54 protein-coding genes and 1 pseudogene (2 of these 55 running past the window's edge) are annotated in these 56,067 nt (G+C 70.1%); 29 read left to right on the plus strand and 26 right to left on the minus strand.

Annotated features, from left to right (window positions below; genetic code table 11):
* Positions 1-2,838 carry the 3' portion of an ATP-binding protein gene (locus G401_RS0120975; RefSeq protein WP_027344044.1) on the plus strand. 288 nt of this gene lie to the left of the window's left edge, so only the last 2,838 of its 3,126 coding nucleotides appear in the window; its start codon lies off the left edge, out of view; its stop codon occupies positions 2,836-2,838.
* Between the two features lie 3 nt (positions 2,839-2,841).
* Here the strand turns inward: G401_RS0120975 and G401_RS0120980 are convergent, their stop codons facing one another.
* Positions 2,842-3,909 carry a hypothetical protein gene (locus G401_RS0120980; RefSeq protein ID WP_157546001.1) on the minus strand — a complete coding sequence of 356 codons (1,068 nt, stop codon included), beginning with the start codon at positions 3,907-3,909 and terminating at the stop codon, positions 2,842-2,844.
* Positions 3,910-4,003: 94 nt separating this feature from the next.
* Here G401_RS0120980 and G401_RS0120985 point away from each other — a divergent pair, with 94 nt between their 5' ends.
* Entirely contained in the window at positions 4,004-5,605 is a 1,602-nt protein-coding gene (locus G401_RS0120985; RefSeq protein WP_157546004.1) for a hypothetical protein, read from the plus strand.
* A gap of 6 nt (positions 5,606-5,611) precedes the next feature.
* Here the strand turns inward: G401_RS0120985 and G401_RS53040 are convergent, their stop codons facing one another.
* The 4 genes from G401_RS53040 to G401_RS0121005 all read right to left on the minus strand — a co-directional run bounded on the left by G401_RS53040 (position 5,612) and on the right by G401_RS0121005 (position 9,713).
* Positions 5,612-6,532 carry a hypothetical protein gene (locus G401_RS53040; protein WP_157546007.1) on the minus strand — a complete coding sequence of 307 codons (921 nt, stop codon included), beginning with the start codon at positions 6,530-6,532 and terminating at the stop codon, positions 5,612-5,614.
* Between the two features lie 98 nt (positions 6,533-6,630).
* Complete coding sequence (locus G401_RS0120995; protein ID WP_027344048.1) at positions 6,631-7,743, minus strand: ARPP-2 domain-containing protein; 1,113 nt, start codon at positions 7,741-7,743, stop codon at positions 6,631-6,633.
* Positions 7,740-9,167, minus strand: coding sequence for a hypothetical protein (locus G401_RS0121000; RefSeq protein ID WP_027344049.1), 1,428 nt, complete (start codon positions 9,165-9,167; stop codon positions 7,740-7,742). The genes G401_RS0120995 and G401_RS0121000 overlap by 4 nt, the downstream gene beginning before the upstream one ends.
* Before the next feature lie 183 nt (positions 9,168-9,350).
* The gene (locus G401_RS0121005) at positions 9,351-9,713 is read right to left on the minus strand and encodes a hypothetical protein (protein WP_027344050.1); all 363 of its coding nucleotides are present in this window, start codon (positions 9,711-9,713) and stop codon (positions 9,351-9,353) included.
* A 535-nt stretch (positions 9,714-10,248) separates the two neighbouring features.
* Between G401_RS0121005 and G401_RS53045 the strand changes: the two genes are divergently transcribed.
* The 3 genes from G401_RS53045 to G401_RS0121020 all read left to right on the plus strand — a co-directional run bounded on the left by G401_RS53045 (position 10,249) and on the right by G401_RS0121020 (position 12,702).
* Positions 10,249-11,418, plus strand: coding sequence for a sensor histidine kinase (locus tag G401_RS53045; RefSeq protein WP_157546009.1), 1,170 nt, complete (start codon positions 10,249-10,251; stop codon positions 11,416-11,418).
* Entirely contained in the window at positions 11,415-12,074 is a 660-nt protein-coding gene (locus tag G401_RS0121015; protein WP_027344051.1) for a LuxR C-terminal-related transcriptional regulator, read from the plus strand. Before G401_RS53045 ends, G401_RS0121015 begins: the two co-directional genes overlap by 4 nt.
* A gap of 238 nt (positions 12,075-12,312) precedes the next feature.
* A complete protein-coding gene (locus G401_RS0121020; RefSeq protein WP_027344052.1) occupies positions 12,313-12,702 on the plus strand; it encodes a carbohydrate-binding protein in 390 nt (129 codons plus the stop codon).
* Between the two features lie 558 nt (positions 12,703-13,260).
* Here G401_RS0121020 and G401_RS0121025 read toward each other — a convergent pair.
* On the minus strand, positions 13,261-14,646 hold the full coding sequence (locus G401_RS0121025) for a DUF1996 domain-containing protein (RefSeq protein ID WP_027344053.1): 1,386 nt from the start codon (positions 14,644-14,646) through the stop codon (positions 13,261-13,263).
* Positions 14,647-14,765: 119 nt separating this feature from the next.
* The gene (locus tag G401_RS0121030; protein ID WP_027344054.1) at positions 14,766-15,164 is read right to left on the minus strand and encodes a carboxymuconolactone decarboxylase family protein; all 399 of its coding nucleotides are present in this window, start codon (positions 15,162-15,164) and stop codon (positions 14,766-14,768) included.
* Positions 15,165-15,354: 190 nt separating this feature from the next.
* Here G401_RS0121030 and G401_RS0121035 point away from each other — a divergent pair, with 190 nt between their 5' ends.
* The 4 genes from G401_RS0121035 to G401_RS0121050 all read left to right on the plus strand — a co-directional run bounded on the left by G401_RS0121035 (position 15,355) and on the right by G401_RS0121050 (position 19,112).
* Positions 15,355-17,010: an ABC-F family ATP-binding cassette domain-containing protein gene (locus tag G401_RS0121035; RefSeq protein ID WP_407636898.1), complete on the plus strand. Its 1,656-nt coding sequence runs from the start codon at positions 15,355-15,357 to the stop codon at positions 17,008-17,010.
* 74 nt (positions 17,011-17,084) lie between these two features.
* Positions 17,085-17,906: an MBL fold metallo-hydrolase gene (locus tag G401_RS0121040; RefSeq protein ID WP_027344056.1), complete on the plus strand. Its 822-nt coding sequence runs from the start codon at positions 17,085-17,087 to the stop codon at positions 17,904-17,906.
* Positions 17,907-17,971: 65 nt separating this feature from the next.
* Entirely contained in the window at positions 17,972-18,445 is a 474-nt protein-coding gene (locus tag G401_RS0121045; RefSeq protein WP_027344057.1) for a hypothetical protein, read from the plus strand.
* A gap of 304 nt (positions 18,446-18,749) precedes the next feature.
* Positions 18,750-19,112: a hypothetical protein gene (locus G401_RS0121050; protein WP_157546012.1), complete on the plus strand. Its 363-nt coding sequence runs from the start codon at positions 18,750-18,752 to the stop codon at positions 19,110-19,112.
* A 47-nt stretch (positions 19,113-19,159) separates the two neighbouring features.
* On the opposite strand, the pseudogene dcd reads toward G401_RS0121050, so the two are convergent.
* A pseudogene (gene dcd, locus G401_RS54890) lies at positions 19,160-19,510 on the minus strand (dCTP deaminase); the annotation flags it as partial.
* A gap of 232 nt (positions 19,511-19,742) precedes the next feature.
* Between dcd and G401_RS0121055 the strand changes: the two are divergent.
* Complete coding sequence (locus G401_RS0121055) at positions 19,743-20,297, plus strand: NUDIX hydrolase (protein WP_027344059.1); 555 nt, start codon at positions 19,743-19,745, stop codon at positions 20,295-20,297.
* A 3-nt stretch (positions 20,298-20,300) separates the two neighbouring features.
* On the opposite strand, the gene G401_RS53050 is transcribed toward G401_RS0121055, so the two are convergent.
* Positions 20,301-21,620, minus strand: a complete 1,320-nt coding sequence (locus G401_RS53050; protein ID WP_051366936.1) for a helix-turn-helix domain-containing protein — start codon at positions 21,618-21,620, stop codon at positions 20,301-20,303.
* A 173-nt stretch (positions 21,621-21,793) separates the two neighbouring features.
* Here G401_RS53050 and G401_RS0121065 point away from each other — a divergent pair, with 173 nt between their 5' ends.
* The 6 genes from G401_RS0121065 to tgmC are packed head-to-tail and all read left to right on the plus strand — an operon-like array spanning position 21,794 to position 25,949.
* A complete protein-coding gene (locus G401_RS0121065) occupies positions 21,794-22,087 on the plus strand; it encodes a hypothetical protein (RefSeq protein WP_027344060.1) in 294 nt (97 codons plus the stop codon).
* Entirely contained in the window at positions 22,084-22,458 is a 375-nt protein-coding gene (locus G401_RS0121070) for a hypothetical protein (RefSeq protein ID WP_027344061.1), read from the plus strand. Before G401_RS0121065 ends, G401_RS0121070 begins: the two co-directional genes overlap by 4 nt.
* A gap of 59 nt (positions 22,459-22,517) precedes the next feature.
* A complete protein-coding gene (locus tag G401_RS0121075) occupies positions 22,518-23,594 on the plus strand; it encodes a hypothetical protein (protein ID WP_157546015.1) in 1,077 nt (358 codons plus the stop codon).
* A 39-nt stretch (positions 23,595-23,633) separates the two neighbouring features.
* On the plus strand, positions 23,634-23,867 hold the full coding sequence (gene tgmA / locus G401_RS47260) for a putative ATP-grasp-modified RiPP (protein ID WP_034592505.1): 234 nt from the start codon (positions 23,634-23,636) through the stop codon (positions 23,865-23,867).
* A 4-nt stretch (positions 23,868-23,871) separates the two neighbouring features.
* Positions 23,872-24,807 (plus strand): ATP-grasp ribosomal peptide maturase, encoded by a 936-nt coding sequence (gene tgmB / locus G401_RS0121085; protein ID WP_027344063.1) that lies wholly within the window; start codon positions 23,872-23,874, stop codon positions 24,805-24,807.
* On the plus strand, positions 24,804-25,949 hold the full coding sequence (gene tgmC / locus G401_RS0121090; protein WP_027344064.1) for an ATP-grasp peptide maturase system methyltransferase: 1,146 nt from the start codon (positions 24,804-24,806) through the stop codon (positions 25,947-25,949). Before tgmB ends, tgmC begins: the two co-directional genes overlap by 4 nt.
* Before the next feature lie 71 nt (positions 25,950-26,020).
* Here tgmC and G401_RS58795 read toward each other — a convergent pair whose 3' ends face one another.
* The gene (locus G401_RS58795) at positions 26,021-26,191 is read right to left on the minus strand and encodes a phosphatase domain-containing protein (RefSeq protein WP_456064519.1); all 171 of its coding nucleotides are present in this window, start codon (positions 26,189-26,191) and stop codon (positions 26,021-26,023) included.
* Positions 26,192-26,259: 68 nt separating this feature from the next.
* On the opposite strand from G401_RS58795, the gene G401_RS0121100 reads away from it, so the two are divergent.
* From G401_RS0121100 to G401_RS0121115, 4 genes are read left to right on the plus strand one after another with little or no spacing between them, the layout of a single operon-like run.
* A complete protein-coding gene (locus G401_RS0121100) occupies positions 26,260-27,069 on the plus strand; it encodes a CPBP family intramembrane glutamic endopeptidase (RefSeq protein ID WP_027344065.1) in 810 nt (269 codons plus the stop codon).
* 57 nt (positions 27,070-27,126) lie between these two features.
* The gene (locus tag G401_RS0121105) at positions 27,127-27,468 is read left to right on the plus strand and encodes an ArsR/SmtB family transcription factor (protein WP_027344066.1); all 342 of its coding nucleotides are present in this window, start codon (positions 27,127-27,129) and stop codon (positions 27,466-27,468) included.
* A gap of 4 nt (positions 27,469-27,472) precedes the next feature.
* Positions 27,473-27,949, plus strand: a complete 477-nt coding sequence (locus G401_RS0121110; protein WP_027344067.1) for an SRPBCC family protein — start codon at positions 27,473-27,475, stop codon at positions 27,947-27,949.
* The gene (locus G401_RS0121115) at positions 27,949-28,569 is read left to right on the plus strand and encodes a dihydrofolate reductase family protein (RefSeq protein ID WP_027344068.1); all 621 of its coding nucleotides are present in this window, start codon (positions 27,949-27,951) and stop codon (positions 28,567-28,569) included. Before G401_RS0121110 ends, G401_RS0121115 begins: the two co-directional genes overlap by 1 nt.
* A gap of 34 nt (positions 28,570-28,603) precedes the next feature.
* Here the strand turns inward: G401_RS0121115 and G401_RS0121120 are convergent, their stop codons facing one another.
* Positions 28,604-29,131 (minus strand): YbhB/YbcL family Raf kinase inhibitor-like protein, encoded by a 528-nt coding sequence (locus G401_RS0121120; protein WP_027344069.1) that lies wholly within the window; start codon positions 29,129-29,131, stop codon positions 28,604-28,606.
* Positions 29,132-29,241: 110 nt separating this feature from the next.
* On the opposite strand from G401_RS0121120, the gene G401_RS0121125 reads away from it, so the two are divergent.
* Entirely contained in the window at positions 29,242-29,964 is a 723-nt protein-coding gene (locus tag G401_RS0121125; RefSeq protein ID WP_051366937.1) for a phosphotransferase, read from the plus strand.
* Positions 29,965-30,060: 96 nt separating this feature from the next.
* On the opposite strand, the gene G401_RS0121130 is transcribed toward G401_RS0121125, so the two are convergent.
* Positions 30,061-31,026: a hypothetical protein gene (locus G401_RS0121130; RefSeq protein WP_157546017.1), complete on the minus strand. Its 966-nt coding sequence runs from the start codon at positions 31,024-31,026 to the stop codon at positions 30,061-30,063.
* 189 nt (positions 31,027-31,215) lie between these two features.
* Positions 31,216-32,619: a ricin-type beta-trefoil lectin domain protein gene (locus tag G401_RS0121135; RefSeq protein ID WP_034592507.1), complete on the minus strand. Its 1,404-nt coding sequence runs from the start codon at positions 32,617-32,619 to the stop codon at positions 31,216-31,218.
* Between the two features lie 331 nt (positions 32,620-32,950).
* Between G401_RS0121135 and G401_RS0121140 the strand changes: the two genes are divergently transcribed.
* Complete coding sequence (locus G401_RS0121140) at positions 32,951-33,631, plus strand: adenylate kinase (protein WP_027344073.1); 681 nt, start codon at positions 32,951-32,953, stop codon at positions 33,629-33,631.
* 19 nt (positions 33,632-33,650) lie between these two features.
* Here the strand turns inward: G401_RS0121140 and G401_RS0121145 are convergent, their stop codons facing one another.
* Positions 33,651-34,397, minus strand: coding sequence for an aminoglycoside phosphotransferase family protein (locus G401_RS0121145; RefSeq protein WP_211240792.1), 747 nt, complete (start codon positions 34,395-34,397; stop codon positions 33,651-33,653).
* Positions 34,398-34,628: 231 nt separating this feature from the next.
* Between G401_RS0121145 and G401_RS0121150 the strand changes: the two genes are divergently transcribed.
* A complete protein-coding gene (locus G401_RS0121150; protein WP_027344075.1) occupies positions 34,629-36,203 on the plus strand; it encodes a DUF7507 domain-containing protein in 1,575 nt (524 codons plus the stop codon).
* A gap of 15 nt (positions 36,204-36,218) precedes the next feature.
* Positions 36,219-36,809, plus strand: coding sequence for a hypothetical protein (locus G401_RS0121155; RefSeq protein WP_157546021.1), 591 nt, complete (start codon positions 36,219-36,221; stop codon positions 36,807-36,809).
* Positions 36,810-36,871: 62 nt separating this feature from the next.
* Here the strand turns inward: G401_RS0121155 and G401_RS0121160 are convergent, their stop codons facing one another.
* Complete coding sequence (locus G401_RS0121160; RefSeq protein WP_051366938.1) at positions 36,872-39,583, minus strand: vWA domain-containing protein; 2,712 nt, start codon at positions 39,581-39,583, stop codon at positions 36,872-36,874.
* A 143-nt stretch (positions 39,584-39,726) separates the two neighbouring features.
* On the opposite strand from G401_RS0121160, the gene G401_RS0121165 reads away from it, so the two are divergent.
* Together G401_RS0121165 and G401_RS0121170 are read left to right on the plus strand one after the other, a co-directional pair.
* Positions 39,727-40,626 (plus strand): GNAT family N-acetyltransferase, encoded by a 900-nt coding sequence (locus G401_RS0121165; RefSeq protein WP_027344078.1) that lies wholly within the window; start codon positions 39,727-39,729, stop codon positions 40,624-40,626.
* A gap of 61 nt (positions 40,627-40,687) precedes the next feature.
* Complete coding sequence (locus tag G401_RS0121170; RefSeq protein ID WP_027344079.1) at positions 40,688-41,125, plus strand: hypothetical protein; 438 nt, start codon at positions 40,688-40,690, stop codon at positions 41,123-41,125.
* A gap of 35 nt (positions 41,126-41,160) precedes the next feature.
* On the opposite strand, the gene G401_RS47265 is transcribed toward G401_RS0121170, so the two are convergent.
* Positions 41,161-41,613: a hypothetical protein gene (locus G401_RS47265; protein WP_051366939.1), complete on the minus strand. Its 453-nt coding sequence runs from the start codon at positions 41,611-41,613 to the stop codon at positions 41,161-41,163.
* A 174-nt stretch (positions 41,614-41,787) separates the two neighbouring features.
* Between G401_RS47265 and G401_RS0121180 the strand changes: the two genes are divergently transcribed.
* Entirely contained in the window at positions 41,788-43,269 is a 1,482-nt protein-coding gene (locus G401_RS0121180; RefSeq protein ID WP_027344080.1) for an alpha/beta hydrolase, read from the plus strand.
* Between the two features lie 113 nt (positions 43,270-43,382).
* Here the strand turns inward: G401_RS0121180 and G401_RS0121185 are convergent, their stop codons facing one another.
* Together G401_RS0121185 and G401_RS0121190 are read right to left on the minus strand one after the other, a co-directional pair.
* A complete protein-coding gene (locus G401_RS0121185) occupies positions 43,383-44,951 on the minus strand; it encodes an FAD-dependent monooxygenase (protein WP_051366940.1) in 1,569 nt (522 codons plus the stop codon).
* Positions 44,952-45,035: 84 nt separating this feature from the next.
* Positions 45,036-45,635 carry a TetR/AcrR family transcriptional regulator gene (locus tag G401_RS0121190; RefSeq protein WP_027344082.1) on the minus strand — a complete coding sequence of 200 codons (600 nt, stop codon included), beginning with the start codon at positions 45,633-45,635 and terminating at the stop codon, positions 45,036-45,038.
* A gap of 114 nt (positions 45,636-45,749) precedes the next feature.
* On the opposite strand from G401_RS0121190, the gene G401_RS47270 reads away from it, so the two are divergent.
* Entirely contained in the window at positions 45,750-46,982 is a 1,233-nt protein-coding gene (locus G401_RS47270; RefSeq protein ID WP_245601801.1) for an MFS transporter, read from the plus strand.
* A gap of 18 nt (positions 46,983-47,000) precedes the next feature.
* Here the strand turns inward: G401_RS47270 and G401_RS0121200 are convergent, their stop codons facing one another.
* The 8 genes from G401_RS0121200 to G401_RS0121235 all read right to left on the minus strand — a co-directional run bounded on the left by G401_RS0121200 (position 47,001) and on the right by G401_RS0121235 (position 54,833).
* Positions 47,001-47,609 (minus strand): GNAT family N-acetyltransferase, encoded by a 609-nt coding sequence (locus G401_RS0121200; RefSeq protein WP_027344083.1) that lies wholly within the window; start codon positions 47,607-47,609, stop codon positions 47,001-47,003.
* A 53-nt stretch (positions 47,610-47,662) separates the two neighbouring features.
* Entirely contained in the window at positions 47,663-48,349 is a 687-nt protein-coding gene (locus G401_RS0121205) for an N-acetylmannosamine-6-phosphate 2-epimerase (RefSeq protein ID WP_027344084.1), read from the minus strand.
* Positions 48,346-49,284 carry an ROK family protein gene (locus G401_RS0121210; protein ID WP_027344085.1) on the minus strand — a complete coding sequence of 313 codons (939 nt, stop codon included), beginning with the start codon at positions 49,282-49,284 and terminating at the stop codon, positions 48,346-48,348. Before G401_RS0121210 ends, G401_RS0121205 begins: the two co-directional genes overlap by 4 nt.
* A complete protein-coding gene (locus G401_RS0121215; protein WP_211240793.1) occupies positions 49,281-50,054 on the minus strand; it encodes a GntR family transcriptional regulator in 774 nt (257 codons plus the stop codon). The genes G401_RS0121210 and G401_RS0121215 overlap by 4 nt, the downstream gene beginning before the upstream one ends.
* Positions 50,051-50,944, minus strand: a complete 894-nt coding sequence (locus tag G401_RS0121220) for a carbohydrate ABC transporter permease (protein WP_084557443.1) — start codon at positions 50,942-50,944, stop codon at positions 50,051-50,053. The genes G401_RS0121215 and G401_RS0121220 overlap by 4 nt, the downstream gene beginning before the upstream one ends.
* Positions 50,937-51,812, minus strand: coding sequence for a carbohydrate ABC transporter permease (locus G401_RS0121225; RefSeq protein ID WP_027344088.1), 876 nt, complete (start codon positions 51,810-51,812; stop codon positions 50,937-50,939). The genes G401_RS0121220 and G401_RS0121225 overlap by 8 nt, the downstream gene beginning before the upstream one ends.
* Positions 51,813-51,907: 95 nt before the next feature.
* A complete protein-coding gene (locus tag G401_RS0121230) occupies positions 51,908-53,197 on the minus strand; it encodes an ABC transporter substrate-binding protein (RefSeq protein ID WP_051366941.1) in 1,290 nt (429 codons plus the stop codon).
* A gap of 34 nt (positions 53,198-53,231) precedes the next feature.
* On the minus strand, positions 53,232-54,833 hold the full coding sequence (locus G401_RS0121235; RefSeq protein ID WP_027344090.1) for an FAD-dependent oxidoreductase: 1,602 nt from the start codon (positions 54,831-54,833) through the stop codon (positions 53,232-53,234).
* A gap of 230 nt (positions 54,834-55,063) precedes the next feature.
* Here G401_RS0121235 and G401_RS0121240 point away from each other — a divergent pair, with 230 nt between their 5' ends.
* Positions 55,064-56,067 carry the 5' portion of a DUF4127 family protein gene (locus G401_RS0121240; protein ID WP_034592510.1) on the plus strand. 694 nt of this gene lie beyond the right edge of the window, so 1,004 of the gene's 1,698 nt are visible here — the first part of the coding sequence; its start codon is at positions 55,064-55,066; its stop codon lies off the right edge, out of view.

The raw sequence follows: 56,067 nt of genomic DNA on the forward strand, positions 1-56,067 counted from the left end.
AGCTTCTGGACGAGCGTCCTGCATTCTCTGAACCAGGGACTGACCCGGGTCGCAGGCGGTTCCGAGAGTCAACTGCGGGTTCTCATGCGCCGGTTGGGTGACGTCGTCCAGGCACCCCGTCGCGTACGCCGTGCGATCGTCGGTGACGCGCCGATTTCCACAGCCATCCTCGACGAGTTCATCCAACTCCTCAAGAATCATGATCCGCTGGTGGGGCGGGAATGTTCGGACACCGCCCGGGCGCTAGCCCTGCTGCTGTCGGACAGTTCATTGTCACAGGAGGTGGGCGACACCTATCTGCAGTCCAGTGAGGATGAACAAGGTGATCGGGCCCAATGGGGGATGCGCCGCAAGCCGCGTGACCCTGAGCTCGTCGTCCAGGACCTGTCGTGGCTCATGGCATTGACCGGGCCAACGGTGATCGCGGTAGATCAGATCGACGCCATCGTGGCGCAGTCCGTCAAGGAACTGGACGAGCGAGGCACCTTGGAACCGGGTCAGGATCTGCTGGTCGAGCGGGTTGCCGGCGGCCTGATGATGCTCCGGGAGCGGACCCGCCGGACGCTGACCGTCGTCTCGTGCATCCCCGACTCCTGGGTCTTGATCAAGACCCGAGCCGTCAATCCTGCCGAGGATCGCTTCCGTCAATCCAAGCACCTCATGACGATCATCGACGGCGAGGTCGCGCGCCGGATCATCGCCGCCCGATTCAGGACGCGTTTCGAGGCGATCGGCTTCCAACCACCGTACGCGACATGGCCGGTGAAGGAGTCCGCCTTCTCGACGGCGAAGAGCTTCACTCCGCGCGGACTGCTCATGGTGATCTACGCGCACGTCGATCGGTGCGCCGAGACCGGCGTGGTTGAGGAGCTCCAGAGCTTCGGCGAAATCCCGCTCGTCGACGGGCCGGGGCCCGGGCCGACACCTCCCCCGCCCGCCGACGACCTCGGCCACTTCGATACTCGGTTCGAGGAGCTGAAGGGTCGGGCCGAGATCCACGACGCTCTTCGCGAAGATCGTGAAGACACCGAGATGCCGCGCCTTCTCGGCGGCGGCCTCAAGGCCTGGGTGTTGAGCAGGAGCCTGGCGACTCTCGCGTACCAGGTGGATCCGCCGCCGGGTGAGAAACCCGCGCTACACGCACGGTTGCGGCTGATGCTGGAGGAACGGATCGAGGACCAGGTGCGGTGGGGATTCCGCGCCATCGCCGCCAAGAGCCCCGTCGCAGCGCTCAACCGGCTCCGGAAGGCGGCCACCGAGGCCGGCCTGGTCGAGGGTCAACCCAAACGCAAGCTCGTTCTGCTGCGCAACACCGAATGGAACACGGGCGCCAAGACACAGGAGGCGCTTGAGGCATTCCGGAACGCCGGCGGTCTCGACCTTCCGGTCTCCACCGACGATCTGCGTACGCTCTGGGCGCTGCATAAGATGGTCGACGAGGACCGACCCGACCTCCAGGCATGGCTGTTCAAACGCCGGCCAGCGGACGATGTCGACATCTTCCGGCAGGCGTTCGCCGACGCTGAAGGCGTTCCGGTCACCGTTGATGACCCGTTGCCTCATCCATCAGAGGACCACCCTCGTACCAGTTCATCGCCGGGCCGTGCATCCATAGTCCTCGGCCGATCAGCCGACGGGCAGCGTACGCTCTCGATCGATCTTGAATCCCTGCGGAAGCACACGGCGATCTTCGCCGGTTCGGGATCAGGAAAGACGGTTCTGATCCGCCGGCTGATCGAGGAGTGCGCGCTTCAAGGCGTCTCGACGATCGTGCTGGATCCCAACAGCGACCTCGCGAGGCTGGGGGATCCATGGCCGCAGGCGCCGTCGGCGTGGGGAGCCGACGACGCCGCGAGGGCCGGTCAGTACCTCGCGGACACCGACGTCGTGGTGTGGACACCTCGTCGCGAGTCCGGTCGTCCGCTCACCTTCCAGCCGTTGCCGGACTTCCGGGCGGTCAAAGAGGATGCCGATGAGTTCAACGAGGCTGTGGAGGCGGCCGTCGCCTCCATCATTCCGCGGGCGAATCTCGAGGGCCGGGCGGCCAAAGTTCATCTCAAGCGGGCGGTGCTTCGCAACGCTGTTCAGTACTACGGGAGGTCGGGCGGAAACCGGCTGAATGGACTCATCGAGCTCCTCCGCGATCTTCCCGACGGCGTGAGCCAGCTGGAGGACGCGGGCAAGCTCGGTTCGGAGCTCGCCCAGACCCTCACGGCCGCGATGGTCAACGATCCCCTGTTCGGAGGAGATGGCGTACCGGTGGACCCAGGCCGTCTTCTCACGCCACCACCGGGAAAGCGCGCCCGTGTCTCCGTCATCAGCATGGTGGGTCTCCAGTCCGAGTCAGAGCGACAGAGCTTCGTCAACCAGTTACAGATGGCCCTGTTCGCTTGGCTCAGGAAGCATCCAGCGAACGACCGGCCGCTGGGCGGGCTGTTCGTGATGGATGAGGCGCAGACACTGGCCCCTTCCGGCGCGATGACCGCTTGTACGCAAAGCACGCTCGCATTGGTGTCACAGGCCAGGAAATACGGACTGGGCATGGTCTTCGCGACCCAAGCTCCCAAGGGCCTGCACAACAGGATCCCGGGTAACACGGCGACTCAGTTCTTCGGTCTGCTGAATGCTCCGGTGCAGATCGCTGCGGCACGGGAGATGGCACAGGCGAAGGGTGGCGACGTATCGGACATCTCCCTCCTCAAGTCCGGACAGTTCTATGCCGCCGTTGAAGGCGAGCCGTTTATGAAGGTCCACACACCGCTCTGCCTCTCGCACCACCCGAGTAGTCCACTTTCGACCGAGGAAGTGTTGGACCGAGCACGGCAAACCGTCCACTGACCGTCAGCCTGGGCACGACAGGTGGGGCAGTCCGGCGACCGGTACGCGTACCACCGAACCCGGTCGGGCGTTGACGATCCAGCGGGCCGAACCCGCGACCGTCCCCGGGGTGTCGAAGGCCGCTCCGGTCGTGAGGTCGAGCACCGAGGCCGTCGTCCCGCCGTCCCACAGCAGGTAGTCCCCGGCCACCTGGAGGAACTGGAACGGATGGCTGCGGTCGGCCGACGTGTAGCGGGTCAGCTTCGCCGCGGTGAAGTCCCACTGCTCCAGGGAGAGCGCGTCGCCGCTGCTCCACACGAGACGGTCCGCCGAACCGCCCAGGTACGCCACGGAGCTCGGCCGCTGGATCGCCTCGGGCAGCTCGACGGGTTCGAGAGTCGACTCGTCGACCGCGCGCAGGGAGTACCGGGTGGCGTCGTCGACCTTCGCCCAGACGAGGAGCCCGCCCGCGTACACCGGGGAGCTCAGGCGGCCGGAGTCGAGGACCCGGGTGCTGTGGCGGGCGAGGTCGAGCACTCTCAGCTCGGCGTGCAGGGCGGTTCCCGTGGTGCGGACCGGCTGCGCCCACGCGACCAGGCCGTGGCGCAGGACCGGCAGCGGCTGCTGGCCGGGCAGGAAGCCGCCGGGGCCGTGCGAGTCGGCGACGCGTACGCTCTCCCCGGTCTTGCGGTTGACGGCGTGCACGCTCCAGTCCGCGAGGTTCGTCTTCGAGTCGAGCTGCTCCCAGACCACCCATGGTTCCTCGACCGCCAGCGCCCCGAGCCCCGACACCTCGGGCTTGTACCTGGTGATGGTGCTCAGCCGTCCGGAGAGCAGATCCAGGGCCGCGACGCCCCGGCCGGTCGCGTCCTGCGACTGTCCGAACGCGACCTCGCCGCCGACCGCGTGTACGCCGACGCTCACGCCGTCCGGCAGTCGCGTGGCCGGCCCCGTCCACTGCGGCGGTGGTTGAGACGCGAAGCAGACGGTGCGAGTCGCCGCATCCGACGCCGGCGGGCGTACCGCCGGTGGCGCGGTGCACGCGCCGATCGTCATGAGCCCCAGGACCGCAGCGGCGATTCGCACCATCACGGCGCCGAGTCTGCCGCCCATCAGGTGATCACCGGGTATTTCTTGCGCCGCCGCACGGTTGGTGAAAGAAGATGGTCGTCGATATATTGCTGCCATGGAGAGGGTCCGCGGACGACGTCCGGGCACCACCCCGGCCGGGCATGGGCTGAGCAGCGAGACGGTGATCGCCTGGCTGCTGCGGGTCAACCGGCTCTACGGCGACGACGAGCGGCTGGCCGTCGCGGCCCGGTTCGCCCGCGCGTACGGCGATGGTGGTGTCACCGCCTCGGAGTCGCAGATCTGCCGGTGGGAGCTCGCGACGCTGCGCCTGTCCGCGCCGGTCATCGGCCGGTACGAGCGGGTGCTGGGCCTGCCGCGCGGCCGGCTGGCCGCGGTGGCGCACACGCTGTACCGCGAGTCGCGGGGGGCGCTCGGCCCGCCGGCGCTGCGACCGGCGGGGGACGCCGAGACAACTCGCGACCGTTTGTCTCCCCTGCTGGAACGGGCGCTCGGCGCGGAGGAGATGACCGGGTACGACTGGGACGAGCTGACCGCGGGCCTGTGGGAGGTGCCGGTTCTGCTGCACCCCCGGCGGCTGTGGCCGGAGCTGGTCCAGCGGCTGCTGGCCGAGCTGCTCGTGGCCGAGGGGACGGGCTGGCTGTGGCGGTGCGAGGCGCTCAACCGGCTGCTCGGGCTGCGCGACAGCGCGACGGCGGTCGTGGAGGCCTGCGCGAGCGTCATCGGGGACCGGCGCAGCCAGGTCCTCATCGAGCCGGCCGCGCTGCTGGAGATGACGCCGCATCCGGCCGCCGCCGCGCAGCTGCTGGGGCAGATCGAGGATCCGGTCAGCGATCAGGCGCTGCGAGCAGCCTGGTGGGCGGTGGCGGAGAAGGCCGGGCGGGGCCACTTCGACGCCGGGCAGATCCGGCGGCTGACGCAGGCGGCCCTGGAAACCTTGCGGGACAACGGCTCCCCGTTCGCTCCCCGGGTCGGTGCCGCCGAGACGGCCCGCCAGCTGCTGCCCGACGTGAGCGCCGGCGAGCACCGGGCGCTGAGCCAGGCACTGCAGGGCGATCCCGTCTCCGGCCACGTCCTGCGCTCCGGCGCCGTCGCTCCACAGGAGACGGTACGCGCGGTGGCGTACCGGCTGTCACAGGCGGTGCTCTCCCTGATGCGCCGGGAGATCCTCCTGGCGGACCCGGTACTCGAACGGCTCATCGGCGACATGCTCTTCCACCCGCAGGGCACCCGGCGCACGGTCGCGGCGCAGACGGTCGCCGCGACGCCCTACCGTCCGGCGCTGGCCGCCGCGATGGGGCGGGAACTCGGCCGGCCCGGTATGCCGGCCTCCGTCCCGCTCGCCGCCGCGCTGGTGCAGGCGATCGGCCACCTCGGCGGCGCCGACGAGGCGGCCCTCATCTGGCGGCTCGTCCTCGGCCACGGCATGCCGGCGCCCGTACAGGAGGCGGCCGCCTGGATCGTCGGCCACCTGCACGTGCCGTCGGATCGCTGGGACGTCGTGCGCACGCGGCTGCTGCGCCACCGCGACGGCCCGCTGCCGTCCTACGCCAAGGGCCTGATGTACAGCGTCGGCGCCTCCCGGCGCCACGACGACCTCGTCGAGCTCAGCGGTCCGCAGGCCCATCCGGAACTGCGGACCGCCGCGTCGTGGTGGCTGTCGACCCCCGATTTCGTCCGTCTCAGCGCCTCGGCCTGAGTACGCCTACCAGATGTACCCGTAGCCGCCGAGGATGATCTCCATCGTGTTCGTGTCGAACCACGAGTACGCCGGAACCGTGCTCCACACCGTGGTGGCCGGGTCGGCGTACCAGACCTGGCTGGTGCCGGTGTTGTAGCCGCCGATCTCGATCCAGTGCCCGATCTCCTGGCTCACCGGGTGCCCGGTCAGATGCGGTCCGTAAGGCACCTCCCAGGCGAGCCCGGCGACCGGCGAGCTGACGCCGACGTCGGTGGCGAGGTGGTTGGAGAAGTCGGTCTTCTGGGCGGCGCTCGGCGGGTCGGACATCCACACCATGCCGTAGAAGTTCGACCCGAAGTCGGGTACGCCGACGTAGTGGTTGAGGCCGTTGACCTCCGCGGCCGCGCCGGTGCCGCCGGCGGCGGGCGTGCCCATGTAGTTCGCGACCGTCCACTGGTCGAGGTTGTAGGGGCTGGAGCCGGGCACGGTGGCCGAGAACATGGACACCACGGCCGGACCGCAGAAGTAGTTGGTCACCTGCCCGTACTGGTACATCCAGGTGATCTGCCCGACGGTCTGGGTCGACGCGCGGGCGCAGGACACCTGCGCGGGCTTGATCTCGCCGTTGGCGAAGGCCTGCTCCTTGGCGGCGGTGTGCGCCTTCGACTCCGCGAGTTCGGCGTCCGTGGGCCGGGCGAACAGCTCATGCGTCGACTTGTACTTCGTCACGGCCGCCACGACGTCCGCGGACAGCGCGGTGGTCGTGACGTTCCTGCCCGCGTCGAGCTGCTGCTGGGACAGGACGTTGGCGCACACGTTCTTGCCGGCGGCCGCACCGCCGCCGATACCGGCCGCGGTGGCGGATCCGGCCCCGACGGCGACGGTGGCACCCGCGACGATGCAGGCGAGGACCGCGGAGAGGGTGGATCTCATGAGGCGTGTCATGTACGCGAGTGTGTGACCACGCCAGTGACCAACGTGGATTTCTTGCGGCCCGCCTGAAGTGTGCAAGAAGCCCGCGGCCGGTACGCCGGGCGGACCGCCTACCGGCCGGGACGCAGCAGGTGCCCGAAGCCCGCGCCGTCGAGCCGCAGCTTCAGGTTCTGCCGGTCGGTGCCGAGCGCGGCCGCGGTCGCGTCCAGGTTCCAGTCGTGGGCCGCCAGCTTCGCGAGCAGGTAGCCGCGCCGGGTCTGGGCCGCCGACAGCCGGAAGGTCTTGAGGTACGCCAACCGTCCACGCTGGTCGGTGATGGTCTCGCCGATGTGGTTCTCGCCGTCGGGGTCGAACGCGGGCACGAAACGCGACAGCGTGAAGCGCCCCATCCGGCGGATCCGGGTGAAGGCCAGGTCCGGCCCGGCGAGCAGGCCGCCGGCCAGTGCGCTGTCGTGGAAGTCCGACCAGTCCTTCAGCGTCCGCGCGAGCTGCCCGCGCAGGTCAGCGAGGCTGGTGACGCGGTCCTCGTCGAGCCGGACGAGGAAGTCGGGCACCGCCGGATACAGGTGGGCGTACTGGAAGATCAGTTCGCCGTAGAAGTCCTGCACCAGGCTGGAGTGCAGCGCCCGGTAGTCGGCGGGGTGCGGCAGGACGAACGCGGCGGCCAGGGCGTCCGCGACGTAGAGCAGCATGCCGCACTGGTCCGGGTGGATCTCGAAGATGCGCAGGGCGTCCTCCAGGCCCGCGACGGCGGCGCCGCGGTAGCTCGCCTCGACCCGCGGCGACAGCCCCCGGGTCACGGCCCGGTGCGTCCACTCCTGCCAGGCGATCGACGGGCCGCCGAACTGCAGCCCGAGATAGCCCTCCATCGCCAGGTGCAGCGGCAGGAAACGCAGTCGCCGCCTGTCCTCGCGCCGGTTCATCCGGCGGTGGAACCGCAGCCCGACGCGGTCCGGCGCCGCCTTCGCCGCCGGATCGTGCAGTTGGGTGCCGTACGCGGCCGCGGGCGTACCGTCGGCCGTCCAGTCCGCCACGAAGGCGTGCGGGACGTACGCGACGTACGCCGTCCGCGGCCCGACCTCGACGATCGACAGCTCGTCGGGATCGTACGCGCGCTGATGCAGCCGCAGATCGGTGATCGGTTCGGCGCGCAGCAGCGGGACGAGGCGTACGGCGCCCCACGTCTGGGACGGGGCGACCGTCAGTCCCGCGAAATCGATCATCGGGCGGCCTCCGAGGCGTGCAGGAAGCGGCCGACGCGGTCGGACAGGTGGGCGCGCAGCTCGTCGAATCCGGCCCGGCCGGTGGCGAACCTCGCCAGTTCCACGAGCGCGGCGACGTCCTCCGCGTCGCGTACGCCCACCGTCGCGACGTCCCCGCCGAGCCGGCGTACGTCGAAGGAGTCGCTGTCGTACACGGGGTTCAGGTGCACGATGCTCGTCCGCTCCCCCGGGTCCAGCGCCGTACGCCAGACGCGCAGCACCTCGGCGGCGAGGCCGGCGGGAGCGTTGTCCCACCCGTCGGAGACGATGACGAGCCGGTCCGGGCGCAGTTCCAGGCCGTCCACCAGGCGCTCGCCCAGCGCGGTCACGCCGACGGGGTGCACCGTCAGCGGATCGCCGGAATGGTTCAGCCACAGTCCCGTGTACGAGGTGGCCAGCGCCTCCAGCAGGTAGTGCGTGGCGAGGGCGACGGCGAGGGGCCGGCGGCGCTTGGCGGCCGAACCGGCGGACGAGTAACTGTCGTCGAGGACCGCGACGACGCGTCCCCACGTGCCGAACCGGTTGCCCGCGGCGCGCCGGGCCGCCGTCCGGAGCGCCTCGGTCAGTTCGGCGCGCCGCTCGGCCCGCTCCGGCCGGGGTAGCGACAGTACGTAGACGGCGAGGCGGGTCAGCGGGGCCGACGCGAGATCCATCGCGACCGTGGCAGCCCCGTGCCGCGCGGCCGACGACTGCAACCTCAACCGCTCGTGATCGGTGAGCCGCGGCGCGATCCCGGCCAGGAAGCGGGCCCGGTCGATACCGTGCCGGACCGCCAGGCCTTCGGCGACCGTGTACGGCAGGTCGTACAGCGACCGCGCCTCGTAATGCGCACGGCGCCACGACTCCAGGATCGGGGTGTCGTAGCGCTTCGGCGTACGCCAGTCGAACAGGGCGGTGCCGACCTCGCCCGGCAGCGCCAGATGGGCGTGGCGCGCCGCGACGGACAGCGACCGCCGGTACTTGACCGCGTCGAAGGCCGGATCGGGCCGCGCCGTCACCCAGTCGCGCATGATGGCCCGCGTCCGGCGGTTGTTCACGCCCAGCCGGCGCAGCTCCCGGAAGGCGGCGTACACCCGCTGGGGAGGCAGGGTACGCAGCCGGGCGGCGATGAGCCGGCCCTCCAGGGCACGCTCGCGCGGGCCGGCGGCCGAGGCGGTCCGCAGCAGGTTGGTCACGATCCATGCGGCGTTGAGGTGGTTGACGTCCAGGGCGAGGGTCGCGGCGTACAGCTCCCGGTAGTTGCCCAGCACGTACTCGTGGAGGAAGCCGAGTGACATCCGCTGCTCGCCGGCGGACTGCCGGAACTCGCGCTGGGCGCTCGACGCGATCGCGGCGTTGACGAACATGACGACGTCCTCGCAGGCCACTCGCTGCGACGCGGACACCGGACTCCTCCCTCGGACGCGGACGGGGCGCCGGCCGGGGAATGAGGGCACGAACTGCGAAGCATCGCTTCAGAGGCGGGTTCCGGAAGTCGCACCGAAGTCCCGCGGCCGGCCGCGCCACCATAGCCGAGCGGTGGATCGGCCCGCCACGGTATTCGCCCTCGGCCGCCGCGCGGGCCGGAGCTACGTCTTCGCCTCGGCCTGGGCGCGCTTCTTCTCCTGCGCCTTGTCGTACTCCACGGACGAGTACCAGGCGACGCCGGCGGTGCCGAACAGGCCCAGCGCGATCAGGCCGGCCTGCTTGCCTTCGTCGTCCTTCTCATGGGCATGGGCGATCCACTCTTCCGTCGAGTACGCGTGGCCGTCTTCGACGCAGCCGTTGGTGACAGGATTCTTGCCGCACATCACCCGGCCCTTGTCGTCGATGTACCCGTCGGCTTTGTTGTAGATCGGAAGGAAGTAGAACAGGCCGACCAGTGCGCCGATCGTCGCGCTGAACTTGATCATGTTGCGGCCGTAGATGGACTTGAAGTCGTCAGCGGCCACGAGCGAACCTCACCGCGCGGATCGGGCGCTCGTGGTTCCGGAAGTCGAGAGTGGACATGGTCGGAATCGTGGCTCCATGAGCCGCGAGAGGCCAGGCCACGGACCGGCCATGCACGGCCGGTGCCTCCGGTGAGCCCGGCGACATCAGCACCGGCGACGCCCGAGCACGCCCTGCGGCGCCACTTTCCGGCCGGGAACCGGGCATTCGCCCACCAGCCTTGATCATGTACCTCATATCTGTCGAAATCTGACCCTCACGACATATATGCGCTACACGATCAAGGCCTGGCGACCAACTTCGACATATACGTGCGACATGATGATGTCCGGTCGGACTGCCCTGAGAAGCCGCCAGCCGTACGCGGATCACGCGGTGGCCGGCACCCGCACAGCCGCGCGAAGAGTCCGCTGTCGGGCAGCCCGCCCCCGAAAGGGATCGACGGCCTTGACAACGACGGCGGGCTGATCGATTCTCGTCAGAGAGCGCTCTCTAGCATGATCGTCAGGTATCGCCCGCGCCCGAGGGCAGGACTCGTTGACCGCTCCCGTTCCGCACGCACACCCCCAGGTGGCCCAGGCCGCCGTCGCCCGCGCGGTGCTCATCGCCCGGGCCGCCGTCACGCTCACCGCGACGGCCGCCGGACTCCGCCTGACCGGCCACCCGGTCCCGCTCGCCGGGGTCCTCACGCTCGTCGCGGCGACCTCGGCGGCCGCCCTCGCCGCGCTGGCCCGCCGGCCCGACCTGGCCGGGCGGCCGCTGCCGGTGCTGGCCCTCGACGCGGCCACCGTCCTCGCGGTGTACGCGATCGGGCCGGGCCAGGTCGCCTACTACTGCTGTGCCGCCGGGGCGAGCGCGCTCGCCGGAGTCCTCATCGGACAATGGGCGCTGGCGCCGGCCGCCGCGTACGCCGCCGTCGGATACGCCACGGTTCCGGTGGTCCTCGGTCCCGGAGTGCCGCCGGAGCTGGCCGGGTTCGTGTTCGCCTTCCCGATCGCCGACGTCCTGGCCGCCGCCGGGGCCGCCGGCATCACCGCCGCCGTCGCCCGCTACGTCGAGCTGTCGGTACGCGTCGTGGCGTCCGCGCAGCGTACGGCGGCCGTTTCGGAGCGCGCCCGGCTCGCCCGGGAACTGCACGACTCGGTGAGCAAGACGCTGCGCGGCGTGTCGTTCGCCGCCCTGGCTCTGCCGTCGTCGCTGCGCCGGCATCCGGATCTGGCCGAACGGCTCGCCACGACGGTGTCGCAGGGCGCGCAGGCCGCCGTACGCCAGGCGCGCGACGTCGTCGAGGGGTTGCGGCTGGACGCGGCGGAGGAAGACTTCGCGGCGGCCGTCACCCGCATCTGCCGGCACTGGACGGGCCGGACCGGCGTGCCGGTGGGCGTACGCGCGCGGCCGCTCGATCCGCCGCCGGCCGTCCGCTACGAGCTGGCGCAGATCCTCCGGGAGGCGCTGGAGAACGTCGCCCGCCACTCGGGTGCCACCCGGGTCGCCGTGACCCTGGACCGCGAAGGGTCGCTCCTCCGCCTGTGCGTACGCGACGACGGCCGCGGATTCACCGGACCGGCCGGCGGCCTGGGCATCATCGGCATGGTCGAACGGGCCGCGACCGTCGGCGGCACCGTACGCGTACTGTCCACACCGGACGCGGGAACGTCGGTCGAGGCCCGGATCCCGGTCGAGGAGACCGCCGGAGTGGTGCCGTGATCAGTGTCCTGGTGGTCGACGACAACCCGATCGTGCGCGAGGCGCTACGCGGATACCTCGACGGGTGCCCGGGCATCCAGGTCACCGCCGAAGCCGCCGACGGCCGGCACGCCGTCACCCTCGCCGCCGCCGAGCGGCCCGCGGTCACGCTGCTCGACCACCGGATGCCGGTCGCCGACGGGCTCTGCGTCCTGGCCGAGCTGGCCGCGCTGACCCGCGTACTCGTGCTGACCAGCGATGGAACGGCGGAGCTGATCGGGCGGATGCTGCGCGGCGGTGCTCGCGGCTATCTGGTGCACGGGGAGTTCGCGCCCGAGGACCTGCACCGGGCGGTCCTCGCCGTGGCGGGCGGCGACGGGTGGCTCTCCCCCGCGGCCGCCGCCGTCGCCGCGGCGGCCCTGCGGGACCACGCCGACCGGGAGGCCGCCGGACGCGCGCTCGCCGACCGGCAGCGCCGCGTCCGGGCGGGTTTCGGGCTGACCCGCCGCGAGCAGGACGTGCTCGCGCTGCTCGCCCAGGGCCTGCCGAACGCGGCCATCGCGCACCGGTTGCTGCTCACCGAGAAGACGGTCAAGAACCATCTGCAGCACGCCTTCGCCAAACTCGGCGTGACCAACCGGACCGAGGCGGCGCTGCGCTGGAACGGGCCGGCCTGACATGCCCGCGGTCACCGCCCGCACGCTGGGCTGGTCGGCGCTCGCGGCGGCGGTCGTCGCCACGGTCACCGTCGTACCACCGCTCGTCTGGCCCGGAAGCGGTCCGCCTTCAGTCTCCGCGCCATCGATCCCAGCGCCTTCGGTCCCAGCGCCATCGATCGCGGCCTCTTCCGCCGCGCCGCCGCCTCCGTCTTCCCTAGCGCTTTCTGCCGCAGGGTCCCCGGCTCGCCCCTCGGCCGTGGCCGCGTTCCGGCCCGTCACCGTCCACGCCGCCGATCCCGGCAACCTCCGCGAGGGCGGCGCGCAGGTCATCGACTGCGCGAGCTGCGTGGCCGGCCGCCGGGTCGGTTACATCGGCGGCCCCAACACCCTCGCGATCCCCGTGCGGAACATTCCCCACGCCGGCGAGCGCACGCTCACCATCACTTACGAGACATCCGAGCCGCGTACGCTGAAAGTGGCGGTCGGGTCCGCACAGCCGCACACCGTGACCGTCAGCGGCGCCGGCAGCCTGCTGATTCCGGCAAGGATCACGATCCGGGTGTGGCTGCCGAGCGGAGACAGCTGGATCCGCTTCTTCAACGACGCCGGCTCCGCCCCCGACCTCGACACCATCACCCTGAGCTGACCTGGACGCTTCATCGCCGGGAACCGGTTCGGCCGCCGACTGGCAGCGGTGATCGAGTTCCCGGAAGCTGTAGAAGTTGATCTCCATTGCTTGATCAAGAGCCTGGGATCTGCAATATCGGGCCATTTTCGACAGCATCCGGGCTCTTGATCAAGCCTTCGCGTCGCGATCAAGCCGAAGGCCCCTTCGGCCGGTGATCATTTACCGTCATTACAGCATTCCCGCCCCTCTCTGCGTGATCGAATACCGCTATTACGGCAAGAAAGCGTTCTCCTGCCGTAATAGCGGTATTCGATCAAGGGAATCGGCGCCATGGTTCCGTATGAGGGGTATTCGATCACGCCGCTCGTTTCATGATCAGCGCGTTGATCACACCCGATCGCGCGCCGGTCGCCCAGTGGTTGTGAGGGTGACCGATCCGCGGTGAACGATGCGTCGCCCCACTGTGCTGGCAGTGCAGGCCCCGTCACGGAGTGACGGGGCCGGAACGGTCTCCCGCGCGAGGAGCGGAGGTGAGATCGACGAACCCGGGACAGAATCTTTAAAAAGATCTTGAATCTAGAATTGGCCTGCGGTGTTGCACTTGGCCGACTGGACGATGCAGTTCTTGACCCGGTGACCGAGCGCATCGTTGTCCCAGGCGTTGAAGAAGTCGCCGTGCATCGACGACGCCATGCCCGACGCCAGCGTGAACCCGTCCGGGCCGCCCACCGCCGGGTACGCGATCACGAACGACACCGACGGGATCGCCACCGGGAACCCCGCCGGGCAGGTGCCGTCGGGCGTGTACGCGAGGTGGGACTTGTGGTCCGGGCTGTCCAGGTGCCGGCCGTCCCAGCAGTCGGGGAAGACGAGCTGGAACATCAGCGTGCCGCCGGGCGAGCAGACCGGCCAGTTGCCGTCGGTGCTGCGCCCGATCTGCCCGCCGGTGGTGCCGCCGACGCAGTAGAACTGGTTCACCGTGCCGGACGGGGTGGGCACCTGCAGCCGCGCGTCGCCGGCGATCATCTTGAAGCCCAGCGGGAAGGGGACGGTCTGGCTCGGGTCGGCCAGCCGCGAACCGTAGTAGACGACGACGCTGCGCGGCTCGATCGCGGTCCCGTGCTCGTACAGGGTCGGGATCCAGTACGCCGAGAGGTCCGCCGGAGCGGGCGCGCACGTGGTGGCCGTGTTCGCCAGCAGACTGTCCACAGTCGAGTACGCGTCGGTGCCCGCGTTGCCGAGGAAGGTGTGCATGTGCGAGGCGCCCGGCAGGCCCGGGAACACGATCGGGTCGTCCTTCTTGGAGTGGGTGTAGGTGCAGGTGGCGTTGAACTCCGGGATGCGTACGTTGTTCGCAGGTGCCGGGGCCATGACCATCGCCCGGAACGCCGCGAGCTGCGCGTTCCACTTCGCCGGATCGACGTCGACCCAGCCGGTGGGCGTGGCGCCGGTGGAGAACCGCAACCAGTTCAGGTTGACGAAGTCGGCTCCGCCGGTGTCGTTGGTCAGGATCGCGTACAGGGTCTGCGCCCCAGCGGGATGCGTCGCCACCGATACCGTCTGGGTCGTCCACGACTGCCAACCGCCCGTGGCAGTGATCGTGAACTTCGCCAGCAACGCCCCGGTCGCAGACCCTGTACGCAGCTCGATCGCGCCCGGGCCGCCGGCCGCCGACGCGACGCGTACCGAGACGGTCATCGCGCCGGCCGCGCCGAGGTCCACGCCGTCGTAGCGCAGCCAGTCCCCGCGGGCGAGATAGCCGACGTCCGATCCGCCACCGGTGTCCACGGTCGGCTCGACGACCGCCCCGGACTGGGCCGCGTACGCCTCCGCCTCCACCACGAGGTCGGCGGCGGCGCTGGGCATCGCGGTCACGGCGACGACGGTGGCCGCCACCGCGACCGCGAGGGTACCGCCGAGCGAAGCGATCAGTGTGCGGCGCCTGAATCCGTTCCTTGTCATCACGGCCTCCTCCGAGCCTGCGACTGCGAGATCGCTTCAACGTAATGACGTTGATGGATCAGCACATGAGGCGGAAGGCCCAGGAGGCGGTGCGGTGGAGGCCCAGTTTCCGGGCCAGGTCACTCCACGGCGTTCACCGGCAGCAGGCCGCGCTCGCCGAACACCTTCTTGGCGACGAACGTGGCGTTGATCGCCCGCGGGATCCCGCAGTACACCGCCGAGTGCAGCAGGGCCTCGACGATCTCGGCCGGGCTCAGCCCGACGTTGAGCGCGGCGTTGACGTGCACCTCCAGCTGCGGCTCGCAGCCGCCGAGGGCGGTCAGCACGCCGAGGGTGACCAGCTGGCGGTCCCGCGGCGGCAGCTCGGGCCGGGCGTACATGTCGCCGAACGCCCACTGCACGACCTGCTCGCCGAGGACGGGTGAGATGTCGGCGAGGGCGTCGACGACCCGCTGGCCGCCCTCGCCGTCGACCTGGGTCAGCATCTGCCAGCCGCGCTGGTACCGCTCGTTATCCATGATCAAGACGGTACAAGTTGGAGCGGACTCGAAGTCAAACCCGCAATCCCCGGCCGCAGCTCTGATCAACGGGCTGCCGCAAAGCACACCTTCGCGCCGGCCATGGCGCCACGGCCCCTGCTGTCTCCCTCGACGGTTCGTGACTCCCCCGGGCGACGCCACCCGAACCGGGCGAGGTTCCCGCAGCGCGATGGATACCATCGTCGTCGTGACGGGCACGATGATCGTTAAGGAACTGGCCGCGGGGTTCGGCGACGAGGAGCTCTTCGCCGGGCTGGACCTGGTGGTCGCGCCGGGCGACGTCATCGGGCTGGTCGGGCCGAACGGCGCGGGCAAGTCCACGCTGCTGCGGACCCTCGCCGGACTGCAAGACCCGCAGAGCGGCACGATCGCCCTCAGCCCGCCCACGGCCCTGGTCGGCTACCTCCCGCAGGAGCCTGAGCGGCGCCCCGGCGAGACCGTCGGGGAGTACCTGGCCCGGCGGACCGGGGTGACCGCCGCCCAGGCCGCGCTCGACGCGGCGGCCGCCGCGCTCACCGTGGGCGAACCGGGCGCGGACGACGCGTACGCGACCGCCCTGGAGCGCTGGCTCGACGCGGGCGGCGCGGACCTGGAGGACCGGGCGGGGGCCGTCGGCGCGGACCTCGGCCTCGGCGTGTCGCTGGACCACCCGATGACCGGGCTGTCCGGCGGGCAGGCCGCCCGGGCCGGTCTCGCGGCGCTGCTGCTGTCGCGGTACGACATCTTTCTCCTCGACGAGCCGACCAACGACCTCGACCTCGACGGCCTGGCCCGGCTGGAGTCGTTCGTCTCGGGCCTGCGGGCGGGCACGGTCGTGGTGAGCCACGATCGCGAGTTCCTCACCCGCACCGTCACCGACGTGCTGGAACTGGACCGGCCGCAGCAGCAGATCCACTTCTACGGCGGCGGCTACGAGTCCTATCTGGACGAACGCGAGCTCGGCCGGCGGCACGCCCGAGCCGAGTACGAGCAGTACGCCGACACCAAGGCGGGCCTGGAGGCCCGGGCGCGGACCCAGCGCAACTGGATGGAGAAAGGGGTCCGCAACGCCCGCCGCAAGGCCACCGACAACGACAAGATCGGCCGCAAGCTGCGGGCGGAGTCCACCGAGAAGCAGGCGGCCAAGGCCCGCCAGACCGAGCGCCTCATCGAACGGCTCGAGGTCGTCGAGGAGCCGCGCAAGGAATGGCAGCTGCGGATGGAGATCGCCGCCGCGCCCCGGGCCGGAGCGATCGTCGCGGCCCTGCGCTCGGTCGTGGTCGACCGCGGCGGCTTCACCCTCGGACCGGTCGATCTGCAGGTCGACTGGGCCGACCGGATCGCGATCACCGGGCCGAACGGCGCCGGCAAGACCACCCTGCTCGCCGCGATGCTGGGCCGGATACCGGTCACCTCCGGCACGGCCGCCCTCGGACCCGGCGTCGTCGTCGGCGAGATCGACCAGGCCCGCGCGCTGCTGCTGGGCGACGAGCCGCTCCTCGACGCCTTCCGCGCCGCCGCCGGCGACTGGCTGCCCGAACCGGCGCGTACGCTGCTGGCGAAGTTCGGGCTGCGCGGCGACCACGTCCTGCGGCCGGCCGCGACGCTGTCACCGGGCGAGCGGACCCGCGCCGCGCTCGCCCTGCTCCAGGCCCGCGGGGTCAACCTGCTGGTCCTCGACGAGCCCACCAACCATCTCGACCTGCCCGCCATCGAACAGCTCGAATCGGCACTCGACGCGTACGCGGGGACGTTGCTGCTCGTCACCCACGACCGCCGGATGCTCCAGGCGGTACGCACCAACCGCCGCATCGACGTCCGCGCGGGACGGATCACGACCAGCTGACCAGAGGAGGGGACGATGAGCCGCTTCGCACACGTGACGAACATGCCGCCCGGTCCACGGATCGAGGCCCGCCCATGCTGAGGCAGGTCGCGGCGGGCGTACTCGTCCACGAGAGCGAGTTCCTGCAGAGCAACGCCGTCGTCGTGCAGGGCCCGACCGGCGTGCTGCTCATCGACGCCGGGCTACAGGACCACGAGATGGCCTGTATCGCGAACGACCTGTCCGGGCTGGGCCAGACCGTCGTGGCCGGCTTCTCGACGCATCCGCACTGGGACCACCTGCTCTGGCTGGCCGACCTCGGCACCGCACCCCGGTACGCCACCGCACGCTGCGCGGCCGCCGCCCAGGACCAGCTGTCCGAGGACGCGAAGGCCGAGATCACGGCCCACCTGGAGCCGACGGGCATCGCCGAGCGGGTCCCACTGGACCTGTTCGGCCTCGTCACCGCCCTGCCCGCCGGCGCGGCGGAGATCCCCTGGGACGGCCCCCTGGTCCGGATCATCGAACATGAAGCGCACGCGCCCGGCCACGCGGCCCTGTTCATCGAGGAGCGCGGGGTCCTGGTCGCCGGCGACATGCTGTCCGACGTCCTGATCCCGATGCTCGACCTGAACGGCACCGCCGACCCGATCGAGGACTACCTCGCCGCGCTGCGGCTGCTGGAGGGCGTGGCGGGCGGCGCCGACGCCGTCATCCCCGGCCACGGCTCAGTGGGCGACGCGGACCAGGTACACGAGCGGATCGGGCGGGACCGCGCGTACGTGCACGCCTTGCGTGCGGGCCGGGTTCCCGACGACCCGCGGATCGGACCGTCGGCCCAGCCCGGCTGGGAGTGGGTCGGCGACGTCCACGAGGGGCAGGTCCAGCGCCTCGCCCAGAGAAACGCAGGCTCTTGATCAACAGGTGGAAGTCGGTCATGATGTGCACCCGCTCACATATCTCTCCACAAGGGTGTGTCCACATGAAACTCCACTTCGGACCGACCGCTCGCCGGCTGTCGGCGCTGGCGGCCGGGACCATCGGCACGGTGGTGGCGCTGTCGAGCCCGGCATTCGCCTCGTACAACGACGGCTTCGCCGCGATCACCACCAACTCCTGCGGGTCGGCCATCTTCGTCGACTACGGCGAGGGTGCTCCCGGCGGCGGCAACAACGACGACTACATCCTGGTCCGCGACAACTGTTCGGACAGCCACGGCATCCGGGCCTGGGCCTGGGTCACCGAGCACACCTCGGCCGGCGACCTCACCTACAGCCTCGGCTCGAAGTACAACGGCAACGGTGTCGCCGGCGCGGACGTCGTCTGGGATCCGTTCGTCGACGGCAACGTGCGGCCGGGCGACACGGTGAAGCTGAAGGTCTGCCTGGTCGACGGCAGCGGCGACAGCACGGGCTCGTACTGCGACTCGGCCAGCCACACCAGCGTGGACGGCTGAGCAGACCGCACCGACGCGTACCGCCCTGGACCTCGGGAAGTCCAGGGCGGTTCGAGCGTACCTCACCGTCCATTGTCGAGGTTCGCGGTGAAGTTGCACTGCACGAGCATGTCGCCGTCCAGCTCTGCGTGCAGGACGTACCGCGCGGGCCGGTCGTCGGGGTGGGAACATCGTAGGTTCAAATCTTGTCGTCCCGACTCTCAGGCCCACCAGCCTGACGCGGCGCAAGGATGCGGCCTGACATGATTGGGCTGTCCTCGTCACCCTGACAGAACTGGGCCGTCTCATGAAGATTGCAGGCGCCTTGACGTTCGTCCTCGGCCTGATGATCGCGGCCGTGTTCGCGCTGTTGCCGGCTGAGGTGTCCGTACTGGGTACATCAGGTAGCTGCGGGCTTCCGATATCGACAGCGTTCAAGGCGGTCGACTCTTCGCAAGACGAGTTCACGCAGGGAATCGCTAAGGAGTGCAAGGACCGCTCAGTGCAGCGGCTGATACTCGGCGGCGTGATTGCCGTGATCGTGGGATTTACGGGCCTGGGACTGCTCGCGGCTGGAGAGGCACGCGCGCTTCGCCGTCCACAGCCGGTCTACTGGTGGGACGGACGGGTCTGGCTTTCCACCTCCCTCTATCCCCCGCCACCCGGCTATACGGGGCCGTGGCGCTAATAGCCCTGCCGGGAGACGGCGGGTTCACACCGACCGCGAAGCTGCCACTAACGTAAAGACATCGGCCCGCGCTGGCCCTGGTAGCGAGATCCGTATACCAGCGTGCCATACGGGTGCAGCGCCTGTGGGGAGCGCTGGAACGCGGCACAGTTGGTCGATCTTCATTCTCGGCCAGAACAGAATCGGCAGGTTCGCCACGTTGGACAGCTCCAAGGTTACGCGGCCGGAGAATCCTGCGTCGATGACCTCGGCTGTCGAATGGCCAGCAGACCTAAGCGGTCGAGTGACGATTTGCCTACCAGCCGGGCGGCGAGTTCGTCGCCGACGGTGATTACCTCGAGCGTGGATCCGAGGACGAACTCGCCGGGGCGAAACACGAACACATGGCGGTCGGGAACTCGATGAGCGTTATGAGGTTATCTCGCCGCCCCGATCTGATTCGGGGCCCACGACCACACTTCGAGCTGCCATAGCTCGCGCAACAGTGCGGGGACATGAGACTCGTACGTGTTGCGTGGAGATTCGAAGCGCCCCGGGAGACGCTGAAGTCGTTCGTGCGAGAGACCGCGACGGGCACTCGTTCAGGGCGCCACGGCCGGTGCGGGCAACGCGTGTCGGTACGCTCGACAGGTGACGACGAGCGGCCGAGAATCTACGCAGTGGACGATTCACAGCGAGCGCACCGTGGACGACACGCGGAAGGCCAAGCTGAGCATTGCTCATGTCGAGCTTCCGAACGGTGTTGAGTTCGAGCAGTACGTTCTGCGGATCCCTCAGTCGGCGATGACCGTCCTCTTGGACGACGCCGGCGAGCATGTGCTCATGATGTGGCGGCACCGGTGGATCCTCGACCGGTGGGTGTGGGAGCTCCCCGGAGGGTACGTCGACGATAGCGAAGACCCTGCCGTCACGGCCGCTCGAGAGGTTGAAGAGGAGACGGGCTGGCGGCCACGCGGAGCGCTCCGTCAGCTGTTCACCTTTCAGCCGATGGTCGGTATGGCCGACGCGCCGAACCTCGTCTTCATCGGCAAGGGGGCCGAGTACGTCGGCGAGCCGACCGACATCAACGAGGCCCAGCATGTCGAATGGCTTGCCTTGGACCAGGTCCCCGAGCGCATCGCGAACGGCGAGATCGTCGGGGCGGGTTCCCTCGTCGGACTGCTCGCCGCGATGGCGGAGCGCTGACTGTTACGCGGTCGCGGCGGCCGCGCGCTCGGCCAGGGCCTTGACCCGCCTGTCAGTACGCCACGGCCGCAGCTCACGCAGCAGACGATCGATGTTGTGGATCACGCGGACCGACGACATGCCGGAGGCGAGATCCAGTGCCCGGTGGCCGACCGCGCAAGCCTGATCAACGTCGCCGGCTTGCGCGTGCGCGCCGGCGAGAAGCAGCTCGTTGAACGCTTGCCCACGTATGTATCCCGGGCGCATGGCTAGCGATTGTTCGGCCGCCTCGCGGGCGAGAGCGGGGTGCTCGAGCTCCCGGAAGCAGTGGCCTTTGATCGCGGCAAGGTATGCCTCGTCGAAGTAGCCGATCCAGTGCGGGTCGGCGTCGCGTACGCCGCCGGCCAGTACGGTCTCAGCCTGCGTCAGAGCGCTGGTCGTCTGCTGTTCCTCGCCGGCCACGGCGTGAGCGTGGGCGCGCATCAGCGACGCCTCGGCGACGAGAGCGTGTACGCCTGCCCGCTCGGCGGTGCGGCCAGCTGCGCGCGCAAGGTTGACCGCGGCGTTCGGTTTGCGGATGAAGATGGCCTGGTGGCTCATACCGGCCAAGATCTCGGCGCCGAGCGCTCGGTCGCCGGCCCATTGAGCGAGGCCCAGTGCCTGAATGAAGTACCGTTCTGCGAGCCCGTGCTGGCAGCTGTCGTAGGCCAGCCAGCCGGTGAGTTGCGTTAGCTCAGCCACGGCGCTCAGATACGTGGCACCCAGCTGCGAGCGGGTCTTGTGGTGTAGGGCTGGGCCGACTTCGGCGTCGAGGTATTGAACGAGGCCGGCGCGGATTTCTCCACCGCCGTACTGGTTGTCGAGCCGGCGGAAGGTGCGGGTCATCGCGCGGACCGCGTCGGTCGATCGGAGGTCGCCTTCGATCGCGTCAAGGTCTCGTCCGATGTCGTCTGAGCTGAGCCAGTCGGCGATGGGTGCGACGGCGGCGGCCGAGACGTAGACGGCGCTGCGCAGGAACGCTCGACGAGTCGCGTCGTGTTGCCAGAGTGACGTCACTGTTTCGATGCTCCCTGCCCAGTCGGATCTGAACCGTAGCCCAAGGTCGTTTTCTTGGGCGCCGCTAGTCGCCGCCCGGTGTTGGGCGGAGATGGCAATCAGCTGGCCGCCCGCGCCGAGAAGATCATCGAATCGGACGACGACATCGTGGTGCGGGGTCTTGCTGTCCTTCTCGATTTCCCAGACGTAGACGTGGCTAACGTGCGCGCGTTCGGCGAGCGTACGCAGCGACAGTCTGCGCTGGTTGCGCCAGCGCTTGAGGGCTCTGCCGAGAGTGTCCTCGCTCAACGTTGCTCCCGCTGCGGCCGAGGCGTCAGCTAACAGTCAGCTAACACCACGCGTATTTATGTCGCCGTGTGTAACGAGCACGCTACTGGTGTCGCGTCGGTGAGAGCGTATCGATTCCTCTCTCCAATCGCCTCATTCATCGAGCGTAAATCCACGTGGGGAGGACATCAACGATGGTCACCGCTGGGAGCATTGCGGCGCGGTACAGCACTGTTCGTTCGCAGATCTATGAGCGCATGCTTCGCGAACCCTCTCGCCCGTGGGCGGTGAAGGACCTGCACGACGCGCTGGCGGATCTCGACATCTCAGAGAATGCCGTACGTTCCACGCTCTACCTTCTGCTCGGCGAGCGCGTTGTCGTCGAACAGAAGGGGTTTCGCGCTATGAGGGTGAAGCTCACCGAGGACGGGCGAGACGTCCTGCGCGTGCTTCTGGAGAGCTGGGCGCGACAGGAGGCGTCCGCGTGAACCTCGTGCAGCGGCTACTTGGCGTGACTCACAAACAGCGCGTTCCGGCGTGGGCGTCAGAGTCCACTGTCGAAGTGGCAATCGTTCGCCACCACAACGCTTCGACGGCGTGGACGGAGCTGAACACAGGACTGCTGCACACCGTCGCGACTGGTCTGGCTGACGGCCGTCCGTACTGGCACGCCATCTCTGGCGAGATCGTGTGGGAGGGGAACAAGGTCGTCACGGACATCGACCCGAGCAGCGTCGGGGTAATCCTCGGGGCGGGTCGGTCGCCCCAACTCGCCGAGGTCATGTTGGTCGCAGGCCCGGGTGCTGGCCAGGTGCAGGAGCTGACCCCGGGCCGGATCATGCGCCGGCTGCCGAACTAACACCGCATCCCACGCCACCTGGATCAAGGTGGCGCTCTTCTACCCCTGGAAAGGTCGATATGACCAGCTCTGCCGATCAACAACCGAAGCCGGCGCATCGCCAGGCTCGTCGCTGGCGGTGGGTTGCCGTCGGCGCTGCGGTGTTGCTGGTACTCGTGTCCGCCGGAACGGCCGCGGCCTACCTTCGCCCTGGTGAAGGGCAGGTGCCGCTCGCTGTTACGCCGCCGGGCACGATCCTCGGCGAGGAACAGCTCACTGGGAACTTGCTGCTTCACGCGGTTGCCTCGCAGCTCACGGACTCGGCAGCTGACGGACGTAGCGGTGGTCCCTACAGCTGGATCGAGGATGTCGTCTGGTACAAGTCGATCCAGGGACCTATCGAGGTCGCCGAGGAGAAGCGTTGGCGTACGCCCGACGGCAAGCTCTACCTGGGCGTCACGCGCCGCGTTGACGACATCGGTGTACGGGAGGCCGACTTCGATCCGATCGTGGCCTATCGGAAGCTCAACTTCTCCCGGGTCGAGCCGGCAATCGTCGACAGCCGCGAAGATCACCAGGACCGCGAACCGGACGTCACGCTGCCCGGGAATGGCGACGGCGTACACGAGCTGACCTGGATGCTCTCGGCCCAGCGCCAGTTCCAGGACGCTATCCCACGCGTCAAGGTCGACGAACTTCTGGACCTCTACCGTCACCAGCTGGTGCCGAAGCCGCTGCGTGCGGCGATTCTGCGTGCTCTGGCAGACCTTCCCGACGTGAAGTTCACCCACGTCCGCAGCCGTGACGCAGCGATGCGGGAAGGGTTGGCGTTCAAGACGTCGCTCGGCAACGACGACTACATGATCATCATTGATCCGGCCACCGGGGACCTGCTGGCCGTTCAAGAGACGTTCCTCGGTCACCTGTTCTCCTACACGCTCTTTACCCGAGCCGAATGGACCGACCAACTCGGAGAGCCGGTCAAACCCACGCCGGCGTCCACCCTGGTCCCGACCCAGACGGCTTGGCCAGGAGTCCCCTACCGGCCCTCAGCGCAACCACGCCCGGCGGTAAACGTCCCACTCGCCATCGAGAGGAGGCGGGACTGTGACTCGGGACTTCTTCTAAGCAGCCATCACCGAACCGAAGCGCTCTGACCAACACCCTCAACCCATCCAGCAGAAGGGCACAGCGCAATGCCTACAGCAGCCGACGTTCCGTACGGCGTACGCGCCGCCCAGGCCGTCACCCCCGAACCCGTCAACGTCGCGGGAATGATCTACGACCCGACCCAGCAGATCAACCTCGTTCGAGACGGCGAGGTGATGGTGCCCGTGCTCAAGCACACCAGCGGCACCACGGCGACCAACACCGCCTCGCAAGACAACTCCGGCGGCGCCGACCGCGACCAAGACCAGCGAGAGGATTGATCGCATGCGCCGGCGTACCGTGGCGATCTTCACCGACGAGAAAGACGTGACTGCCGACTATGTCGTTCAGGAACTCAACCGTCGCGGTACGCCGGTCTTCCGATGCGATCCAGGTGACTTCCCCACCAGCCTTCAGATCGACGCGCAATTCGACTGGGGGTGGACAGGCACCATCCGTACCGCCTCCCGAACGTTGAACCTGACCGATATATCGGGTGCATGGTGGCGACGACCGAGCCGCATCGAGGTAACCGGCGTGGCGGCAGACACTGCCGAGTGGGCGACCATGGAGGCGCGGGCAGGCTTTCGCGGCCTCATGGCCACGCTGCCGTGGCTCAACGATCCCGACAGGATGGCGTACGCCGGTCACAAGGCCTTGCAACTGTCGGTTGCGAGGTACGTAGGCTTGCGCGTCCCGCCGACCCTCATCACCAACGATCCCGACCGGGTCCACGCGTTCGCAGCCGCACACGGTCCGTTGATCTACAAACCGATATGGTCGGGACTGCTCGATACGGAGCATGTCATCTATGCCTCGCCGGTAGACCTTGCGACGGTCGACGACAGCGTGCGGTCGACGATGCACGAGTTTCAGCCGGCTGTCCCGAAGGACCACGAGCTTCGGATCACAGTCGTCGGGGACAGGATCTTCGCCGCGCGCATCGACGCCACGACAGACACCGGCCGGCGCGATTGGCGGGCAGACTATCGCAACCTCAAGTATTCGACAGCGACCGTGCCCGTTCTAGTTGCCCAGCAACTCGTGGCATACCTGGCGACGCTGCGGCTCCGCTTCGGAGCGTTCGACGTGATCGTGACCCCCGACGAGCAATACATGTTCTTGGAATGCAACCCAAACGGGCAGTGGGCGTGGATCGAGGACGAAACCGGGCTGCCCATCGCTGCCGCGATCGCCGACGCGTTGGAAGGAAGACGATGACCGAAGAGTTCGGGGCCGAGCGAGAGGTCTTCGTGAGCCACATCGTCCAATCGGGCAAGCTCACAAGCGACCTGTGGATCAAGGCGTTCCGCGAGGTCCCTCGCCACGTCTTCCTTCCCAGCTTCTTCGTCCAGACGAGCGACGGCATGTGGCGGCCCGTTGACGGGCGCCGGCCCGAGTACGCCGGCCTGGTGTACGCCGACACCACTCTGACCACACAGATCAACGGGCTGGTCGAACCGGGATCCGTGAACGGTCCGGTGATCGGGGTGGGTACATCGAGCTCTACCCAGCCGGGTCTCATGGCCGCGATGCTGGAAGCGCTCGATGTCGAACCGGCGACCCGGATCTTGGAAATCGGTACAGGAACCGGCTACAACGCAGCCCTCCTCGCCCACCGGCTCGGACCCTTGAACGTCACGACGGTCGAGGTCGACCGGACGGTGGCGAAGGCAGCCGCGGCGAACCTCCAGCGGTGCCACCTGGTTCCCGACGTAGTGGTCGGAGACGGTCAGCTCGGGTGGCCGGCGTACGCGCCCTACGGCCGGCTCATCGCAACCTGTTCGGTGCCAGCGGTGCCCGGCGCGTGGCTGGACCAGGTCCGCGACGGCGGCATCATCGTGACGAGCTTGTGGAGGGAGCTGGGTGGTGGTCCGCTCGTTCGGCTAGTCGTCCGTGAAGGAACCGCCTCGGGCCGGTTCCGCTCGACGCTTGGCGGGTTCATGCCCGTCCGCGATCGGTCAGCGGTGAACGTCGAACGAGCGTTGAACGGCGCGCTGAAGCAGCACGGCGACCGCCGCCCCGCGATGGTGGCGTCGGAGGTGATCCACCGCAGTGATGCCGGCCTGTGGATCTCACTCCTCGTGCGAGGCGCTTCCTGGCTGGGCTTCACACCGGAAGACGGTTCGGACCAGCTGTGGCTATTCGCAGCGGACGGCTCCTGGTCGATGCTCGACGCTGCGACAAAGGAGGTCGAGCAGTTCGGACCGCGACGACTGTGGGATGAAGTTGAGCGCGCCTTCGGACTGTGGAAGCAGAACGGCGGCCCGGCTCGCGAGCGCCTCGGGCTGACCGTCGACCGGTCGGGCAAGCACTCGTTCTGGCTGGACGAGCCGTCCCGCACGCTATGGGCCGAGGACTAACCCCAAACGACAAGAAGGCCCGGCTCCCCGCATCGGGACCAGGCCTTCTGGCTGTCTCTACGCGGCAGCGTCTAGAAACTTCCCTCGGCCACCTGGAACACGGTCAAGCCGATCGACCGCCACGCGTTCACGACTCGGTCGCGGTCGTCCAGCACGTACTCCACGCGGTACCGGTGACGGATGTGCTTGTCGAAGAGGTCGAGCTTGACCAGCGCGTCGTTCCGGAACTCTCCGTGGGCCAGGCTCTCTCCGTACGCCGTGTCAGTGGTACGACAGGCCGGCGAAAGGGGCCCGCCCGAGCATTCCCGGCATGGAGAACACTCTGACCCCCACGGTCGCGGCGCCCGTCGCCCGGCCGAACCGCTTCGTCGCGCTGCTGCTGGCCGACCGGCATTCCGTTCCGCTGTCGGTCGCGCTCCACCTGGTGCCCGGCGCCCTTATCGTCGCCGCGTACGCCTTCATCGCCGCGCCGCTCGTCCGGGCGATGGCTTATCCGATCTTCCTGGCCTGGGCCTTCGCTCTGGTCATCGTGCTGGTGCCGATCCTGTTCGGGCTGTTGTGGCTGGGCCGATACCGCAACGGCCGCCTCTCGCTCCGGGGCGTGCTGCACTACCTGGACCGGCCGATCCCGCGCGGCAAGGTCATCGCGATGATGGCCGGCCTGCTGGTGTGGATGACAGTGGTGTCGGTCGCCCTCGTCCCGCTCGACAACGTCGTCTACAAGACGTTCTTCACCTGGGTTCCGTTCGAGGGCGCCGGCGGCAGCGCCACCACCTACCTCGACGGGTACCCGCATTCGGTTCTGCTGGTCACCATGCTGGTCAGCCTGCCGCTGACCGGATTCGGCCTGCCGCTGATCGAGGAGTTCTACTTCCGCGGCTTCCTGCTCCCCCGCATCGCCCACCTGCGCTGGGGAGCGCCCGTCCTCAACACGGTCCTGTTCTCGGTCTACCACTTCTGGGCGCCGTGGACCGTCGTGTCGAAGCTCGTCTTCCTCTTCCCGGGAATCTGGCTGGTCTGGCGCAAGCACGACATCCGGCTCTCGATCGGCATGCACCCGGGCTCGACCCTGCTCATGGCGACCGTCGGCACCGTCGCCGTCGCCCTGGGCCTCTTGTGACCGGACGGGCCGGACCGGCCGCTCTACGCGTAACCATATGGGCATATGATGGTGGGCATGGCACGAGCAGCGACGACGTCGGACGTCTTCAACGCCATCGCCGAGCCGCGGCGCCGGGACATCCTGGCGCTGCTGCGGGCGGGTGAGCGGCCGGTGACCGACCTGGCCCAGGAACTGGGGATGAGCCAGCCGCGGGCGTCCAAACACCTGCGGGTGCTGCGGGAGGTCGGACTGGTGCGCGACCGCAAGGCGGGCAAGCAGCGCTTGTACGGCCTGGACGCGCGCGGGTTGCGGCCGGTCCACGAGTGGACCGGCGGGTTCGAGCGGTTCTGGAACGAGAGTTTCGACCGGCTCGACGCCTACGTGCGGGATCTCAAGCGGGCAGGGCAGGAGGAGTAGCCGGATGAGCGCGACAGCCGACCGCGAGATCGTCATCTCGCGGGTCATCGACGCCCCGCGGGAGCTGGTGTTCGCGGCCTTCACCGAGGTCCGGCACCTGTCACGGTGGTGGGGGCCGGAAGGGTTCACCACCACCACGCGGTCGTTCGAGTTCCGCGTCGGCGGGGAGTGGATCTTCATGATGCACGGACCGGACGGCACGGACTACCCCGAGTGGATCACCTGGACCGGCATCGCGCCGCCGGAGCGGATCACGCTGCGGCACGGGGAGAGCCGCGACGATCCGAACGCCTTCGAGTCGGTCCTGACGTTCGACGCCGACGGCGGGGCGACCCGGATCGAGATGCGCACGCTGTTCCCTACCAAGGAACTGCGCGACGAGGCGGTCGAGAAGTACCACGCGATCGACAGCGGCCGGCAGACGCTGGGCAACCTGGCCGCCTACGTCGCGGACATGGTTCGTACGGGAGTGGAGGACTGATGAGCGGGAAAGTGTTCTTCAGCGTGTCGATGTCGCTGGACGGGTTCATCGCGCCCGAGTCCCTGGGGGATCTGATGGGGCCGCAATGGATGGAACTCCAGCGGTGGATCTTCCCGCAGCGGTTCTTCCGGGAGAACCTGAAGCTCGGTGAGGGCGGCGAGGAGGGGCGCGACAACGACCTCCTGCGGGAGACGTTCGAGCGCACCGGCGCGAACGTGATGGGCAAGCGCATGTTCGACGCCGGCGAGCGGGCATGGCCGCAGGAGGCGCCGTTCCACACGCCGGTCTTCGTCGTGACGCACGAGAAGCGCGACCCGTGGGAGCGGCCGGGCGGGACCACCTTCCACTTCGTCAACGACGGTGTCGAGGCCGCGCTCGACCAGGCCCGCGCGGCCGCCGGCGAGCGCGACGTCCGGATCGCGGGTGGCGGCGCGACGATCCTGCAGTTCCTGAACGCGGGCCTGGTTGACGCGTTCACGGTCGCGCTGTCACCCGTCCTGTTCGGCGGCGGAGTCCGGCTGTTCGAGGGCGTGGACGCGGACCGCGTGGCCCTGGAGCCGGTCCACGCGGAGCCGACGGCACGGGTGACCCACCTGACCTACGCGGTCAGGCAGCGGTAGGCGCCGCGGCCCCGGTGAGACCGCCGAACGGCGATCAGCGTTCGTAGTGGACGGTGAGGGTGGCGCGGGCGATCGTGTGCTTGTTGATCGCGTAGCTGATGTACCCGGCCCGGTCAGTGTCGTCGAGGCCGAGGTCGTCGGTGTCGAGCGCGTGGACGGCGAAGATGTAGCGGTGCGGACCGTCGCCCGCCGGCGGGGCGGCCCCGTCGTACGCGTTCTCGCAGAAGTCGTTGGTCAACTGGAGTGCGCCGCCGGGCAGCAGTTTGCCGTCGACCGCTCCCGCCCCGGTGACGAGCTCGACCTGGTCGGCGGGGACGCCGACGAGCAGCCAGTGCCAGAAGCCGCACACCGTGGGCGCGTCGGGATCGAAGCAGGTGACGGCGTAACCGCGCGTTTCCGCGGGTGCGCCCGACCACGCGAGGTGCGGACTGAGGTTGCCGCCGCCGGCCGATTCGTTCACGTGGGTCAGGGGCATCGCACTGCCGTCGGCGAGATCGGCGCTGCTCGCGTCGAATGCGGGTACGCGCAGGAAGGCGTACGGGTCCGGCCGGTCGAAGGCCATCGGTTCCCCCAGATCGTCGATGTTCTTGGCCGGGGGAACACTGCCCTGGGGGAACCGGGGACGCAAACGGATTTACCGATGACGGTTCGCGCCGGTGGACAATGGCGGCTGTGACGCCCGAATGGTTGCCGGGGAACGTCGGCGGTGCGGTCCGGATCGGCGGTACGGTCCACCGCCCGACCGGACCGTGGACGCCCGCGGTTCATGCGCTGCTGGCGTACCTGGGCGAGCGGCTGCCACTGGTTCCGGCCGTGTACGGCTTCGACCTCGACGGCCGCGAAGTCCTGGCGTACGCCGAGGGCAAGGTCGAAGAGGTCGTCAACGACGCGCAGCTGACCGGTCTGGTCTCGTGGACCCGCCGGTTCCACGAGGTCGTGGTGGGATTCGCACATCCCGGCCCGTGGCGGTACTTCCCGATCCCGGGCGCCACCTTCATCGGGCACAACGATCTCGCGGCGTACAACGTGTGTTTCGACGGCGACCGGCTGGCCGGCGTCTTCGACTGGGACCTGGCCGGCCCGACGAACGCCTTGCAGGAACTGGCGTTCATCGCCTGGAACGGCGTGCCGATGTGGGCCGATCTTCCCCGCGAGGAGGCGGCCCGGCGGCTGCGCCTGATCGCCGACACGTACGGCGGACCCGGCGCGCAGGAGATCCTGGACGCGGTCGTCCCCCGGATCGAGCTGATGATCGCCGGGATCGCCGACCGGGCCGCCGCCGGGGATCCGGGGATGCGCAACCTGGTCGCCCACGGGGAGCAGGAACGGGATCGGGCGACGCTCGCGTGGCTGCGACCTCGGATTCCGGGCATCGCCGCCGCCCTGAGCCCATGACCCGGGCAGGCGGTCCCCTGCCCGGGGCTGTTCGTCCGCACGCACCGCGGCCGTCCGCGAGTCGCGCGGTGCGCACGGATCAGGGTCCGAGCGCCGTCAGTACGGCGAGACGACCCGCTGCTGCCCCTCGGCCGGCGGCTTGTAGTCGGGCAGCTCGGTCAGCTTGCCATCGCGGATGACGTTGTCGTCGCCGCCGCGGAACCCCGACACGGTCTTGCCGGTCAGGCCTTCGAGCGCCTTCTTGATGTGCTCGAACTTCTTCGCCGGCAACAACATCAGCGACGACGAGTCCTTCTGCGCGGGCAGGGCGACCGTGGTCTCGTCCGGCAGGCTCGCGACGATCTTCTCGAAGGCGTTCAGGTCGGAGCCGTCCTCGCCGGGCTCCTCGCCCTCGCCGATCTGCTCGCTGCCGCCCTTGCGCAGGACGACGTGCCCGCCCTTCAGCTCACGGTCCACGTACACACAGCCCAGAACGTCACTCACGGGTACGCCGAGCGTCGCGACCTCCTTCGAGTAGGCCAGGTGGGGAGCGAGGTAGGCCTGCATCCGATACGTTTCGAGCCAGCCCTTCAGCCGCACGATGTAGACCCGGGCGCGCTCCTTGAGCAGCTCGGGCTTCATCGGGTCGTAGGGGAACAGGCCGGCGATCTTGTAGTCGCGGGTGAAGCAGACGGCGCAGTCGTTGTCGAGGTCGACGTTGCCCATGCGGACGGCGACCATCGAGGACAGGTACTCCGTGATCTTCCGCGTACGCTCGCCCTCCTCGTCGGCGGCGAACTTCTCGGCCAGCGCGGCCCGCACCTGGCGCAGCCGCCGGTGCGTCTCCAGCCCGACGTTCACCACGTCGTACTTGGCGAGGACGGTGGAACGCGGCTGGAATCCGGTCCGGGCGATCTCCTCCAGCGGACGGGTGTCGCTGCGGAACGCGTACGGGTAGACGGTCGAGCCCGAGCCGAGGGTGAAGGAGCGGAACATCTCGCGATGGATGACGGCGATCTCCGGGACCTCGCCGACGCCGCTCGCCGAACCCAGCTTGCCGTCAGGCAGTCTCCATATGCTCATGCCGTGATGCTCCGGACTCCGGCGGTACGCGCACGACCGGATCAAGGACAGTCGGTAGTCGATTCATCACTCAAGGGTCGGCGAATCCATCGACCCGGCGCTACGGACGGGTGCGGAGCCGGGCCGGTCCAGGGTGGACCGGCCCGGCCGTCGACCGAGGGCGGACGCGCGGGCGGTGCGCGGCGGTGATCAGCCGGTGAACTGCCGGAAGATGTTGCTGAAGGCGTAGTTCGCCTGGCTGATGCCGCTGCACGTACCGCTCAGGGTGCCCGCGGCGCAGCCGAAGTCGCGGTTGATCGCCCAGAAGCTCAGCCGGGCCATGTGCTGCTGCTGGGCGAAGGTGAGCAGCAGCTGCGCGTCGGCCAGGGTGAACCGCTCGCTCGGGTCGTCGTTCTGGCCGATCATCGGGGTCGCCGCGATCATGGCCCACAGCTGCGCGTCGGTGCGGCCCGGCAGCAGCGTTTTGAGCTGGCCCTCGACCTTCTTCAGCGCGTTGATGCTCGCCTGGCCCATCTGGCTGCCCGAGACCCCGTCGTAGTAGTCCATGGTCATCGGGTTGACCACGTCGAAGGTGAGGCCGCGGGCGACCGCCGACTGCAGGACGTAGAGGTTCTCGCCGCTGAGCCCGCCGGCCGGGCTGACCCCGAGCGTGAAGGACAGGTGCAGCGTCTTGCCGGCGGCGCTCAGGTTGTTCTGCAGGATCTTCAGCGCGTCGTTGCGCTTGTCGACCACCGCGGGATCGAGGTTGTTGTGCACGTCGCCGTGCTCGGCGTCGATGTCGAGATAGGTCGTCGCGTACGCGGTCAGCACACTCTGGTACGCGGTGGCGATGGCGCTCGCCGTCGAGCAGTGGCTGACCAGGTCGTCCGCGTCCCAGCCGCCGGACGAGACGATGACGTCGCCGCCGGCCGCCCGCAGCTGCGCCACGTAGCCGCGCAACTGGTTGTCGTCGGTCGACCAGATCGGCTGGCAGTTGCCGGTGCCGTTGACGAATCCGAGGGTGTAGAACTTCGGCCCGCCGTTGGCGGCGAACTGCGCCACGTTGTTGCCGACGAACGTGGCGATGTAGGGCGCGAACGGGAACGTCGTGGTGGTCGGCGGCGGCTGGGTGCCGCCGGGCAGGATCCACTGCTGGTTCGCACCGGTCCCGCAGTCCCAGATCTGCAGCCGCGTACCGTCGGCGGAGCTGACGCCGGTCGCGTCCAGGCACCGGCCCGAGCCCGTGTTGACCAGCCGGCCACCGCTGACCGTCCACTTCTGGGCGTTGGTGGCGTTGCAGTCGTAGAGCTGCACCTTCGTGCCGTTGGCGGTACCGGCCGCGGTCACGTCCATGCACTTGCCGAGCGCCCGGATGCTGTTGTCCGTGTTGCCCACGGTCCACTGCTGCGCGCTGGTGCCGTTGCAGGTCCACAACTGGACCGCCGTGCCGTTGGCGGCGCTCCCGCCGGAGAGGTCGACGCACTTGCCGCCGTACCCGGTGATCTGGCCGACCGTCACGGCGGCCGCGGCAGGGGTGGTGAAGCCAACGGTGGCGGCGAGGACCGCCGTCACCGCGGCGAGGGCGAGCCGGGAACGGTGACGGCCGCTCCGCATGACTGGAGGCAATCGCATGTCGGGTCCTTCCTGAGCGGGGACGTCGACACGGGGATGTCGACGGGGCGGGCTCCCTCCAGGCGACGGCCATGTCGCCGGATAGGACTGTAAAGACTCTTACCTGATCGAGCTGAGGCTATGTTCAGACCGAAGTCACGTCAATACGTAACTTGAACTAAGCCATAGCGATAAGCTCTTGCAGAAGTCGCCGGGGCCCGGCGCCGGCGGAACCCGAACGACCACCGGCAGGCCGTCGGTGTGACGGCGCTCATCGCGCGGGCCGGCCGCCAACCTCGACAATGCCGATGCAGGCGCGATGCGAGGAGGCCGCATGAGGGTGGTGCTGCTGGGTCCGCCCGGCTCGGGCAAGGGAACCCAAGGCGCCCTGCTGGCTCAGCGGCTGGGCCTCCCCAAGATCTCCACCGGCGACGTGCTGCGCGCTCAGGCCGAAGCCGGGACACCGCTCGGGATCCAGGCCCGCCCGCATCTCGATGGTGGAACCCTGGTCCCCGACGAGGTGACGATCGGAGTCGTCGCGGACCGGCTGGCGCAGCCCGACACCGCCGGCGGATTCATCCTCGACGGCTTCCCGCGTACGCTGCGGCAGGCCCGCGATCTCGGCGAGCTGCTGGACGGTCAGCGCCGGCCCATCGACCGGGTCATCGAGTTCCGGCTCGCCCGCGAAGACGTGATCGACCGGCTGGCCGGCCGGCGTACCTGCGGGTCGTGCGACCGCATCTGGCACCTGACGCTCAACCCGCCCCCGGACGGACGATGCGGCGACTGCGGCGGTGCACTCACGCAACGCGCCGACGACCGGCCGGACACGATCGCGCGACGACTCGACGTCTACGACCGCCAGACGCTACCGCTCGCGGACCACTACCGCAGTGCCGGCGTACTCGTGGTGGTGGACGCGGACGGCCCCGTCGAGACGGTGCTGGCCGGCAGCCTCGCGGCGCTCTGCGCTCCGGGAGACGGCGCGCTCGACGCGGCGGAACGGCGCTCGTAGCCGCAGTGTCCGGGCAGCCTCATCGCCGGGATCTCAGTACGGCGACCTCGGGGAACTCGTCCGGCGAGCCGTAGCCGTGCTCGGCCAGCCAGCGGACGTTGGTCAGGCATCGCAACGACCACCACGCGTGGATGAGGTCGCGGTCGACGTCGGTGCCGTAGCCGGCGAGGACGTCGTCCAGGTGCTCCGGGTGTCCGAGCGTGAGGATGGCGAGGTCGAACAGCGCGTCGCCCTGCGACGCCTCGGACCAGTCGATGACGCCGGTGATCTCGTCGCCGGCGACGAAGACGTGGTCGACCTGCAGGTCGCCGTGCGTGAAGACCGGCGTCCACGGCCGCAGCGCGGTCTCGGCGAGCCGGCGGTTGCGGGTGACCAGGTCGGCGGGCAGGACGTCGTGGGCGACGAGCCACTCGCACTCGACGGCGAGGCGCGATGCGAGCTCGTCGACGTTCGGACCGGAGCGTGGCGGCAGCGGCGCGTCGTGCAGCGCCCGCACTGCGGCACCGGCCGCGGCCCACGCCGCCGGTGACGCCGTCGACGGCTCGCCGAGGCGGCCGAGCGCCGTCCCGGGGACGGCGGCGATCGCGAGCACCGGCGGCTTGTGCCACAGGACCTCCGGCGTCGGGATCGGGGCCAGGGCCATCGCCTCGACCTCGGCGTCACCCCGCGCCTGATCAGCGTCGATCTTCAGGAACACGTCACCGACCCGCAGAGTCGCCCGCTCGGAATGGGCGACGACGACCTGGACATCATCCACGCCGGTCATTGTCGCGGGGACGGCCGCCGGCGTCACCCGGTTATCGCGGGCGACCGCGCTGTCCGGCGATGACCGGCATGGTCGGGCCTGCCGCGCCGGAGCGGCCACGGGGATGGACACCGCGCACGCGTGTTCCGGCCAGGCCCGCTCCGGCTAGGTCACTAATGTGGACATATGCGATCCAATCAACCGGAATCAATCTCGCGTCTTCGCCGCGTACTCGTCGGGGGGATCGCTCTGGTGATCGCCGCTCTGGCCGGTGGCGGCGGAGTCGGCTGGGCGGCGCCGGCTGAGGGAACGCTCCTGGTGGACGAGCCGTTCACCGGCGCCTCCGCCGACGATCGGTTCTCCGGGTACGGATCCGCCTGCCTCACCGGCGCGCCCGCGGTCACCGGTCTGGGCGCCGCGCTGCACCCGCTGGGCGGCTGCGCGTCCGCGGTCGGGCCGGTCCCCCCGGCCGGCGGCGCGCCGTTCGGCTTCCTCCGCCTCACCGACGACCTCAACGACGCGTCCGGCGCCGTCCTCTTCGACCAGGCACTGCCCGCCGATGAGGGCATCGAGGTCACCTTCGACCAGTACCAGTACGGCTCCACGACGCCCGCGACACCGGCGGACGGGATCTCGTTCTTCCTGGTCGACGGCGCCGGCGGACTCAGCGCCCCGGGCGCGTTCGGCGGCAGCCTCGGCTACGGCAAGAAGCTGCCCGACGACAACCCCGCCAACCAGTTCCTGCCCGGCGTCGACAACGGGTATCTCGGCGTCGGATTCGACGTGCTCGGCAACTACTTCGGCGATTGGGAACGGCGCGGGCAGGGCTGCGCCCGGCAGTCGCCGGCCGGTACCCCGTTCCGCATTCCCGGGCCCGGCCAGAACATGGTCACCGTCCGCGGTCCGGGCAACGGCATCACCGGATACTGCTTCCTGACCGCCACGACCAGCAACTTCACCACCACGGGCCCGTGGCCCTCGACGCTGCCCGGCCGGTTGCAGGGACCGTTGACCGCCTTCCCGCCGGGCACGAACGCGGAGCAGGCGGCGCAGTTGCTCCAGCCGTCCCGGCGGACCGTGACCATCCAGATCAGTCCGGGACCGGCGCCGCACGTCACCATCGACATCGACTTCAACGACGGGGCGGGCTCGCAACGGGTGCTCGAATTCGACGCGCCGACCCCGGTGCCCGACACCTACAAGTTCGGCTTCGGCGCGTCCACCGGCCTGTTCACCGACGTCCACCTCATCGGCAACGTACGCGTACGGTCTATGCAACCGCTGTCTCTGCTCGATCTCACCAAGTCGGCCGACACGGGTCACGCGTACCGCGAAGGCGACACCGTCGAGTACACGTACACGGTCACCAATGTCACCGGCGTACCGGTGCCCGACATCGAGGTCGCCGACGACCGGGTCGCCCGCGTCGTCTGCGCGAGCACCTCGCTCGCCCCGGCGGGCCAGCCCGGCGACAGCACGACCTGCACCGGGACCTACACGGTGACGGCCGAGGACGTGCTTGCCGGAGCGGTCACCAATACCGCGACCGCCACCGGTGACGCCGGACGGGTCGTGTCGCCCGAGCGATCGGTGACCGCGGCGACCGAGCCGACTCCGTCGCCGTCCGCCTCACCGGCCGCGTCCGTGCCGCCGTCCGTGTCCCCGACGCCGTCCGGCCCGGCGCTGGCGAACACCGGCACCCGCCTGTCACCGACGATCTTCGTCGGAGCGGCGGCCGTCCTGGCGGGCATCATCACACTGCTGCTCAGCCGGATGGCCGGCGCCCGGCGAGCGGGCAAACGTCGCGGAAGGCCACTTGCAGGGTAGCCGCACACTGGCGCCATGATCGGGCGTCGGTTGCATCAGCAGGGTTGGCGACGGATAGACCGCACGACGGCCGGCCTCTCGCGATGGGTCTTCTTCGGCGCCGTGATCGTCGTTCCGGCCATCGTCCGGGCCGTGTGGTTCGGCGACGTCCCGGCTCTCCTCCTCCCCGTGCCGGTGCTGCTGATTCTCGTCGCGGCATTCTTCCTCCTCGCCGGGCGACACGGCGTCTACGTCGGCGATCAAGGTTTCCTGGTGCGGGCGAACATGAACGCGTATCCGAGTCAGCCCCTCGGACCCGCATACGAGATCATCTATCCCTGGCACGTCATCCGGGCATTCGACGTGGACTGGTCGCTGAACCGGACCAACGGCAACATCGCCGTGCACCGGGCACTGTGGATCGTGGCCACCACCGGGGAACGCCACGAGACGTCGATCGGCCGATCGGTTCCGTATGCGGGCTCGCCGCCGGACGCCCAGTGGCGCTGGGCCGGGATACCCGCCATGCTGCTGCCGCCCGGCGAGTTCGACCGGATCGTCGAGATCCTCCGCCGCGAGTCCGCCGCCCGTTCTCCGCAGGCGATCGCTGACCACGAGGGCCCGTAACCGGTCACACAGACGTTCGCCGGCCTCGGGATCCCGAGGCCGGCGAACACTTCCCCTCAAGGTCAGGCTTCGTCACCGTCCGCGTACCGCTGGCGGCGAGCGACGATCAGCAACCCCACGCCGATCACGATCGCCAGCAGGCCCAGGCCCCCGAACCACCGCACGGCCACGCCGGTCACCGGGATCGGCGGCGGGCTCGGGCTCAGGCTCGGCGTCGCGCTCCCGCTCGGCGGCGGCGTGGCCGATCCGCTCGGGCTCGCCGACGCGCTCGGGGACTCGCTCGGAGACGCGCTCGGGGACGCCTGGATGTTGACCATCGTGCAGGTGATGTCCTGGCCGATCTCCGGGGTCAGGACACCGCCGGGCGTCGGCACCGTGGTGGTCGTTCCAGTCAGGACACACTCGGGTACGCCCACCGGATCGTAGCCGGCGGGACCGCCGCTCTCACTCAGCGCGTACGCGATGGTGGGTATCGCCAGTGCCTTGATGATGACGGCGTCGCCGTCGCGGCCGCGGAAGAGGACCGCCCCGAGGCCCCGGGCCCGTTCGCCGTCACCGGGATCCGCCTGCAGTTCCCAGTCCCTGGGGCCGGCGGTGCCGCCGAACGGATTGTCGACGAGCTTGCGCAGCGTGACCAGGGCGGGCTGGGCGATGTTGCGGGCGGTGCACTCCGCCTGCTGTCCCAACTGGACGGTCACGCCGCCGTTGAGGCCGTCGTATTCGGGGCCGAGGGTGCCGTCGCGCTGCCGCAGCGAGCAGTGCCAGCTGCCGGTGGACGGCGCCACGATGACCGCGCCATTGTTCACCTCCTGCCGGTATCCCGCCACCGTGGTCTCGCCGAGCAGGTAGCGGGTGTCCGCGGTCACCGCGTTCGAGACGCCGGTCGTCCCGCCGAACAGCGGGTTCGGGTCCCCCGTCGGGTACGCCGACAGCACCCACGAGTCGGCCGGCGTGTCCGGCGGCCCGTACGGGTTGACGACCTGCTTGATCAGGGTCAGCGTCGTCGTGCAGGTGACGGTGTTGAGGACGGCGTACACGTTGGCGCCGGCGGCCAGCGTGTGGGCGCCGAGGTCACCGCTCGGCGTCACCGTGCAGCCGGGCGGCAGCAGGGTCAGGTCGGGCGTGTCCCCGACGGTGACCGAGTCCCCGGCGACGTAGCCGCCGTACACCTGCGACCAGATCGGCGTGGTCTGACCGGTCAGGCCGAGCGCGGCCTGGAAGGCGGTCGGCTGCGAGGGGAACGGGAAGTCCGTGCCGTTGATCCGCCACACCTTGTTGACTTGGACGGTGGATTGAGGGACCGGCGCCCGGTTGTAGACCGAGCAGGTGACGATGCCGTTGGCCAGGGCGTCCACGGTGAACCCGAGCGCGCCGGAGTTGGTCACCGTGACCGGGTTGCCGTCGGAGGTGCACGTCGCGTTCAGGCCGCCGACCTGTTCGAGCGCGTACCCCGCCTGCTGGGTCTCCGTGATCGTCACCGACTTGGTCGTCGCGCCGGCGAGATCCACGTCGAACGAGAGCGCGCCCGTGGTGTTGTCCGTGCTGCCGCTGGCGGGCGTGACACCGGAGGTCGCGGTGGCGAAGGTCCAGCCGCCCGTCGGCACGCCGTCCGCGATGGTGCCGGTCGGCGAGATCACGTTCTTGACCACGCTGATCGTGCCGGAGCAGGTCTTGAGCGCGATGTCGCGGAACGTCTGCCCCAACTGGGCGTAGTCGGTCTGGACGTAGTCGCTGCCGGCGGTCGGGCCCGAGATGGCCTGGAGGTTGTTGGCCGAGCCGCTGATCCCCGCGCCGACGCCGACCGCGACGATCCGCGTGCCGAGGTTCTTCAGGGCGTTGGCGGAGAAGACCCCGTTCTCGACCTCGCGGAACCGGGTGTAGTTGCCCGGCCCCTCGGAGTTCGGGCCGTAGAAGGTGGGGTTGCCGTCGGTCAGCATCAGGACGGCGTCGTACCTCGTGGTCGCCGCGAAGACCTGGAACAGGCCGGAGTCCCAGTTGGTGCCGCCGCCCGCGGTCAACCCGGCGACGGCGTCCTTCACCGTCGTCCCACCGCTCGCGGCGGAAACCGAGGTGGCTCCGAGGATCTGGTTCGCGCCGGTGGCGAAGCTGAAGACACCGATCCTGGACGGCGTACCCGTGAGGGCGTCGACGAAGCCGTCCGCGGCGTCCTTCACCGCCGGCAGGTCGGGCGCGATCGAGCCGGAGACGTCGATGAGCAGCGCGATGTTCAGGCCGCAGTGGTCGGGCAGCGGCGGGTTGGTACGCACGTCGGCCCAGGTGTCCTCGCGCGCCAGCGGATTGGTGTTGCCGGTACTGATGGTCGGGAACTGGTACGCGACGTTGTTCTGGATCGTCCCGGTGAAGAACTGGTTGTAGGTTCTCGCGACGGTCGGGCCGGGTCCGGTGTCGACCGTCTGCAGGACCGCATAGCCCGCCGGGGCGGTGCGCTCGACGATCCAGTAGCCCTGGTTCGTCCCGGTCCGGGCCGCGACGTCGACGCTGCAGGTGCCCGTGGGAGCGGTCGTGGTGCAGCTGTAGGTGGGTGAACCCAGCGTCGGCGGGGTTCCGGAGACGCCCGGGTAGACGTCGAACACCGCGCCGGCCGGGCCGTCGACGGCCTGCGCGGTCGTGCGGTCACCGCCGACGCGCAGGGTCATGGTCGCATTCGTCGGGCTGGGCGCGCCCTCGGTGGGCGCCGGGTCGACGACGATGGCGACCGTGCCGGCCAGGAAGACTCCCACAGCCGCGGCCAGGCCAGAACGCAGTGCTCGCATTTCGCTCCTTTTGTCCGATCTCGGACACTAGGAGCGAATTATGCCGCCTGAGACGCCCCGCTACCGGGAAATGCCTGCTTATACGGTTAGTCGTGTCAGAATTACACTGCGTAAACACGTTGCGGCCGTCGTTAGCGTGAGGCGTGCTCACCATTCGCCCCGCCGAGACCGACGAGGACCTGGAGGCCTGGCGTCGCGTACGCCTCGCCGTCCTGCCGTACGAACGCTGCTCCACTGTGGCGGAGATCCGCAGGTCCGTACGCCCGGGTCAGCTCCTGCTGCTCGCCGAACTCGACGGCGTCCTGGCCGGGCACGGGATCACCGCACCGTCGGACATCGCCGGACGGGCGTCGATCGCACCGCGCGTCCTGCCCGGGTTCCGTCGCCGGGGCGTCGGCACCGCGCTGCTGCGGGCGCTGGCCGGCCACGCGTACGCCGAACTGGGTTTCCGCCAGGTCAGGGCGCTTGTGGACGATCCGGAGTCGATGGGCTTCGCGACCCGGTTCGGCTTCGCGGAGATCGACCGCCAGGTCGAGCAGGTACGCGCGATCGGGACCGAGCCGCGGCCTCAGGCACCCGCGGGTGTCGAGATCGTCAGCATCGCGCAACGGCCGGACCTGTGGCCCCGCGCGTACGCCGACGTGGCCGCGGCGGCGGTGCACGACATGGCGCTGGAGGGCGACTTCCAGGTGACGCTGGAGCAGTGGGAGGCCGACTGGATCAACGCGCCGCAGGCGTCGTTCGTCGCCCTGACCCGCGAGCCGGACGAGCTGGTCGTCGGCCTGGCGTCGCTCCTGCTGGACAAGGACGTGCCCGACCGCGCGGAACACGGCTTCACCGCGGTACGCCGAGACCACCGCGGCCGCGGCATCGCGTCGGCGCTGAAGCGCCAGACCCTGTGGTGGGCGGCGGAGCACGGCATCACCGAGGTGTACACGTGGACGCAGCGCGGCAACGAGGACATGCGCCGGCTCAACGAGCATCTCGGCTTCGGGTACCGGACGATCAGCGTCACGGCCGAGCGGGAACTGCCGATCGTCTGAATCCGACGATCAGGTCACGGAGTTCGCCACCTGGCGCGGTCGGCCGATTAGCATCAGCGTCATGCCAGCGCGAGCGTCGGGCGTATTCCGGCGGACACCGATCGAGCGGTCGGACCAACGCGTTTCCTGGGAACGGCCCGATGAGGCCTTCTTCGCCTCCGGCGCCTGCCACATCCTGGCCTGGGTCTGCCGAGACACCTACCAGGACCGACCAGTCGCCCTCAGGGCGATGTTCCTCGACGGCGAACGGCATCCCCTGCACGTCTACGCCACCTGGGACCGGTGGGCCTTCGACTCCTCGGGCTGGAACCCCGAATCAGACCTGCTGAACGTCAACGCGGAGTTCGAAGGTCGCCCGACCGAGAGCATCGAGATCACCACCGACCTCGCCGAGTTCTGCCAGACGCATGTCCACCGCATGCCGCACCAGTACTGGCGCGACCCGGTCCCGCGCGCCCGCGCCTACGTGAACCGGTACCAGCCGCCCTGGCCCGGCTGAGACGCGCACCACGGAGAGCCCTGTCGGCGGACAAGTCACCGGTTGCGGCGCCACCACCGCCGGGTCGGTACCTCGGGCGCCGGGCCGACCGCCACCCCCAATGCCGTCGCGTACGCGACCAGGCCGTCTTCGGCGCCGTTCTTGAACCGCTTCATCACACGTTGGACCGGCCACACGGTGGAGCCGTCCGGGAGTACGAGCTCGACGTTGACCTCACCGTGCGGGTCCTGATCGTCCGTGCGCCACTGCGCACCCACCGCACGCCGGATGACCTCTCCGACGTAGGCCCCCACGGCGAACAAGCGTCCCCCGAGGTCCTTGTCCAGAAGTCCACCCGGACGCGCGCGGCCCGCGACGGACTGGTCGTCGAAGAACCGGTCGACCGCCCACAGACTCCCGGGGCTGAAGTCGGCGGGGTACCCCGAGGACGACAACGCCTGGGAGATCCAGGCAGCCGACCCGTCAAGGTCTTCGGCCAGTGACGCCACAGGGAACCTCCGCGATGGTCTCGGACCGGACAAGAGCAGGATCGTATCCCGGCCCGGATTGCCGCATTGCGGACGCACACACCTTACGGGTACGAGCAGGTTTTCCCCTGATGCCGCGACGCGAACGCCGACGCACTGTCGATTGTGTCCGATCCAAGAGGAAGGAAAGCATCCATGCGACGTACCATCGCCACACTCGTCGCCGTCGTCCTCGCGGCCGGCGCGGTTGGCCTGCCGGACACGGCCTCGGCCGCGACCGGGCGCATCTCATGGCAGCCCTGTACCGACGCACCCGACGTGCAGTGCGCCACCCTGACCGTGCCCGTCGACTGGGCCCGGCCTTCGGGGCCGACCGTCTCTCTCGCGCTGGTCCGGCGCCAGGCCACCGACCCGGCCCACCGCATCGGCTCGCTGGTGATCAACCCGGGCGGCCCCGGCGGCTCGGGCGTCAGGGTCGTCAAGCGGAGCGCCTGGCTCAGCCCCGCCGTGGCCAGCCGGTTCGACATCATCGGCTTCGACCCGCGGGGGGTGGGCCTGAGCAACCCGGTGCTGTGCGACGAGGCTGTGGAGCGCGAGGCGTTCCCAGCCGACCCGCAGAGTCCCGCGCAGTTCGCCGCCCTGCAGGAACACAACCGGCGACTCGACGCAAGCTGCCGCGCATTGACCGGCCCGGCCTACGACCACATGAACACCGCCGACGTCGCCCGCGACCTGGACGCCATCCGCGACGCCCTCGGCGAGCGGAAACTCAACTACTACGGGGTGTCCTACGGAACGCTGATCGGCCAGCAGTACGCCGAGCTGTTCCCGCAGCGCATCCGCACGCTGGTGCTGGACTCCGACATGGACCACAGCATCTCCTCCACGTGGCGGTTCATGCGCACCGAGACCGTCGGGCTGCAGGAGAGCTTCGACGAGTTCGTCGCCTGGTCGGACCGCACGGCCGACTCGCCGCTGCACGGCACCGACGTGCGGGCGCTGTTCGCCGACCTCTACGCCCGGGCCGGCCGCGGCGAGCTCACCCTGCCCGGCACCACCGACACGATGAGTACGCTGGACCTGCTCGGCCTGGTGCACGGCTCGATGTACGACCCGGACTGGCGTACGCTGGCCGCCGACCTGGCCCAGCTGGCCGCTCCGGAACCGGCTGTCGGCTATGGCGCGGCGGTGCCCGACCCGTTCCAGGCGATCTTCTGCCAGGACTGGCGGCTGCCGGTGAGCAGCTACTACGAGTGGGCCGCCTACAAGGCCGCGCTGGCGGCCATCACGCCCGACATGAAGATCTCCCCGCTGGGCCAGCTGGCCGTCGCCGGGTGCACCGGCCTGCCGGGTCCGGTCCGCAATCCGCAGCACGCGCTGCGCGTACAGGGGGCGCCGCCGATCCTGATGGTCAACAGCCGGTTCGATCCGGCCACGCCGTACCAGTGGGCCGAAGACGCGGCCCGGCAGAGCGGCGCGGTGCTGCTCACCTACGACGGCTGGGGACACGGCGCCTACTTCAAGGGCAGCGACTGCGTGACCGGCGCGGTCGACGACTACCTCGTCACCGGCGTGACACCGGCGCGCGGCACGCACTGCGCCGCCGTCCCGCCGCACGACAGCCTGCGGGCGTCCCCGCAGCCGAGCGGCTCCCCCACGCCGGGCCGCCTGTGGTGACCCGGACCGGCGTCGCCGGGTAGCGCTCCGCGGAAGCCGTTCCCCTCGGGGACCGGCTTCCGCGGCACGGTCTGCTGCGGCGCGGTGCCGCAGCGATCGGCGGATCGAACCCGTCAGCCGAACCAGATCTTGAGCGCTTCCCGGGCACTCGCCCGCAGTTCGTCGATCGCCGCCCCCGGCCCGTACGCCCACGCCACATACCCGTCCGGCCGGACGAGCAGGGCATCGGCCGGGGCCGGTACGCCGGACACCCGCGCGGTGACGAGGCGTACGTGGTCGTCACCGAAGTTCTCGAGCGCGCCGGTGAGGTCGAGCAGCACCGGCCGGCCGTCGCGCAGCAGTTCCCCGGCCCGGCCGACCGGACCGGTCAGGGGCAGGTCGGGCAGCCACCGGCCGAGCAGCGGATGCGCGGGCAGCCGGTCGCCGAACGTCGCGTACACAGCGTCCGCCCCCGCCATCAGATCGGCGACCCGCTGGAGGTTCGCGTCGTCGGTCAGCAGCCCGGTCACGAACTCCCGCAGGGCGGTGACGTTGTCGCCGGGCTCCAGCAGCTGCATCTGCGTACGCGTGTGCATCAGAACCCTCGTCCCCAGCGGAATCCGTTCGCTCTCGTACGAGTCGAGCAGCCCTTCGGGTGCCCAGCCGTGCACCTGCGCCGCCAGTTTCCAGGCGAGGTTGACGGCGTCCTGCATGCCCAGGTTGAGCCCGGGGCCGCCGACTCCTGAGTGGACGTGGGCGGCATCGCCGACGAGCAGGAGCCGGCCGTCGCGGTAGCGCGAAGCCTGCCGGGAGTTCACCCCGGGCCGGCGGCGCAACGATTCCGCCGGCCCGGCGTCGCCTTCGGGCAACGAGACGGGCAGCGGCCGCCCGAGGACGCGCTCGATCGCGGCGGCCAGTTCGGCCAGCGGGATCGGCCCCTCCGGCCCGGCGTCCGGCTGGTTCCACTCCAGGACCGAGACACGGAACCGGCCGGGCTGGAACACGCCGTAGACGAAGATCCCGGCGGCGAACCGGTGGAAGGCGTACGGGGGCAGGGAATCGATCGTCCCGTCGGCGGCGAGGGCGGTGGCATCGACGCTCACCGTGCCCTGGCGGGAGATGAAGCCCGTGTCGGTGATCCCCGGGAAGTCGATCCCGGCCGCCTTGCGGACCAGGCTGCGCCCGCCGTCGGCGCCGACGGCGTACCGGGTGCGCAGCCGGTCGCCGGTCGCCAGGGTCAGCGTCACGCCGTCGGCGTCCTGCTCGACGGCCGTGACCTCCTGTCCCCGGCGGACGTCGACGCCCAGCCGGGCGGCCCGGGCGGCGAGCAGCTCCTCGATGCGCCGTTGGGGAATCGGCAGCATGTACACGGGATTGTTGTCCCGCAAGCGATGCAGCTCTAGGCCGAGCCCGCCGAACTGGAACGCCGGCGCCGGCCGGGGCGGTCCGGCTTGACCGCTGAACTCCTCGAACAGGCCGCGGTAGTCGAGCATCTGCACGACCCGGCCGACGAGGCCGTTGGCCTTGGGGATCGGACTGGGCCCGGTGAGCCGTTCGAGCACCACCGGGCGTACGCCCGCGGTCGCCAGTTCGCACGCCAGCAGCAGGCCGTTGGGGCCGCCGCCGACGATGACGACGTCTTCTGTCGCGAGGTCTTCTGTCGCGAGGTCTTCTGTTGCGAGGTCTTCTGTTGCGATGGGCATGACTGTTCCTCCCCGGAACACGGGTATGCGCCAGCGTCCGGCGGCCACGGGGGCCGTCGGTCCACACAGGACTGAAAGGTCGGGTTACCTCGGCGCGGGGAGCCCCGCGGCGATCTGCCGCAGCCCGTCCTCGATCAACGAGGCCATGGGCGGCACGGGTGGCTCGGACTGCATCCAGCGGTCGGTGGCCACGTAGACGGCCGCGGCGACGGCCGCCGCGACCAGGTGCGGATAGAGATCTTTGTCCAGGTCGGTACCGGTCCGGTCGGCGACGGCCACGGCCATCTCCCGCTCGGTGCGCCGCGACAGCTTCAGGTACTCGCCGGTCATCTCGGGCGCCTGCATCATCGCGCGTACGCCCGCCTGCCAGCCTTCGGGAGCACGGGACTCACCCTCGGCCGTGTACTGCTCGACGACCGCCGCGATGACCGCGTCCCAGAGCGGCTCGCCGGCGGGCCGCTCGCGCACCGCGACGGCCGCGGCCTCCGAGCGGGCCAGCGCCCGCCAGTAGATGGCCTCGAACTTGCTGGTGAAGTAGTTGTTGAAAGTCCGCGCGGACACCCCGGCGGCCGCCGCGATGTCCTCGACGCGCACGTTCTCGATGCCGCGCTCCACGGCCAGATGCAGCGCCGCCCAGCTCAAGGCCTCGCGGGTCTGCTCCTTCTTCCGCTCACGCAAGCTCATGCCACGACAGTACGCCCAAAGCTGCGGGCCACGCAAGAATGCGTGGTACGTAAAATTACGGACCACGCAAATTTAGCTCGGAACGGCCTGGACACGGGCAGTAGCATGATCGACATGTTGCCGCCGCGCGGAGTGCCCCGCGTCCTCGCGGTCGCACAGCTGACCAACTCGCTGGGCGACGGAGCGTACTTCGTGTGCTCGGTGGTGTACTTCACCCACATCGTCGGGCTGTCGCCGACGCAGACGGGTCTCGGCCTGACGCTGGGCTGGGGCGCCGGATTCCTCGCGGGCATCCCGTTCGGACAGCTGGCCGACCGGTTCGGCCCCCGGGGCACCTCGATCGCGGTGGCCCTGCTGATCGCGGCCACCCTCGGCGCCTTCCTCCTCGTACCCTCCTTCCCGTGGTTCGTGCTGGCCGCGTGCGCGTACGCCTGCCTGCAGACGGGTTTCGGCATCACCCGCCAGACGCTGCTCGCGGGACTGGTGGCCGCCGAGGAACGGACGCGGACGCGCGCCTACCTCCAGGCGGCCGGCAACGGCGGGATGGCGGTCGGCGCGGCGCTCGGCGGCCTGGCCCTGACGGTGGGAACGGCCACCAGTTACCACGTCGCGTTCGCCGTCGACGCGCTGTGCTTCCTGATCGCCGCCGCGGTCCTGTCCCGGCTGCCGTCCGTCGCCCCTTCCCCGCGCCGGGCGGGCGGCGAGCCGCGCCTGGCCGTGCTCCGCGACCGCCGCTACACCGTCGTCGCCGCGCTCAACATGGTGATGATGCTCTACATGCCGATGCTCAGCGTCGTCGTTCCTTTGTGGATCGCCGAGCGTACGCACGCGCCGCGCTGGATGGTCTCCGCGGTCCTCGTGGTCAACACGATCTCGGTCATGGCCTTCCAGGTCCGCATGGCCCGCCGGATATCCAGCCTGGCCGTCGCCGCCCGGTCGATCCGCTGGGCCGGCGCGGTCATGGGACTGGCCTGCGCGGTCTTCGCGCTCAGCGCGTACGGCACGTCGGCGTGGCCCGCCGCGGCGGCGCTGCTGGCCGGGGCGCTCATCCAGGTGTTCGCCGAGATGATGCTGGTCTCCGGCGGCTGGGAGCTGAGCTTCGGCCTCGCGCCCGACGGCAAGACCGGCCAGTACCAGGGATTCTTCAGCATGGGCATCGCCGTGGCCCGCATGCTGGGTCCGCTGCTGCTGACGACGCTGATCCTGAACGGCGGTCCGGCCGGCTGGCTGGTCCTCGGGCTCGCGTTCGCCGCCGCAGGGGCGGCGATGGTCCCGGCGGTCCGCTGGGCGACCGTCCCGGTCCAGGCGCCCGCCACCGCCGCCGTCTCGGAGCCGGTGTCCCCCTGAGCACGACGGCCGGCGACCCTATGCCTCGGGGAAGTCCAGGCGCATCACGATTCGGCGGGCGGTCGGACGGCTGACCTCGCGCAGTCCGGCGGCGAGGAACGTGTTGCGGGACCCCACGTTCATCTCGCCCCAGGAAATGTTCTGACCTTCCTTCGGCACCATCGGGTACGCCTCGACCGCTTGCGCGCCATGAGTTCTGGCGTACTCGACGGCGGCCACCGCGAGCGGCCGGGTCAGCTGCCGGCGGCGATAGCCGGCCCGGATCGCGAAGCACACGATCGCCCACACATCCGGGTCTGCGGGGTCTTCGTTGCGGCCGGTCCAGGGCACCGAGGAGCCGCGCAGCCGGCGGTAGTTCGCCCGCGGTTCGACGGCCACCCAGCCGACCGGTTCACCGTCGAGGTACGCGACGAGCCCGGTGGTGGCCGGCGCTTCGGGGTGGCCGCAGTCGGTCTCCTCGCGCAGCCGCTGCGCCCGTGCCTCGGGCGGCATGTCGAACCAGTCGTGGTCGCCGAGCTTGATCCGCTGGCACTGACAGGTCGCCGCGCCGCCGCGGCCGAACACGGTCTGCAGGTCGTCCCAGCTCGCCTCGTTGGCCGGGACGACGGTCACGGTGTCTTGCGCCATGCGTCCTGGCTACCACACCGGACCGACATCCCGCACGCGGAACGATGAGTCGTTCAGGCCGCCATCGCGGCCTGGTACTGGCCCGTCAGCCAGGCGGGCGACGTGATCGCCGTCCCGACCACCACGGCCCACACCCCCGCGTCCAGAGCCGCGCGCGCCTGTTGCGGCGAGTGGATCCGGCCTTCGGCGATCACGGGTACGCCGAGCTTGCCCGCCAGTGCCGCGGCGAGCTCCAGATCCGGGCCGGCCGGCGGTCCTCCCGGACCGGTGTAGCCGGACAGCGTCGTGGCGACCGCGTCGGCGCCCGCGTCGACCGCGGCCAGGCCTTCATCCACTGTGGATACGTCGGCGAGGACGAGCGCCCCGGTCTGCCGGTGCACGGCCGCGACAGTGTCGGCGAGCGTACGCCCGTCCGGTCGGGGCCGGGTCGTGCCGTCGACGGCCACGATGTCGGCGCCCGCCCGGGCGACGTCCAGGGCGTGCCGGGCCGTCGGGGTGATGTAGACGCCTTCGTCGCCGTCTTTCCAGAGCCCGATCACGGGGGTCGTGACGAGCGCCCGGGTCCGGCGGACGACCTCGACGCCGTTGACGCGTACGCCGACCGCGCCCGCGCGTACCACCGAGGCGGCCAGGCGGGCCAGCACCTCCGGGTCGCGCATCGGGTCGCCGGGCGGGGCCTGGCAGGAGACGACGAGGCCGCCTCGGATCGCGGCCAGCGCCGATGCTGCGGCGTCGGTCATCGCAGGGTCCTTCCGTTGACGAGATCGCGGGCCAGGGCGGCGGCGCCGATGACGCCGGCCCGCGTACCGAGGACTGCCGGGGTGAGCGCGGGCGCGGCCGGCGGCAGGAGTTCGGCGTGGAAGGCCGCGCGCAGTGGCTGCCACCACACGTCACCGGCCTCGGCGACTCCCCCGCCGACCACGACCGTCTCCGGGTCGAGCAGGTTGGCCACACCGCCGAGGGCGCGGCCGAGCACGGTGGCCGCGTGCGTCACGACGGTCGCGGCCCGCGGATCGCTCTCGGCGAGCGCGATCACCTCCGCCGTCGTGGTCACCGGCAGCCCGGCGCGTCGGGCGGCGCGCAGGATCGCCGGCCCGGCCGCGGCCGCCTCCAGGTGGTCGCGGCGGCCGCACGAGCACAGGTCGTCCCCCACTCCGGGCACCGGGATGTGGCCCAGGTGCCCGGCCACACCGCTGAACCCCGGCAGGAGTACGCCTTCGCGGACCACCGCGCCGCCGATGCCCGTGCCGACGGCCACCACGAGGACGAGCCCGCCCGTGCTTGCGGTGCCGTGGCGGGCTTCGCCGAGGCCGGCCGCGCGTACGTCGTTGTCGACGGCGACCGGCAGGCCGAGCCGCTCGGACAGCAGGTCGGCGACGGGGGTGCCGGCCCAGCCGCGCAGCAGGTCGGTGGCCGAGACGACGACGCCGCGCCGTGCGTCCACGACTCCGGGCGCCCCGACACCGACCGCCGCGATGGTTCCGACGGCTTCGCGGCGGACCTCGTCGGCCAGGCGCGCGGCGGTGTCCAGGATCGCCGCGGCCCCTTCGGCCGCCGGGGTCGGTGCGACGCGGATGGCGTACGCCCGCCCGTCGCCGTCGACCGCCGCGACCGCGGTCTTGGTGCCGCCGATGTCGACGCCGATGACGAGGTCGTGATCAGGACCGGCCGTCATCGGCGTACTCGTCGGATGGTCGCGGAGAAGTCGTAGCGGTCGCCGCGGTAGAGGGTGTCGGCGCGCTCGACGATGCGGCCCTGGCTGTCGATGCCGATCCGCCGCACGTGCAGCGCGGCCGTGCGGGCCGGTACGCCGAGCAGGTCGGCGAGGTGCTTGCCCAGGTTGACCGCGCTGGTGGTCTGCTGGGCGCGCTCGACGCGGATGCGGTACCGGCGTTCCATGAGGTCGTAGAGCGAGCCGTCCAGGTCCTGTTCGAGCAGCTTCGGGAACAGCCGGGCGGGCAGGTACGCCTGCTCGTGCGCGACCGGGATGTCGTCGGCGGAGCGCAGCCGCTCGATGCGGTACGCCGCCGCCCCGGGCTCGATGCCGAGGTCCTTGGCGGTGGCCGCGTCGGCCTCGACGGCTTCGGCGGCGATGAGCCGGGAGCCGGGCCGCAGGCCGCGGGCGCGCATGTCCTCGGAGAACGAGGACAGCGCCAGGTCCTTGGAGACCTTGGGTTCGGTGACGAAGGTACCGACCCCGCGGACGGCGTAGATCAGGCCGTCGTCGGTGAGCGCGCGCAGGGCCTGGCGGATGGTCATCCGGCTGACCTCGAAACGTGCCGCGAGCTCGCGTTCGGGCGGCAGCATCTCGTGCGGGGCCATCCGCTCGGCGACCTCCTGGCGCAGCACCTGGCGCAGCCAGGCGTGCTTGGCGACGGCCGGTCCCTCGGTCTGCTCCATCGACACTGCTCCCACCTGGCCGTCGGCGGCCGTCGGCGCGCTCATCCCTTCAACCCCGTCTGGGCGAGGCCGGCCACGAACTGGCGCTGCGCGATGATAAACACCGCGAGTACGGGCAGGACCGTCAGTGTCGTCGCGGCGAGCTGAATATTCCAGATGTTGCCGCCGTAGGCGTCGGTGTACTGGGTCAGCGCGAGCGGCAGGGTGAACTTGTCCTTCGTGGACAGGTAGACGAGCGGTTCCAGATAGCTGTCCCAGGTACGCAGGAACGTGAAGATCGCCACCGCCGCCAGGGCGGGCCGGGCGAGCGGCAGGGCGATGCTGCGGAACAGCCCGAACCGGCCCAGCCCGTCGAGACGGCCGGCCTCTTCCAGTTCCGCCGGCAGGGCCAGGAAGAACTGGCGCATCACGAAGGTGCCGAGGACGCTCGGCGCGCCGAAGATCGGGATGATGATCAGCGGCCAGTGGGTGTCGATGAGGCCGAGCGACTGCACCATCCGGAACAGCGGCACGATCGTCACCTCGGCCGGCACCAGCATGCCGGTCAGCACCACGAAGAACAGCGCGTCGGCCCCCGGGAACCGGATGCGGGCGAAGGCGTACCCGGACAGGGCCGAGACCGCCATCGTGCCGACGGTGACCAGGGCGGCGATGTAGAGGCTGTTGAGGTACTGGTGCGCGAACGGCTGCAGCTCGAACACCTGCTTGTAGTCCGACCACAGCGGGTGCGTCGGGAACAGCTTCGGCGACCGGCTGTAGATGTCGTTGGCCGGTGACAGCGAGGCGGTCACCATCCACCAGGTCGGGAACAGGAACGGGATGGCCAGGACGGTCATGACCACGTAGAGGGCGATCTTCGCCCAGCGCGGCAGCGACAATGCGCGGCTGCGGCTGTCGGCGCGCTTCTGGTTGTTGTCGGCGCTCCTGCTACTCATTGACGACCCACCTCTTGCGCATCTGCCACTGGATCGCGGTCAGCACCAGGACGATGGCGAACAGCAGGACCCCCAGGGTGCTGGCGTAGCTCAGGTCGTGGGCCACGAAACCCTGCTTGTAGAGGTCGTAGACGAGGACGTTGGTGGAGTTGCCCGGACCACCGGCCGTGAGCACCTGGATCGGCGCGAAGACCTGCAACGAGCCCACCACCGTGATGATCGACGTCAGCAGCACGGTCGGCGTGATCAGCGGGAACGTGATCCGCCAGAAGGTACGCCACCGCGACGCCCCGTCGAGGGCGGCCGCCTCGTACAGGTCCTCCGGTACGCCCTGCAGCGCGGCCAGGAACAGCACCATGTTGAGCCCGACGTTCTTGATCGTCTGGGTGACGATGACGGCGATCAGGGCCGTACCCGGCTCGTGCAGCCAGTTGGGCCCGGTGATGCCGACCTTGGCCAGCAGCGCGTTGATGCCGCCGGTGCCCTGCAGCAGGGTGCCCGACACGATCGCCCACGCCACGAGGGAGACCACCACCGGGGAGAAGAAGATGGTCCGGAACAGCGCGGTGCCGCGCAGCCGCTGGTTGAGCAGGACCGCCAGCAGCAGCGCCAGGGCCAGGTTGAGCACGACCAGCCCGACGGAGAAGAACAGCGTCGCGCGCAGGACCGCGCCCAGCGCCGGGTCGTGTGCCAGCTGCTTGTAGTTGGCGAGCCCGGCCCAGTCGAACGTGCCGGCGAGCACGTTCCAGCTGTGCAGGCTGTACCAGACCACCGCGACGATCGGCCAGCCGACGAAGGCGGCCCAGCCCAGCAGTTGCGGTGCGACGAACAGGTAACCGGCGACCGCGTCGCGGCGTCGGGCGGTCATCCGGTGGTTCCGGCGGCCCCGCCCGGGCGGCGGCCGGTGTCCCCGGCCGCCGCTACGGGTGTCCGCCGCGGATGCGGTCGAGACGCTCATGACTGTCAGCTGCCCGCGCTCAGCAGCGGCTCGACGGCCTTGCAGACGCCCGCGAGCGCCGCGGGAACGTCCGCTCCCTGCTGGTAGTACGCGTCCATCGCGGCCCGGACGGCCTCGTCGATCTTCGCGTACCCGGAGTGGCTCGCCTTGACGGTGCCGTTCTTGATGCCGTTGATGACGACGCTGTCCAGCTGCTCCGCCGTCAGCAGCGGGTTGGCCGCCTTCAGCGTGGTCGCGTTCAGCAGCGACGTGCGCGGCGGCGGGAAGTACTGCGCCAGCTTCGCCGAGTTGTCCGGGTTGCTGAAGAAGGCCAGGAAGTCCGCGGCCGCCTGCGGGTGCTTGGCCTTGCCGAAGACGCCGATGCCGGCCTGGCCGAACAGCTGCTGCGCACCGGCGGTGCCGGCCGGCAGCGGCGCGACGCCCCACTTGAACTTGGCGTCCTTGAGGGTCGAGGCCCGGGAGATCTGGGTGACGGTCATCGCCGAGTCGCCGGCGAAGAAGTCCGCCGCCGTGCCGGGCGGCGGCATCGCCTTGTCGGTGTAGACCGCGTTGTGCAGGAACGTCATCGCGTCGACCATCGACTGGCTGGTGAACTGGCAGGTCTTGCCGTCGGCCGACCACGGCGCCGCGCCGTAGCCCGCCCACAGGGAGGCCAGGTTGTCCCAGATCTTGTAGTCGAAGTCGCGGATCACCAGGCCGAACTTGCCCGGCTCGGCGGCCGGCACCTTCGCGGCCGCCTGCTCGGCGGCGGTCCAGGTCCACTGGTTGGCCGCGATCAGCTGGTCGGGGGTCTGCGCGCCGGCCTTGGTCAGCATGTCGGCGTTGTAGAACATGACGAACGGCGACGTGGAGAACGGGTAGCCGTAGAGCTTGCCGTCGGCGGCCCACAGTTTCGTGGTGGCCGGGGCGAGGTCGTCGTAGTTGTAGCCGGCCGTGCCCTTGAGGGTCGGGGTCAGGTCGGTCAGCGCGCCCGAGGAGACGAAGTCGGGCGCGTCCTTCTCGAAGATCCACGCGAGGTCCGGCGAGTTGCCGCCGGCCACCTGCGTGGTGAGCGCGGTGGTGTAGCTGGCGAACGGCAGCGCGTCGAACTTCACGGTGACGTTCGGGTGGGTGGTCTTGTAGTCCGCGGCGATCTTGTCGAACAGGGCGAGCTGGTCCTTGTTCGCGGTCCAGACCGTCATGCGCAGCGAGACCGGGCCGTTGGCGTCCTCGGCCTTGTCACCGCCGCCACAGCCGGCGGCCGCGAGGGCCAGACCGGCCGCGAGTACGCCGGCCATCCAGCGCAGTCGCTTCATATCCTTGTCCTCCAGGGGAAATGGTGAGGGGTTCCTAGTAACCCGTGATCCGGGGCCAGGCGAGTTCGACGCCCTCGCGGGCGAGGCCCGCCCGGAAGTCGTCGAGGAGACCGGCATCGGCGTGCACCGCGGCGGGAGTGGTGGCGTTGTCGAGGCAGTACGCGGCCAGCGCGCCGGCCGCCTCCCCGACGTTCCACTCGACCGGGTGCAGCCGGTAGCAGCCGTTGGTGATGTGGGTGGTGCCGATGTTCTTCGCGGCGGCCAGCAGGTTGACGGTCCGCTGCGGGATCAGCGCGCCCAACGGGATCTCGAAGGGGCAGGCGCCGACGTCGAGGTAGGTGTCCCCGTCGGTGGTGGGGTGCAGATCGATGCGGTACATGCCCACGCCGATCGAGTCCGGATAGGACACCGCGCCGCGGTCGCCGCGTACGGCGAGGGAGAGGTCCTGCTCGACGACCGTGGTCCGGGCCCGGATGCGCCGCGACTCGCGCAGGTAGGGCGCCTGGGCGAAGCCGTCGGCCGTGCCCACGACGTCGCCGCGCAGGCGCAGGCCGGGGAAGCCCGTGCCCCCGTCCGGCCGGGGGGCTTCGGTCTGCAGCCAGTAGAGCAGCGACAGCGACAGCTCCCGGGACTCGGCGTACGCGAGGCGGGCGTCGTCTTCGGGGACGTCGATGACCGGCCGGACGAAGTAGTCCATCTGCGGCCAGTTGACGAGCGTGATGTCGCTGGCGTACGCGCCCGGCGTGAACAGGTCGCGGGCCGCGATCCGCCGGAACGTCCACAGGTTCGGCCCGCTGGCCACCCGGCTCTGGTCGGCCACGACGTCCAGCGGGTCGTCGCCGGGGTTCGGGACGAACGCGCCCGTCACCGGTTCCAGCGTGCGGGGTTCGGGCCAGCGCAGCGACAGCATCTTGTCCGGCCAGCAGTCGGGCTGGTAGTCGCGCCAGCGGGCGTACGCCGCCGGGCGGTCGATGGTGTGGTCGCCGTCGACGTGGTCGAGCGCGAAGCACCAGGACAGGCCCTGCCAGTTGGCGGGCTGGGCCGCCTCCGGCGCGCTCGGTTCACCGGTCTCGGAGCGCGCCTCGAACCCGGTGACGTACTCGACCCCGGCCAGCGGCAGCAGATCGCCGGCCTCCGTAGCGTCCAGAATGTACGGCGCGGTCGCGGTCAGCTCGGCGCCGATGTCGATGTGCCGCAACGTGACGGCGGTGATCCGGTCGCCGTCGACGTCGGCGGCCACCGGGCGGTAGCCGCGCAGGACCCGCAGCGCGCCGCCGCTCTCGTACGGGGCGAGCATCGCGTCGATGACGGCCGCGGCGACCCGGGGCTCGTGGCACAGCTTGCTGACCCAGCCGGCGCCCGGGTTGAGGTGCGACTGCGCGCGGGCCGCCGGAGTCAGCGGGTACCAGCGCCGGTAGTGCTCGCGGATGCCGTCCCGCAGTGCCCGGTAGCTCGCCGTCACGCCGAAGCTCTCGACCCAGGGGTGCTCGTCCGGCGGGACCGCCTGGCTCGTCAGCTGGCCGCCGAGCCACGCGTACTCCTCGGTCAGCAGCACGCGCCGCCCGCGGCGCAGGGCCGCGAGGGCGGCCGCGACCCCGCCCAGCCCGCCGCCGACGACGAGGACTTCGCTCGACATTTCCTTCACGATGACTCCCAAGAGCTCTAGACCTCATCTGCTCAGGTCTAGACCACAGTCGTCATCAGCAAGTGCCCTTGTCAAGCCCATGATCATGGCCTGTGACCGGGACCACACCTTGACTCCGGGAGAAGCGCGGGTCTAGCGTCGGCTCGTCACAGGTCTAGACCTGGCCTGACTAGGACTAGACCACAGAAACTCCGGTATGCACCCCCCTGAACGGAGGATCCGTGCGCTTCACCCGATCCCTCGGCGCGCTGACTGGTGCCGCGACGCTCGCCGTCGCCGTACTGGCCGTCGCGCCCCCCGCCACGGCGAACGGGCCGGCGGCCGCCCGCCCCGGCGAAGCCCGCCCGCTGGGCCGCGTCGCGCTGGTGCCGCTGGACGACCGGCCGGTCAACCTGCTCGCGCCGGCCGCCACCGCGGCCCTCGCCGGGCTCGCGGTCACCACGCCGCCACGCGATCTGCTCGGCCGGTTCACCACGCCCGGCGACCCGGTGGCCGTCGGGCAGTGGCTCACCAGCCAGAACGACGCCGACGCGTACGTGGTGTCGACGAGCATGCTCGCCTACGGCGGGCTCGTCGCCTCGCGAACGGCGGCGATGTCCGAGGCGGACGCCCAGTCCCACATCCAGCCGATCAAGGCGGTCCGGCAGGCCCACCCGAAGACGCCGCTCTACGTCTTCGACACCATCCAGCGCCTCGCCCTGACCGGCCTGACCGTCAACGGCACCGACTACGCCACCCTCGTACGCGAATGGGCGATCCTCTACGACGAGGTCGTCAACCTGGGCATGACCCAGTACCAGGCACAGCTCGACGCCAAGCGGGCGCAGATCCCGGACGAGGTCCTCGCCGACTACCTCGCCGCCCGGCAGCGCAACCACGACATCAACGAGCAGATGGTCCGCTGGGTGGCCGACGGCACGATCGACGACCTCGTCCTGGGTGAGGACGACACCGCGCCCTACGGCCTGGAGCGGGCCGAGCGCGTCCAGCTCGAACAGCTCGTCGCCCAGCTCGGTGTCGGCGACAAGGTGCAGATCTTCCCGGGCGCCGACGAGATCGACGCCCTGCTCGTCGCGCGCTACGTGCTCACCAAGCTCAACGTGCACCCGTCGGTGGCCGTCCAGTACGCCGGCGTCGACGGCAGCGCGTTCACCGCGGCGCTGGAGGACATCCCGTTCGCCGACAACATCACCCGGCACCTGGCGGCGCTCGGCCTGAAGGTCGA

This window comes from Hamadaea tsunoensis DSM 44101 (assembly GCF_000428945.1).
Lineage (GTDB): Bacteria > Actinomycetota > Actinomycetes > Mycobacteriales > Micromonosporaceae > Hamadaea > Hamadaea tsunoensis.

Coding starts and splice junctions, on each gene's coding strand:
- G401_RS53040 (WP_157546007.1), bottom strand. CDS start 6,532: ATGACACGCCTCATGAGATCCACCCTCTCCGCGGTCCTCGCCTGCATC.
- G401_RS47270 (WP_245601801.1), top strand. CDS start 45,750: ATGTTGCCGCCGCGCGGAGTGCCCCGCGTCCTCGCGGTCGCACAGCTG.
- G401_RS0121180 (WP_027344080.1), top strand. CDS start 41,788: ATGCGACGTACCATCGCCACACTCGTCGCCGTCGTCCTCGCGGCCGGC.
- G401_RS0121185 (WP_051366940.1), bottom strand. CDS start 44,951: ATGCCCATCGCAACAGAAGACCTCGCAACAGAAGACCTCGCGACAGAA.
- G401_RS0121130 (WP_157546017.1), bottom strand. CDS start 31,026: ATGAGCATATGGAGACTGCCTGACGGCAAGCTGGGTTCGGCGAGCGGC.
- G401_RS0121040 (WP_027344056.1), top strand. CDS start 17,085: ATGCTGAGGCAGGTCGCGGCGGGCGTACTCGTCCACGAGAGCGAGTTC.
- G401_RS0121045 (WP_027344057.1), top strand. CDS start 17,972: ATGAAACTCCACTTCGGACCGACCGCTCGCCGGCTGTCGGCGCTGGCG.
- G401_RS0120985 (WP_157546004.1), top strand. CDS start 4,004: ATGGAGAGGGTCCGCGGACGACGTCCGGGCACCACCCCGGCCGGGCAT.
- G401_RS0121100 (WP_027344065.1), top strand. CDS start 26,260: ATGGAGAACACTCTGACCCCCACGGTCGCGGCGCCCGTCGCCCGGCCG.
- G401_RS0121035 (WP_407636898.1), top strand. CDS start 15,355: ATGGATACCATCGTCGTCGTGACGGGCACGATGATCGTTAAGGAACTG.
- G401_RS0121025 (WP_027344053.1), bottom strand. CDS start 14,646: ATGACAAGGAACGGATTCAGGCGCCGCACACTGATCGCTTCGCTCGGC.
- G401_RS0121155 (WP_157546021.1), top strand. CDS start 36,219: ATGATCGGGCGTCGGTTGCATCAGCAGGGTTGGCGACGGATAGACCGC.
- G401_RS0121205 (WP_027344084.1), bottom strand. CDS start 48,349: ATGACCGACGCCGCAGCATCGGCGCTGGCCGCGATCCGAGGCGGCCTC.
- G401_RS0121135 (WP_034592507.1), bottom strand. CDS start 32,619: ATGCGGAGCGGCCGTCACCGTTCCCGGCTCGCCCTCGCCGCGGTGACG.
- G401_RS0121030 (WP_027344054.1), bottom strand. CDS start 15,164: ATGGATAACGAGCGGTACCAGCGCGGCTGGCAGATGCTGACCCAGGTC.
- G401_RS0121230 (WP_051366941.1), bottom strand. CDS start 53,197: ATGAAGCGACTGCGCTGGATGGCCGGCGTACTCGCGGCCGGTCTGGCC.
- G401_RS0121170 (WP_027344079.1), top strand. CDS start 40,688: ATGCCAGCGCGAGCGTCGGGCGTATTCCGGCGGACACCGATCGAGCGG.
- tgmC (WP_027344064.1), top strand. CDS start 24,804: ATGACCGAAGAGTTCGGGGCCGAGCGAGAGGTCTTCGTGAGCCACATC.
- G401_RS0121115 (WP_027344068.1), top strand. CDS start 27,949: ATGAGCGGGAAAGTGTTCTTCAGCGTGTCGATGTCGCTGGACGGGTTC.
- G401_RS0121105 (WP_027344066.1), top strand. CDS start 27,127: ATGGCACGAGCAGCGACGACGTCGGACGTCTTCAACGCCATCGCCGAG.
- G401_RS0121200 (WP_027344083.1), bottom strand. CDS start 47,609: ATGGCGCAAGACACCGTGACCGTCGTCCCGGCCAACGAGGCGAGCTGG.
- G401_RS0121065 (WP_027344060.1), top strand. CDS start 21,794: ATGGTCACCGCTGGGAGCATTGCGGCGCGGTACAGCACTGTTCGTTCG.
- G401_RS0121110 (WP_027344067.1), top strand. CDS start 27,473: ATGAGCGCGACAGCCGACCGCGAGATCGTCATCTCGCGGGTCATCGAC.
- tgmB (WP_027344063.1), top strand. CDS start 23,872: ATGCGCCGGCGTACCGTGGCGATCTTCACCGACGAGAAAGACGTGACT.
- G401_RS0121140 (WP_027344073.1), top strand. CDS start 32,951: ATGAGGGTGGTGCTGCTGGGTCCGCCCGGCTCGGGCAAGGGAACCCAA.
- G401_RS0121075 (WP_157546015.1), top strand. CDS start 22,518: ATGACCAGCTCTGCCGATCAACAACCGAAGCCGGCGCATCGCCAGGCT.
- G401_RS0120995 (WP_027344048.1), bottom strand. CDS start 7,743: ATGATCGATTTCGCGGGACTGACGGTCGCCCCGTCCCAGACGTGGGGC.
- G401_RS0121225 (WP_027344088.1), bottom strand. CDS start 51,812: ATGACCGCCCGACGCCGCGACGCGGTCGCCGGTTACCTGTTCGTCGCA.
- tgmA (WP_034592505.1), top strand. CDS start 23,634: ATGCCTACAGCAGCCGACGTTCCGTACGGCGTACGCGCCGCCCAGGCC.
- G401_RS0121190 (WP_027344082.1), bottom strand. CDS start 45,635: ATGAGCTTGCGTGAGCGGAAGAAGGAGCAGACCCGCGAGGCCTTGAGC.
- G401_RS0121215 (WP_211240793.1), bottom strand. CDS start 50,054: ATGAGCGCGCCGACGGCCGCCGACGGCCAGGTGGGAGCAGTGTCGATG.
- G401_RS0121210 (WP_027344085.1), bottom strand. CDS start 49,284: ATGACGGCCGGTCCTGATCACGACCTCGTCATCGGCGTCGACATCGGC.
- G401_RS0121120 (WP_027344069.1), bottom strand. CDS start 29,131: ATGGCCTTCGACCGGCCGGACCCGTACGCCTTCCTGCGCGTACCCGCA.
- G401_RS0121220 (WP_084557443.1), bottom strand. CDS start 50,944: ATGAGTAGCAGGAGCGCCGACAACAACCAGAAGCGCGCCGACAGCCGC.
- G401_RS0121235 (WP_027344090.1), bottom strand. CDS start 54,833: ATGTCGAGCGAAGTCCTCGTCGTCGGCGGCGGGCTGGGCGGGGTCGCG.
- G401_RS0121160 (WP_051366938.1), bottom strand. CDS start 39,583: ATGCGAGCACTGCGTTCTGGCCTGGCCGCGGCTGTGGGAGTCTTCCTG.
- G401_RS0121145 (WP_211240792.1), bottom strand. CDS start 34,397: ATGACCGGCGTGGATGATGTCCAGGTCGTCGTCGCCCATTCCGAGCGG.